Source organism: Sphingomonas sp. SP4 (genome assembly GCF_058313375.1).
Genome location: NZ_JBZFLE010000002.1, coordinates 441,357 through 496,618, shown reverse-complemented (window position 1 = coordinate 496,618; position 55,262 = coordinate 441,357). Strand labels below are relative to the sequence as shown.

Sequence of the window (55,262 nt, the reverse complement as noted above, 5' to 3'; positions counted from 1 at the left end):
TAACGCGCGCCATCAGTCGCTCCGCAAAGCCATTCCAAATGCCATTCTGGCAAAAGGAATATGGGATGTAAGGAAGGCGGCGCCAATAGCTTGCGGGCTTCCGAAAAGTCAAGGAAAGCTGCAGGCATGCCTGCCAAACCTGCTCCACGCCCAAATAGTCAGCCGATATCGGCCGAAATCGCGGGCAACCGGCTCGAACTGATCGAGTCCGGCGAGGAGCGCTTCAAGATGCTCCTGGAGCTGATTGCGGGGGCGCAGGTCAGCGTCAAAATGCTGATGTACATGTTCAATCCCGACCGCGACGGTGATGCCGTGCGGAACGCGCTGACGGAAGCGGCGCGGCGCGGTGTCGACGTCAAGCTGCTCATCGACGGCTTCGGATCGGCGGCAACGCCGGATTTCTTCACTGATCTTGCGCGCGCCGGCGGAAGCCACTGCGTTTTCAACCCGAGCTGGGGACGGCGCTACCTCTTGCGCAACCACCAGAAGCTGATCGTGATCGACGGCCAGACGGTGCTGATCGGCGGCGCCAATATCGATGCCGAATATCTCGAGGACGACAGTCCCAGCCGGTGGCGCGATTTATGGCTGCGGTTGGATGGACCTGAAGCGGCGCTTCCGAACCGCTATTTCGACCGTCTTTTCCGCTGGTCGAAGCGGCCCAAGTCGAAGCTCCGTTCGCTGAAGCGAATGGTCGCTGAGGAAAATGAGTGGCGCGGTCCCTTGCAGTGGAAGTTCAGCGGCCCCCTAAGCATGCGCAACAGCTGGTGGCGGAGCATCGGCCGAGACATGAAGCGCGCAACCCGGCTCGACATGGTCTTCGCTTACTTCGCGCCGCCAGGCGCGATGATTCGGCGCATTGGTCGGGTCGGCCGGCGTGGTCAGGCGCGGATCATCAATGCGGCCAAGTCCGACAATAGCGCAACCGTCGCGGCCGCGCGGCACAGCTATAGCCGGCTCATTCGCCGCCACGTCGACATTTACGAATACGAGCGGGCGAAGCTGCACACCAAGCTCGCGATCGTGGATGACATCGTCCACATCGGGTCGTCGAACTTCGACTACCGCAGCTTCTACATCAACCTTGAGATCATGCTCCGCATCAAGGATGCGACGTTCGCCGACGCGATGCGCGGCTATTTCGAGCGCGAACTGGCCGACTGCAAGTGGATTACGGCCGAGGTGCATCGGCGCCGCGCGACGCTCTTGCAGCGGGTGAAGTGGGCGATCTCCCACTTCCTCGTGAACGTGATGGATTATGGCGTGACCCGGCGGCTGAACTTCCGCCTATAGGGTTACTTCTTGGGCTCGCCCTTATACGCCCAAAACAGTGTCGCGGGCGGCACGTTAATCCATTCGAACCCGCGCTTGATCGGTTCAAAATGCGGCGCGATGAAGTCGCGCACCTTCGGACTGAACTGGTAGACGAGGAATGCGCCGCCCGGTCGGATCACCTTTGACGTCGCATGCGCAATGGCGTCGCCAACACCCGGCGGAAGGGTCGAGAACGGCAGGCCGGAAAGCACATAGTCCGCGGAGCCAAGTCCGCGCTCGGCGAGGATCTTCTCGACGTCTGCCGCGGAGCCGGTCACCGGCACGAACCGCGGATCGTCGATCGATTCCTTGAGATAGCGCGTGAAATCGGGGTTGGTGTCGATGGTGACCAACTTCGCGTCTGGCGGGAGCAGGTCCAGCACAGGCCGCGTGAAGGTGCCGACGCCCGGCCCATATTCGACGAACAGCTTGGTGTTTTTCCAATCGACCGGGCCAAGCATCTTTTCGATCAGCACCCGGCTCGACGGAATGATCGAGCCGACCATCACCGGATTCTTGAGGAAACCGCGCAGGAACTGCCAGCGCGGGCTCGGCGAGCGGCGGTCACGACGGCGGGCGAGCCGCTTCGGTCCCTTCATCGTTCGCGCGGTGGAAGTTGGCATCGGTGCTCCGTCGGTCGGTGCTTGGGTAAGCGAAGGTCGCGAGCGTTGGCAAAAGCGCCGCCGCTTGGCAAGTTGCGGATCGTTTGTAGTTCTCCCTCGGTTCCACCCCATCTGCAAACTGCGCCATTCGTGCGACGAAGAGGTTTCGCTCGGGTGACGGGCCGCTTAAGCCTTGGCCCGTGGCATCCATCGCCAAGAAACGCAGCGTCGGCGCCACCGCGCTGACGAACACGCATTTTCTGCTGCTGTATGCGGCAATGCTCGTCGCGTCGTCCGGGAATACGGCACTGCAGTCGGTGATGCCGGCAATCGGCCGCGAGATCGGGATCGCCGATTTCTGGGTCGCGGTAGCTTACACCTGGTCGGCGGTGTTGTGGGTCGCCCTCGCGCCTTATTGGGCCGAGAAGAGCGACCGCCACGGCCGCAAGGCGCTGACAGAGATGGGCGTCAGCGGGTTCATCATCTCGATGCTGCTGTGCGGAATGGTGCTCTACGCGGGGCTCGAACGCTGGATCAGCGGCGCGCTGACGTTCGGGCTCTTCGCGATCTTCCGCTCGATTTACGGCGGGTTCGGCTGCGCTACTCCCTCGGCGACGCAGGCGTATCTCGCTTCGAAGACGCGGCGGAGCGGCAGGGTCGCCGCACTCTCCGCCCTGTCGTCATCGTTCGCGCTTGGGACGATCATCGGACCCGCGGTCGCGCCGCTGTTCGTACTCCCGGTCGTAGGCCTCGCTGGGCCGCTGTTCGCTTTTGCGGCGATCGCATTCGTGGTGGTCCTCGCGATCTTGCGTTGGCTTCCGGATGACAAGACCGGGCGCAAAGTCGGGCGAGGCGCGGCGATGAGCTACCCATCCCTCGCGACGCCGCCCACCGGTGCAAGCATTGTTGCGGCTACGTCTCCGCATCGCCGTTCCCGCCTCAAATGGAACGATGAGCGTATCCGCCCGTGGATCATAGCGGGGGTCGCGGCGGGTCACGCCCAGGCGGCAACCCTGACCTGTCTCGGCTTCTTCGTGATCGATCGCCTGAACCTGCAGCCGTGGGGCTCGGAGGGGCCGATCTCGATCGTGATGATGGCGGGCGCGGTCGCGACGCTCGGCGCGCAGTGGGGTATCATTCCGCGGCTTGGGTTGGCGCCTCGCGCGCTGATCTTGTGGGGCGCGCTGATCGCTGCTGCTGGCCTCGTGTGGACCATGGGATCGCGTGATCTCTACGGCATCACCATCGGCTTCGCGCTGACGTCGCTGGGCTTCGGGTTCACGAGGCCGGGCTTCACGGCTGGTGCGTCGTTAGCGGTGCCGCTCGCGGAGCAGGGCGCCGTCGCGGGCGTGATCACGTCAGCCAATGGCATCAGCTACGTGCTCGCGCCGACGATCGGCATCAGCCTCTATGGCCTCAACCACAATCTGCCGTTCGGCGCATTCGCACTGCTGCTCGTTGGCCTAGCCGCCGTTGGCTACCGGAGGCTGAACGCCTAGGCTTCCTTGCCCCCCGCTTTCGGCCGAAGCATGCCCGGAAGCACGAATCCGATGCCGCCAAGCGGCCGCGTGGCCTCGCTCTTCAGCGTCTCCTGAATGCGCTCATATTCTTCGAGCATCTCCGGCGTGACGGAGGCACGGGTTTCGCCCAAAGCGACCTCGAAGTCCGCTTTAGAGACCTTGCCGGTATCGAGGCCGCGTCGCAGGGCCGTGAGGCCCGCCCGGCGGACAAGATCTTCGAGGTCGGCACCGGTGAATCGGTCCGTGCGCTGCGCGAGCGATTCCAGGTCAACGTCGTCGGCCAGTGGCATGCGGCGAGTGTGGATTGCGAGGATGCGCCGACGTCCGGCCGTGTCCGGCGTGCCGACGTATATCAGCTCGTCGAACCGCCCGGGACGAAGCAGCGCAGGGTCAATTAGGGTCGGCCGGTTGGTCGCGCCAATCACGACGACATTCTGCAATTCTTCAAGCCCGTCCATCTCCGACAGGATCGTGTTCACGACCCGCTCGGTGACCTGCGGCTCGCCGAGGCCGCCACCACGCGCGGGCACCAGGCTGTCGAGCTCGTCGATGAAGATGATCGTCGGCGCGACCTGCCGGGCGCGATTGAACAGGCGCGCGATCTGCTGCTCGCTCTCGCCGTACCATTTGCTGAGCAGGTCGGACGATTTGGTCGCGATGAAATTGGCCTGGCTTTCGCGAGCGGCCGCCTTGGCGAGCAAGGTCTTGCCGGTGCCCGGAGGACCATAGAGCAGAAAGCCCTTGGCAGGGCGAATGCCAAGACGACGGAAGGCTTCGGGATGCTTCAGCGGAAGCTCCACGCCCTCGCGGAGGCGGCCGCTGGCTTCGTCGAGCCCGCCGATATCGTCCCAACGGATGGTCGGCGCTTCGACCATGACTTCGCGCATTGCCGACGGCTGGACGCGCTTCAGGGCATTGTCGAAGTCGTTGAGCTCGACCGACAGAGTATCCAATACCTCCGTCGGGATCGTGTCCTCGGCGAGGTTCAATTTCGGCATGATCCGCCGAACCGCCTCGAGCGCGGCCTCACGGGTGAGTGCACCAAGGTCTGCGCCAACGAAGCCGTACGTGCGGCGCGACAGCTCGTCGAGATTGACGTCCGGCGCCAGTGGCATGCCGCGGGTGTGAATGCCGAGGATTTCGCGGCGGCCGGGTTCGTCGGGTACGCCGACGATAATCTCGCGATCGAAGCGGCCGGGACGCCGAAGCGCCTCGTCGATGGCCTCGGGGCGGTTGGTTGCGGCGATCACGACCGTGTTCTGCCGCGGCTCCATGCCGTCGAGCAGCGTCAGCAGCTGCGCGACCAGACGCTTTTCCGCTTCACCAGTTACCTGGCTGCGCTTGGGCGCGATCGAGTCGATCTCGTCGATGAAGATGATCGACGGCGCCGATTGTGCGGCCTGCTCGAAAATCTCTCGCAGGCGCCGCTCGCTCTCGCCATAGGCCGAACCCATGATCTCCGGCCCGGCGATATGGAAGAATTTCGCATCGCTCTCGTTGGCCACTGCGCGGGCAAGCAGGGTCTTGCCGGTGCCTGGCGGGCCGTGGAGCAGGACGCCCTTCGGCGGATCGACACCGAGGCGGCGGAACAGCTCGGGATGGCGCAGCGGAAGCTCGACCATCTCGCGCAATGCGTCGATGGTGTCCTTCATGCCGCCAAGGTCGTCGTAGGTTACGTCCGCGCGACGCTCGCCGTCCCCGGCAATATATTCCGGCAGCAGCTCGACCGTGGTCGTGCTGTCAATGTGGACGATGCCCTTGGGGCTCGTCGACGCGACGACCAGCTTCAACTCCTGAAGCGCGAACGCAGGTGCGTTGAGCATTTGCCGAATGTTGTCCGGCATGTCCGCGTTGATGCGCTGATGACCGGTGGTCGCGACCGTGTCGCCTTCGACCAGCGGACGGCCCGAGAATGTGCGCTTCAACGCGTCCGACGAGCCTTGAAGCCGGACGTTAGGCTGTGCAGGAGCGAATACGACCCGAGTGGCAGGCTTGGATTCGGCCTTGCGAACCTCGACGAAATCGCCCGAGCCGACTCCCGCGTTCGCGCGCTGAAGGCCGTCCAGGCGAATGATGTCGATGCCTTCATCCTCGCCATAGGGGCGAATGGCGCGAGCTGCCGTGGAGCGCTTGCCCACGATCTCGATCACATCGCCTTCGCTGAGACCGAGGTCGTCCATCAGGCGGTCTGGGAGACGGGCGAACCCGCGTCCGCTGTCGGCCGGGGGCAGGCTCGCGACCTGAACCTTGCGCGACTTCACTCGGTCAATCGTATCGGTATCAGGCATTCTTGCTCCTAACCCCGCTTAAGTACCCGGCCTAACGGCGCTCGGCGCGGCCGGGTTCAATTTACTGATCAATATTTGATTGCACCGGCAATCCTGCGAACTACGGAGCGCGGAGCGAAACGCGTGCTCGTCGCGCCGATCTTGTTGACCAGTCCGGACACGACGACCGCGCGATTGCGGTCGAGGGCGTCGAGCCCGGCCTTCACCACCTGTGGCGATTCCATCGCGACGCGGTCGAACAGCCCGTTGCCGCCGAAACCCGCAACGTCGCCGAACTCGGTGCGCGTGGGACCGGGACAAAGGCAGGTCACGTGCACGCCGTGGGGCTTAAGCTCCTCGTGGAGCGCCTCGGTCAAGGACAGAACGAAGGCCTTGGTGGCGAAATAAACCGCCATCTTCGGTCCGGGCTGAAAGGCCGCAGTCGAGGCGACGTTGAGGATCGCACCCGATTTGCGCTTGATCATATGCGGCGCGACTGCCCGGCAGAGATCGGTCAGCGTGCCGACGTTGAGGTCGATCATCTGCCGCTCCCGCTTGGCGTCGAGCTCGGCAAAACGGCCGATCAGCCCAAAGCCCGCATTGTTGACGAGGATCTCGACCTCTTCGCCGGCGGCTTCGAGGTCCGCCATCAGCTTCCCCGCGGCGTTCGCCTTCGAGAGATCGATGGCAACCGCGCGAGCATTGCCGATCTCCTTCGCAAGATCCTCCAGCCGGTCCTTGCGGCGGGCGACCAGCACCAGCCGGTGCCCCCGCTTGGCAAGCTGTCGAGCGAAGTCGACGCCCAGACCAGCGGAGGCGCCGGTGATCAGCGCAACCTTCTTCATTCGGCCTTCGAGATGGTGGCCTTGACGATCTTGCCGGGCTCGCGCGGCGGCTCTCCGACGGGGAGTGCATCGACATATTCCATGCCGCTCTCGACCTCACCCCAGACAGTATACTGGCCGTCGAGGAAGCGCGCGTCGTCGAAGCAGATGAAGAACTGGCTGTTGGCGCTGTCCGGATCGGGCGTGCGCGCCATCGAGGCCGTGCCGCGAACGTGCGGAGCGTTCGAGAATTCTGCCTTGAGGTTCGGCAGGTCGGAGCCGCTACGGCCCGTGCCCGTCGGGTCGCCGCCCTGCGCCATGAAACCCGGGATCACTCGGTGGAACACGACATTGTCGTAGAAGCCGCTGTTGGTGAGGTCGGTGATCCGCTGCACGTGACCGGGGGCCAGATCTGCGCGGAGCTTGATGACGACGTCGCCGCCGCTGGAGAGGGAAAGGGTCAGGCGGTCGGCGTCGGCCATAAGAGAAACTCCGGAAGAAAGGTTCGAAAGAAGCGCGATTTAGGAGCGCTAGGGTGGTTGCGCCAGAGCAAGTGCCACCATAGGAGTGCCGCACCGGGTCCAATTCGAGGGAGTAAGTCGTGAGCGAGAGCGAGCACATCGCCGCCGCGCCCCCTCAGGATTCCACGCCCAATGCGGTGATGGACGAAGAGACCCGGCTGCGTCCCGAATTCGTCAACAGGGTTCTCGACGCCGTCGAGGCCGGCGACGACGAGACTGCGCGCCAGCTGGTTCAGCCGCTTCACCCAGCCGACGTCGCCGACCTGATCGAGCTGGCGCGAGCCGATGAGCGCGAAGGACTGGTGAAGGCGCTGGCGGGAATCGTCAGCCCGGACGTGCTCGCGGAAATGAACGATTACGTTCGTGAGGACCTGCTCGACGAGCTGGAGCCGCAGCAGGTCGCGGACATCGCCGGGCAGCTGGAGACCGACGACGCGGTCGCGCTCATCGAGGACCTGGATCACGAGGAACAGCAGGCCGTCCTCGAGCGGATGGAGCCCGATGACCGCGCCGCGGTCGAGGAGGCGCTCAGCTATCCGGAGGAATCCGCCGGCCGTCTCATGCAGCGCGACCTGTGCGCGGTGCCGGAGCATTGGAACGTCGGACAGGTGATCGATTACCTGCGCTCGACCAAGGACCTGCCCGACGATTTCTGGGAAGTGTTCGTCGTCACTCCGAACCACCACCCGGTCGGCACCTGCAAGCTGTCGCTGATCCTGCGCACGCCGCGCAAGACGCTGGTGAGCGACATCATGCAGCGCGAGCAGACGCTCATCCCGGTCGACATGGACCAGGAAGATGTCGCGCTTCGCTTTCAGAAATACGCGCTCGTGTCCGCAGCGGTCACCGACGATTCCGGCCGTCTGGTCGGCATGATCACCGTCGACGACATCGTCCACATCATCCAGCAGGAAGCGGGCGAGGACATCACCTTGCTGTCCGGCGCGGGTGAGGGCGACATCAACGAGCCGATCCGGATGACCGTGCGCACGCGTGTCGTATGGCTGATCATCAATCTTGGCGCGACGATCTGCTCGGCGTCGGTGGTCGGACTGTTCCAGGGCGAGATCCGCAAATATGCCATCCTCGCGGCGCTGATGCCGATGGTCTCGGCCCTCGGCGGCAATGCGGGGACCCAGACGCTGGCCGTGGTGGTCCGAGCCCTGGCGACGAATCAGCTGACCAGCTCCAACACTGCCTGGATGCTGTTCCGCGAATTTCGAATCGCAATCGCCAATGGATTGGCGCTGGGCATAGTCGGCGCGATTGGGACGTTCATTGTCCTGCACGATCCAATGTTGTCGGTCGTGTTCGCCGTTGCGCTGGTTATCAACAGCCTCGTAGCGGGGCTCGTGGGCGTGCTCGTACCGGTCACGCTCGATAAGCTCAGGATCGATCCCGCAGTGTCCTCAGCAGTGTTCGTTACGACCATTACCGACGTGATGGGCTTCTTCAGCTTCCTCGGCTTGGCGGCTTTGATCCTGACGCGCTAAGCGCTTGAATGTATGGCGGTTCGCCGCCAGATCCCCATTGTGCCGAAGCTCCACATGACCAAGGTGGCGTTCGCCTGTCGCGACCTCGAAATGTTGCAGCGGCGGATCGCCGGCCGTGCTCTCGGCGGCGAGGTCCGCGTGGTCACGCGCATGCGGCCCAAGCGCATGGCGGAGCTGGTTGGCGGCTCGCTGTATTGGATCGTGAAGCATCGCCTGATCGCTTGTCAGGAGATTCTGCGCTTCGAGGATCGTGAGGACGGTCGCATCGACATCGTCTGCTCTGCAGATTTGGTGACAGTCTCGCCAAGGCCGCGTCGAGCCCACCAGGGCTGGCGCTATCTGGAGGAAGGCGACGCGCCTTCGGAGGACGACGACGGCAGCGGCCTCGGCGCCCTTCCGCCGCGGCTTTATGGGCAACTCGCCGCGCTTGCTCTTTTATAGTCGGCTGCCCGACGCTAATCCGTCTCCTGCAACTTTCAGGGAGACGCTCATGACCACGCTGACCACATCCTCGATCATCGATTCGAAGGTCGCCGAGCGCGCCATGCTAAAGCATCCCTTCTATCAGGCGTGGACCGAAGGCCGCCTGCCGCTCGACACCCTACGCGACTATGCGCGGCAATATTTTCACCATGTCGAAGCCTTCCCGCGCGCGGTGAGCGCTGTGCACAGCGCCTGCCCCGACCGCGACGGCCGCCGCATGCTCGCCGAGAACCTCGCCGAGGAAGAGGGCATCGAAGCCGGCAAGCAGGATCACGCTAGCCTGTGGATGATGTTCGCCACAGGCCTTGGTGAAAGCGATGACGCGGTCCGTGCGCAGGAGCTCAATCCGGAGACCCAGGGCCTGATCGAAACCTTCCGCAGGCTGTCGAAGAAGTCCTACGCTTCGGGCCTCGGCGCGCTCTACGCTTACGAGAGCCAGTTCCCGGGCGTCGCCAGCGCCAAGATCGAAGGCCTGATCGACCGTTACGGGATCAAGGACGAGGAGACGCTTCGCTTCTTCCGCGTTCATGAAACCGCCGACGTCGAGCACAGCTCGGTTTGCCGCGCGCTGCTCGATCGGCTGCCGGAAAACGAGAAAGCGGAAGCCATCGCGGCCGGCGAAGAGCTCGCCGGTGCGCTTTGGAACTTCCTGTCAGGCGTCGAGGCTCGCGCCCCAATTCACTGAGACGTCGACTTGCAGCCGGTGACGCTCGCCGAGCCGCTCGTCCGGAGCGTGCAGGCGGGCCCACCGGTGAATCGCACGGTTGCGGGTCCGTTGGTGTCGACCTTGGCTGAGTTGGACACATTGGCCGCGATCGTCGCCGCACCTTCGGCACCGATCGTGGCATCCTTCGTCGTGAGATTGGTTGCGTCGAGATTCGAAACGCCGCGGATGACTGCCGTCAGCATGCCCGCGCGCCCGGACAGCTTTGCATTGCCCGTGCCGACCACGTTTAGGCTGAGCTGATCGACATCGGCCTGCCCGATGGTCGCCGTCGCGGATCCCTGAACCGAGAGATCGAACTTCAGGCCACGGACCCTGTCGATGGTCAGTGAGCCGGAGCCGCTCGTCCACGCCGAGCTGAGGTCGTGCGTCCCGAGCGTGATTTCGACCGGACCGGACTGCTGGCCCGGATAACCGCCCCAGGACGACAGGTTGGAATGAACGACAAGCGTATTTCCGCGCACGTCGATCGCGACCTTGTCGATCGCCGCTGAGGAGCCGCTCGCGCTGGCGAACGGCGCAACGCCCGTCTTCAGCGTGACGGTGAATGGTCCTTCGATCCGGACCTTTTCGAAGCCGGTGATCCCGAAGTTTCGCGTCGCCGCATTAGCGGGCGCGGCGAAAGCGGTCAGAGCGGCGGTGGTAAGAAGGAAGGTGCGCATTGGCCCACCTTCCATCGTCATGGTTAAGGGCGCTTTAAGAGCAGCGAACGTCGCCGGAGCCCATCTTGTTGACGTGGCATTTCGCGCCACCGCCAATCTCCACGTCGCCCGATCCCATCAGGCTGACCTCGGCGGCTCCGTTGGACTGGGCTCGGACGTTTCCAGAGCCGGCACTGGAGACCTTCAGGTCCTGCGCCGCGACCGCGCCGGCATCGACGTTTCCGGATCCTGCGATCGAATATTCGGCTGACCGCGCCTTGCCTGCGCCGGCCTTGGCGCTGCCCGAACCGGCGATGTTGAGCTTCAGCGATTGAACGTCGAGCGCGGCAACGCTGAGGTTGCCGGATCCAGCGATACTGCCTTCGAAATCGCCGCCTTGGACGCGGTCGATTTGCATGTCACCCGAGCCCGCGAGGGTGGCTCCGCTAAGCTGCGGCACTGTCACGATGAACTTGGCGTCGCCGCCACCCGACCAGCCGCCGCCGAACCAACCGCCGCTCTTCTTGGAGTGGATGACGAGTTTGTCGCCCTTCACTTCGACAGTCGTGTGGTCGAGCAGCTTCTCGGAGCCTTGCGCGGATACGCTAGCCTTGGATCCCGTGCGGACCTCGACATTGTACGAGCCCGCGACTTCGATCTGCTTGAAACCGCCAACCGGATAATTGCGGGAGGTAGTAGGCCCGCCGTCCTCGGCATGGCTCGAACCGCAGGCCGAAGCGGAAAGGGCGACGGCCGCCGCGGCGATCAACTTGCGCATGACACCTCCTGCTATGCTGTGTTATCTCGGCAATACACCAGCAGGATAGCAACCGCAAGGCGCAAAAAGAAAGGGCGCCCGGTGAGGGGCGCCCTTGTTTGTGAGCCGGTCGATCCGGAAGCGCTTACGCGACTTCCTTCGCCTTGTTGTGGATCGGCCAGGCCTTGTTGAGAATGTCGAGGATCTTCGCCAGAGCCGCCTTCTCGTCGGTCTGCTCCATGGCGCCGAGCTCGCGCGCCAGGCGCGACGAAGCGGCTTCGAAGATCTGACGCTCGGAATAGCTCTGCTCCGGGGCATCGTCCGGGCGGAACAGGTCGCGGGTCACCTCGGCGATCGACGTAAGGTCGCCCGAGTTGATCTTCGCTTCATATTCCTGGGCGCGGCGCGACCACATGGTGCGCTTCACCTTCGGCTTGCCCTTCAGCGTCTCGAGAGCGTCCTTCATGGTCTTGTCGGACGACAGCTTGCGCATGCCCACCGAGTCGGCCTTCAGGACCGGAACGCGGAGGGTCATCTTTTCCTTTTCGAAACGCAGAACATAGAGCTCAAGACTTGCTCCGGCGATTTCGGTGCTCTGCAGCTCAACGACGCGGCCTACGCCATGCTTGGGGTAAACAACATAATCACCGACGTCGAAGCTAAGCGCCTTCGTAGCCATTCGCGACACCTTTCCAATTTGCGGCAGAAGAGCCAGCACCGAAGTGCCGCCCCCCAAAGCGACCGTTGGTCGTGGCTCCCCAGCCAGTTTCCTGTGGCTTCCCTTAAAGTATAAGGCCGCGGCTGAATCGCAGCGGCCCCTATGTGACAATTTTATATCACAACGGGTCTCAGATTGCGAGTCCGAGTTGCACGGGTTCCTCTGCGCCGCATTCACTCAGGTTATGCAGGCCCAGGCCGAGTAGACGAATGCCCTTGGGCAAGGGGTGAAGCGTTGAGAGGAGCGATTGACCTGCGTTTGCAAAGGCCGTCAAGTTTGGCACCGGCGCGGCGAAACTCTTCGATCGAGTGATGATCGTGAAGTCGCCGAATTTTACTTTTAGCGTCACCGTCTTCCCGGCGACCTCAGCACGCTCGACGCGGACCCAGGCATAGCCGGCGATTCGCTCTAGTTCTTCCGAGAGTCGCTCGGGATCGATCAGGTCCTGGTCGAAGGTTCGCTCCGCGCTGACCGATTTGTATGGCCGGTCGGGCTTCACTTCTCGCTCGTCGATCCCGCGGCAGATACGCCAGTACCAGTTGCCTGAGCTTCCGAATTGCGCCTCCAGTGCGGGCAAGCTCCATTCGCGCAAATCGGCGCCAGTCAGGATACCCAAGCGCTCCATCTTCTTCGCGGTAACCGGTCCGACTCCGTGGAAGCGAGACACCGGCAGCGAGGCCACGAACTCCGGCCCTCTTTCCGGCGTGATCACGCATAGCCCATCGGGCTTGCGATGGTCGGAAGCGAGCTTGGCGATGAACTTGCAGTAGGAGACGCCGGCAGAAGCAGTGAGCCCTGTCTCCTCGCGAATGCGGCGGCGAATGTCCTCGGCGATGGCGCGGGCGCTGCCCAGGCCGTGTCGGTCCTCCGTCACGTCGAGATAGGCTTCGTCGAGACTCAGCGGTTCGACGAGGTCGGTATAGTCAAGGAAGATTGCCCGGATCTGCTGCGACACCGCGCGATAAACATCGAACCGCGACTTCACGAAGATGATCTCGGGACAGCGCCGCTTGGCGGTGACCGACGGCATGGCAGACCGAACGCCGAACTTCCGCGCCTCGTAGCTCGCGGCCATCACGACTCCGCGATGCTGGCCACCGACCGCTACCGGCTTGCCGCGCAGTTCCGGGTCATCTCGCTGCTCCACGGACGCGTAAAATGCGTCCATGTCGACATGGATGATCTTCCTTGGCGGGCGCTCGTCACTTTGCATCGCGGCGAGGTTCTGATTAAGGGCGCGGGCCATGAACATCCACGAATATCAAGCCAAAGAGCTGCTTGCGAAATATGGCGTGCCGGTGCCCGCCGGCTATCCGGCAATGAGCGTCGAGGAAGCGGTCGAAGCCGCCGAGCGACTCCCCGGACCTCTGTGGGTCGTAAAGGCGCAGATCCACGCCGGCGGCCGCGGCAAGGGCAAGTTCAAGGAACTCGGCCCCGACGCCAAGGGCGGCGTTCGCCTCGCACGTTCGATCGATGAGGTTCGGGAGCACGCTGCCGCGATGCTCGGCAAAACCTTGGTCACGGTTCAGACGGGTGCCGCGGGCAAGCAGGTGCAGCGCCTCTACATCACGGACGGCGTGGACATCGAAAAGGAATATTATCTCGCGATCCTCGTCGACCGGGAGACCGGCCGTCCGGCCATCGTTGCCTCCACCGAAGGCGGCATGAACATCGAGGACGTCGCCCACGAGACGCCGGAGAAGATCCGCACGATCACCGTTGATCCGGCTACCGGCCTCATGCCCCACCACGGCCGCGAAGTGTCGGCTTCGCTCGGGCTGTCGGGCGATCTCGCCAAGCAGGCAGGCAAGGTGCTCGCTAGCCTCTACAAGGCTTTCATCGGCACGGATGCTTCGCAAATCGAGATCAACCCGCTGGCAGTCACCGACAAGGGTCAGCTGATGGTGCTCGATGCCAAGGTCGGCTTCGACAACAATGCCGAGTTCCGGCACCCGGACCTGGAAGAGTTGCGCGACCTCACCGAGGAAGATCCGATGGAGATCGAGGCGTCGAAGTTCGACCTCGCCTACATCAAGCTCGACGGCAACATCGGCTGCATGGTCAACGGCGCCGGTCTCGCCATGGCGACGATGGACATCATTAAGCTCGAAGGCGGCGAGCCCGCCAACTTCCTGGACGTCGGCGGCGGTGCTTCGAAGGAGAAGGTCACGGCGGCGTTCAAGATCATCCTTAGTGATCCCGCGGTGCAGGGCATCCTCGTCAACATCTTCGGCGGGATCATGCGCTGCGACATCATCGCCGAGGGCGTGGTTGCCGCCGCGCGCGAAGTGAACCTTCACGTCCCGCTGGTTGTCCGCCTCGAGGGCACGAACGTGCAGCAGGGCAAGGACATCCTCGCGTCGAGCGGGCTGCCGATCATCCCGGCCAACGACCTCGGCGACGCAGCACGGAAGATCGTTGCTGAAGTGAAGGCGCCGGTTGCGGCATGATATTCCGTCATCCCGGCCTTGAGCCGGGATCCGCCTTTTCTTCGGCACTTGAGGAAAAGGCAGGCGGGTGCCGGATCAAGTCCGGCATGACGAAGAAGGGGTAATAGAATGAAGGTCCTGGTCGCGGTAAAGCGCGTCATCGATTACAACGTGAAGCCGCGCGTGAAGATGGACGGCTCCGGCGTCGATCTCGCCAACGTGAAAATGAGCATGAACCCCTTCGACGAGATTGCCGTCGAGGAAGCGATCCGGCTCAAGGAGAAGGGCGCGGCTACCGAGATCGTTGCAGTCTCGATCGGACCGGCCAAGGCGCAGGAGACGCTACGCACGGCGCTCGCTATGGGTGCGGATCGCGCGATCCTCGTCCAAACCGACGAAGAGGTCGAACCGCTCGCCGTCGCGAAGATCATCGCGAAGATCGCTGAAGAAGAGCAGCCGCAGCTGATCATTCTCGGCAAGCAGGCGATCGACGACGACAACAACGCGACGGGTCAAATGCTCGGCGCTCTGCTCGGCTGGCCGCAGGGCACGTTCGCGTCGAAGGTCGAGGTTGCGGGCGACAGCACCAACGTAACGCGGGAAGTCGACGGCGGTCTCGAGACGGTCAAGCTCAGCCTTCCGGCGGTGGTCACCACCGACCTTCGCCTGAACGAGCCGCGCTATGCGTCGTTGCCGAACATCATGAAGGCCAAGTCGAAGCCGCTCGCGACCAAGGCGCCGGCCGATTACGGCGTGGATGTCGCCCGCCGGCTTGAGACGTTGAAGGTGGTTGAGCCGGCCAAGCGCCAGGCGGGAATAAAGGTCGGGTCGGTCGACGAACTGGTCGAACGCCTCAAGGGTTTGGGGATTGCGAAATGAGCGTTCTGGTCCTGGTCGAACATGACGGCAAAGCCATCAAGGACGCGACGCTTGCGACCGTCACCGCAGCGTCCAAGCTCGGCGAAGTGAACGCGCTCGTCGTCGGCAACGATGTCGATGCGGTTGCGCAGGGGGCCGCGAAGATCGCCGGCGTGGGCAAGGTCTACACGGCAAGTTCGGCAGCGCTTGAGCATCAGCTAGCCGAGGCGGTTGCGCCGGTCGCCGCCAAGCTGATGGAGAGCCACGAAGCGTTCGTCGCTCCGGCTACGACCACCGGCAAGAACATCGCTCCGCGCGTCGCAGCCTTGCTCGACGTCATGCAGATCAGCGACGTTCTGTCGATCGAAGATGCGGACACGTTCACGCGCCCGATCTACGCCGGAAACGCAATCGCGACCGTGAAGTCGAAGGACGCGAAGAAGGTGCTGACCGTTCGCACGACGGCGTTCGAGAAGGCCGCCGCTGAAGGCGGCTCAGGCTCGGTCGAGCAGGCCGATGCATCGGGCGATCTCGGCAAGAGCAGCTTCGTTTCGGCCGAGGCATCAGAGAGCGAGCGTCCGGAGCTGACGAGCGCGAAGGTCATCGTCTCAGGCGGCCGCGCATTTGGTTCGTCGGAGCAGTTCCACTCGCTCCTCGATCCGCTGGCCGACAAGCTCGGCGCTGCGGTCGGCGCGAGCCGTGCGGCAGTCGATGCGGGCTATGCTCCCAACGACTATCAGGTTGGCCAGACCGGCAAGATCGTCGCTCCGGAAGTCTATGTCGCGATCGGCATTTCCGGCGCGATCCAGCACCTCGCCGGAATGAAGGATTCGAAAACGATCGTCGCGATCAACAAGGACGAGGAAGCGCCGATCTTCCAGGTCGCGGACATCGGCCTGGTCGGCGACCTCTTCAAAATCGTGCCCGAGCTGACCGAAAAGCTCTAAAAGCCGCTCAGGAACTCCGCGACGTTCGCGCCCAGCGCGTCGACGGCATAACCGCCCTCCATCACGATCAGGGTGGGTAGGCCGAGCGACGCGATGCGGCGCGCCATCGGCGCGTAGTCGGTCGTCTTGAGCTTGAAGTAGCTGATTGGGTCGGCCTCATGCGTGTCGGCGCCATAGCTGACGATCAGCAGCTCGGGCTCCCTTTTCTCGATCCAGTCGAGGGCTTGCGTAAGTGCCGGAGCGTAACCGCTCCAGTCGGTGCCTCGGGGCAGCGGCAAGTTCAGAATGTTCTCGCCGCTCTCTTCGGCATGCCCCCAAAAAAAGGGATAGTCGGTCGAAGGATCGGCATGGATCGACGCGAACGATAGGTCTTCGCGGCCGAGGAAAATATCCTGCGTTCCGTTGCCGTGGTGATAGTCCACGTCGAGGACCGCGACGCGCTTCTTCGCCGCGACAGCGCAGATCGCCGCGCTGTTCAGATATGAATATCCCCCGAAATAATCGGCTCCGGCATGGTGCCCCGGCGGGCGGCAGAATGCGAACGCGCTGCGTTCGCCATGGAGGATGGCCTGGAGCGCACTCAGCGCCGTCTGGACGCTCCAATAGGCCGCTTTCCAAGTGCCGGGCCCGATCGGTGTCGACGTGTCGAACCCATATTGGCCAAGGAGCGCATCCACGCGCTGAAGATTTGCACTGCGCCGATGGACGATTGGAAAAGTATAGGGAAACGCATCTCCCGAGCGGCCTGCATCGAGCCACCGTTGATGGGCGCTTTGCAGGAACTGAAGATATTCCGCGGAGTGGACCTCGAGGAGCGGTGCATCGCCAAAGTCGGTTGCGTCGTCGGTCTCGCCGATTGCGTTCAATATGGCGTCTATGCGTCCCGAATGTTCCGCTGCAGGGTGCATCGCACCGTTGAAGAACTCGCCGGAGGGCATGTGTGCCCGTTGCCGATCGTCCCAAAAACAGCGCACCCGTTTTCTTCCCGCTCAGCCTACCAGCCGTTGACGCGGTCCCAGGTCGCAACGACCTGCTCGCCGCCGTCAGTGACGAAATAGCGCTCGTAAGCGGCCGCGGTAGCGCAGGCGTGATTGGGCAGGATCTTCAAGCGCTTGCCGACCGGGAAGCGATCGAAGTCGATCTCGCCCGATCGGCTGGTGATGATCCCATGCTCCTGGTTGGTCGATGAGACGGTGACGTCTTCCATCACCTCGCCGGTCGCAGCGTCGCTAACGGCGCCATAGCCCCAATCGAGCGGCATGTCAGACGTCCCACGGTCGCGGCTAAGGGCCAGGAAGCCTGCGTCGATCAGCACCCGCCCATGGTGCCGATTGTGACCGATCACGCTGGCAAGCACGCCGATGGCAATGTCGTCCATGCCGCAGGTGCCAAGCTCAGTCTGGACCAGATCACCGAACGCATAGACGCCCGCTCGCGCCTCCGTCACACCGTCGAGATCGCGGCCGTAATGGATAGTCGGCGTCGACCCCACGCTGACGATGTCGCAGCGAAGCCCGACGGACCGCAGCCGCTCGGCGGCGCCGACCGTCATCGAGCGTTCCTGTTCGGCCATGTCCTCGAATTCGTCGAGGGAGCGGCAGCCGTAAGATGCGCCCGCATGAGTCATGACGCCCGCCAGGCTCGGCCCCAGCGCTCGGCCAATTTCGATCAGCAATGGATCGCCGGGATTCACGCCCGCGCGGTGTCCATCGCTATCGATCTCGATGAGCGCTTCGATCGGGACGTCCTCAGCCTCGGCGAACTGGCGGATCGCGTTCGCCGCTTCGAGCGTGTCGAGGATCAGGCGCAGCTTGCACCCGGCCCGGATCAACTCTGCGACCTCGGGCAGCTTCACGGGGGCGATCCCGACTGCGTAGAGAATGTCCTTCACGCCGCGCTCGAAGAAGTATCGCGCCTCCGCGAGCGTGGAGACAGTGATCGAAACGTCTTCGCCACCCGAGAGCACGTCCAACACGTCGATCGACTTCGACGTCTTCACGTGAGGGCGCAATGTCACGCCGAGCTGCTGAACCTTCTCCCGCATGCGCACAGCATTCCGCTCGAGCCGCGAGCGGTCGAGAAGCAGGGCAGGGGTTGGGATGTCGAAAATGGTGCCCAGGGGCGGGATCGAACCACCGACACCGTGATTTTCAGTCACGTGCTCTACCAACTGAGCTACCTGGGCTTTCGTGACGGGCGGGGCGCCCGTTCAAGCGAGCGCGCTCACTAACCGTCACTCCCGTCGCTGTCCACCCTTTCGGGATCGGCAGGTGGGCCGGGGATACGATAGCCCTCACCGAGCCACTTCAGGAGGTCGCGATCCTTGCATCCGCGGCTGCAAAAAGGGGCGTGCTCGGGCGACCCAGGCTTCCCGCACAAGGGGCACACTTTCGACTTGTCAGACTGCTTCGGCATATCCGGCATAGATGGCGATCGAAGGGTCTGCTCGCAACTCGATCGCTCCGCCGACCTGGCCCGCCAAGAGGTCGAGCCATTGTGGCTTGCGTCCAAGAAACTCGGCAACGGACGGGTGAACGACAAGACGTTTCGGTCCGGGTTCTTCTAAAGCAGCTAGCCGAAGCAAAGCGCGGGCTTCGAAACCGGCGCGATCCTGCGCCAGTTCCAGTAGCGATGCCCTTCGGCGAGGCCGAACGATCTGAATGAATCCAAAGCCGTTGACCGCGGTCCGTTCGAACGGCTGGGGCACCAGATGATCGATCGCCGCCGCTGCAGTCTGGCGGGCTGACTTTCCGGCCACGGTGGGTAAATCGATGCCGATCGACCCGCCGATGTCGAGGCGGCGAATCGCCCGTGCGGCTTCCGTGGCCCCGAGGACGCTGAGTTCTTCGGGCGCGAGATAGCCGTCTACGTCGATCAGCGTCATCGCGGGGGTCGCGGCTATTCTCAATTCGCCGCCGGCAAAAGCGACGATCCCGCTGCGCGCTTGAGCGATGAGGTCGTCCCAGCCCGCTCGCTCAAGTTCGTCATCCGGCGCGGGGAAGGTCAGCTCACGCGCCTGCCCATCCAAACCCATCCGCGGAAGGATCTGAGGCTGCTTGTCGGTGATCCGGGCGAGGGGATGCTTCCACGGCTCCCGGCCGGGGATCGTCTCGCGCGTCACTTCGACGATCAGTGTCGCGCCTTGCGTGAGCTTTGGAGCACCCTTGGGCAGCAGAAACTCCACGCCGCCTTCACCGATCGCGATAGCATTGCGGCCATTGGTGCCGATATTTGCCAGCCGCGCCGCGAGGATGCTCCCAGCTGGGACGACGCCGTCCAGCCCGATCCGCGCCTCGATGATCTCGCCATCCCGGACGAGCGCTGCGCGGGTCTCGCCGATCCCGCGCTCGATCAGCCACTCAGGCGATGTCATATCCTGCCGACTTCAGCAGCACGCGCGTTTCGGCGAGCGGGAGGCCGACGACGTTGGAATAGCTGCCGGCGATCTGGCGAACATAGACCTCGCCATACCCCTGCAATGCATAGCCACCCGCCTTGCCGCGCCACTCGCCATGGCCGGCATAATAGTCGATTTCTTCCTCGCTGAGGCGCTTCATCGCGATCATCGTCTCGACCAGCCGCTCGCGGATGCCGACGCCGGGAATGGCAAGCGCAACGCCAGTGAGCACGCGGTGACGGCGTCCGGAGAGCAGGTGCATGCAAGCTCTCAAGGTGCCTTCGTCTTCCACCTTCGGAAGGATCCGCCGTCCTACTGCGACGACCGTGTCGGCTGCGAGCACGAGCGCGCCCGTTTCCTTCGTCGCCACCGCTTGCGCCTTCTCGCGTGCAAGCCTCAGCGCATGCTGCCGCGGCAACTCGCCCTTCGGAACGCTTTCGTCGATGTCGGCAGGAACGACCGCGTCGGGTGTGACGCCGATCCGCTCAAGAAGGTCGATGCGGCGTGGGCTCGCCGAAGCGAGAACCAGGCGCATCAGGGATAACCGGGCGGGCCTCCGCGGCCGGGCATGAAGCGATAAGTGATGCGGCCCTTGGTCAAGTCGTAGGGCGTCAGCTCGACGAGCACTTCGTCACCGGTGAGCACGCGGATACGGTTCTTGCGCATCTTGCCGGCCGTGTGGCCGAGAATCTCATGGCCGTTCTCGAGTTCGACGCGGAACATCGCATTGGGCAGCAGCTCCACAACCCGTCCGCGCATCTCGAGTAGTTCTTCCTTGGCCAAGCGATTCCTCTCCGTTCAAGTGCAAAAAGTCGCGGAGCCTTAGCGGTGCGGCCCCAAAAAGGGAAGGTGGCGCCGCTTAGATCGTCAGGACAGTCGATCCGCTGGTCTTCCGCGCTTCCAAAGCGCGGTGGGCCTCGGCAGCGTCTTTCAAGGCAAACCGCTGCTTCACCTCGATTTTCACCTCGCCGCTGGCGACGACATCGAACAGGTCCTTCCCCGCCTGCTCGAGTTCCTCACGCGTGGCCACATAGTCGTTCATCGTCGGTCGTGTCAGGAACAGCGAGCCCTTCTGCGCGAGTAGCGCTGGCGGGAAGGGGTCGACGGGTCCGGATGCGTTGCCGAAGCTCGCCATCATCCCCCGCCGATGCAGGCAGTCCAGCGACTTCATGAAGGTGTCGCGGCCTACACCGTCGTAGACGACGGGTAGCTTCTCGCCGTCGGTGATGCGGTCGACCCTGGCAACGAAGTCCTCCCGCGTGTAGACGATCGGATGATCGCAGCCGTGGGCGCGGGCGATCGCCGCTTTCTCGTCGCTGCCGACCGTCCCGATGACGGTAGCGCCCAGCGCCTTCGCCCATTGGCACATGATCAGGCCGACGCCGCCTGCAGCGGCATGGACGAGAATAGTTTCGCCCGCCTGCACGCGGTGCACGCCGCGCAGAAGCATGTGCGCCGTCAGGCCGCGCAGCATCATGCCGGCCGCCTGTTCTGACGAGATGGCGTCCGGGAGCTTCACCACGCGAGACGCGTCGATCAGCCGTTCTTCAGCATAGCCGCCAATGGATCCGGCATAAGCGACCCGATCGCCGACCTTAAGATCGGTGACATCAGAGCTTACCGCATGGACAATACCTGCGCCTTCGACGCCTGGCGTGAACGGCAAGTCCTGCTTGTAGAGGCCGGTGCGATGATAGACGTCGATGAAATTGACGCCCGCCGCTTCCTGCCGGAGCCGAACTTGCCCGGGGCCGGGTTCGCCGACCTGAACTTCTTCCCACTGAAGGACTTCCGGCCCTCCGACTTCATGGATGCGGATCGCGTAAGGCATGGCGCGCAGATGGGCGCGAAGGGGGACAAAGAAAAGCCCCGCCGCGGCGGACCGCGGCGGGGCTGAAGTTCAGTAGTTGAGTGGCTCAGACGGCGGCGTGCGCAGCCAGTGCTGCAAGCAGCAGCAGAGCGACGATATTTGTGATCTTGATCATCGGATTGACGGCGGGACCGGCGGTATCCTTGTAGGGATCGCCGACGGTGTCGCCAGTCACGGCAGCCTTGTGAGCTTCCGAGCCTTTGCCGCCGTAATTGCCGTCTTCGATATACTTCTTGGCATTGTCCCAAGCGCCGCCGCCCGAAGTCATCGAGATGGCGACGAACAGGCCGGAGACGATGACGCCGAGGAGCAAGGCACCCACAGCAGCGAGGCCGTTCTCCTTGCCTGCCACTGCACCGATCGCGAAGTAAACGACGATCGGGGCAAGCACCGGAAGCAACGACGGCAGGATCATCTCGCGGATCGCGGCGCGGGTGACGAGGTCGACCGTGCGCGCGTAGTTCGGGCGGACCGAACCATCCATGATCCCCGGGTTATCGCGGAATTGGCCGCGGACTTCCTCTACCACCGCACCGCCAGCGCGGCCGACGGCCGTCATGCCCATTGCTCCGAAGAGGTAGGGCAGGAGCGCGCCGAGCAGCAGGCCGACAATGACGTACGGGTTCGACAGGCTGAACAGCTTGTCGAGATCGGTGGTAATGCCGATCGAGCTGCCGAACTCGTGGAGGTCGGCCGTGTAAGCGCCGAACAGAACGAGCGCGGCAAGGCCGGCCGAACCGATGGCGTAGCCCTTGGTGACCGCCTTCGTGGTGTTGCCGACTGCATCGAGGGCGTCGGTGCGGGTGCGCACGTCCTCCTCGAGGCCCGACATTTCGGCGATGCCGCCGGCGTTGTCGGTGACCGGGCCGTAAGCGTCGAGTGCGACGACCATGCCCGCAAGCGCAAGCATCGCCGATGCCGCGAATGCTACACCGAGGAAGCCCGCGAGCTGGTAGCTGGCGATAAGGCCGACGATGATCACAATGGTCGGAAGGGCGGTGGATTCGAGACTGATCGCTAGGCCCTGGATGATGTTGGTGCCGTGGCCGGTCTGGCTCGAGCGAGCGATCGACTGGACCGGGCGATAGTTGGTGCCGGTGTAGTACTCGGTGATCCAGACGATGAGCGCCGTGACGGCGAGGCCGATCAGGCTCGCCCAGAACAGGTTCATTGCCGGGAAGCTGGCACCAGACGTCGTGGTGATGGTCTGGTTGAGGTCTCCCAATGAGACTTTGGCCGCCAGATAGATGGCCGGAATGGCCAACAGCGTCGCAGTCCAAAAGCCCTTGTACAGCGCGCCCATGATCGAACCCTTGGCGCCGAGGCGGACCATGTAGGTGCCGATGATGGAAGTGATGATGCAGACGCCGCCGATCAGCAGCGGAAGGATCATCAGCGGCAGAAGCAGCGGTGAGTTACCGAGGGCCAGTGCGATGGACACCATGGTGATGCCGACGGTGACGACATAGGTCTCGAACAAATCGGCAGCCATGCCGGCGCAGTCGCCGACATTGTCGCCGACGTTGTCGGCGATGACGGCCGGATTGCGTGGATCGTCTTCCGGGATTCCGGCCTCGACCTTGCCGACCAGGTCAGCGCCGACGTCGGCGGCCTTAGTGAAAATGCCGCCACCGAGACGCGCGAAGATCGAAACGAGCGAAGCGCCGAGTGCGAGGGCGGTGAGCGCGGTTACGACCGGACGGTCGTTGGGCGCGTATCCACCGGGACCCGTGAGGTACCAAAACAGCCCCGAGATCGCGAGCAGCGCCAGGCCGGCGACAAGCAGGCCCGTCACCGCGCCGGCGCGGAACGCCGTGGTAAGGCCGCTCTGGAGGCTACTGCGAGCAGCTTCGGCTGTGCGGACGTTGGCGCGCACCGAGATGTTCATGCCGATGAAACCGGCAGCGCCCGAAAGCACTGCGCCGATCACGAATGCGATCGCCGAAAGTGCGCCCAGGAACACGCCGATGATGATGGCAACGACGACACCGACGATGGCGATCGTCGTATACTGGCGCCGGAGGTAGGCGGCTGCCCCCTCCTGGATCGCGGCACTGACTTCGATCATCCGCTGGTTGCCGGCCGAGAGGCTGAGCACCTGGCGGCTGGTGATAATACCGTAGAGCACGGCCAAGAGGCCGCAGACGATTGCTACGTATAGTAGATTGATGCCGGAATTCATGCGTTCACGCTTCCCCGTTGTTTTTAGGCAAGCCGGCCTGGCCGGAGGAACTGGTTGGCCACCCGGAAGTGCGGAGGTTGTAGGAAGCGTTTTCGCGGCTGGCAACCGCGCTGGGTTAATGCCTCAGTGAAGCAAAAGCGCGACCATCACGCCTGACAAGAGGCCGCTAATGCCGATCGCCCATTGGCGGTACGGAAAGCCCCCGGCGGTGATCGAACGAATGCTCAAAACCCAATCTCTCCGGCAACGGAACGGGGTGGCCTTCATTCAGCAGACGGACCGATGGCGCGCCGGCCTCAAGGCTCCCGATGCGCTCAATCGTCGTCCCTTCTGGTAAAGAAAGTGTTGACGGGTCGACCTTCGGAGAGAGCGCGGCGAGGAGCGCATAGTCATCGCCGCCGGTGGCAGCGAATAGCCGGGCGTTCAGGTCCTGACCGCGATCCTCTATGAATGCGGCGGAAAGCGGAAGCGTGTCGAGGTGGATCCGCACGCGGCAGCCACTGGCCTGCGCCATCCGCTCCGCATCAAGGAGCAGGCCGTCTGACACGTCCATCATCGCGTTGGCGCGGGGGGCCAGTACTTGGCCCGCGCTGAGTAGCGGAACCGGGCGGCGATAGACTTCGACCAGCGGCCCGGTCGCATGGCGATCCGCCTGCAGCTGCGCCAACCCGGCGGCGGCATCGCCGACGGTTCCGATGAGCCACAGGGAATCTCCTGGCTTGGCACCGGCGCGGTCGGGTACTCTTTTGCCGGCGTGACCGATGGCGGTGAGGCCCAGCACGCGCGGCGCTCCGTCCGGCAGCGAAATCGTGTCGCCGCCAAGCAGTGGCAAGCCGTAGCTTTCGCAAGCGGCTTCGATGCCGCTCAGGAAGTCGAGCTCCCATTTGCCGGAGCTTGTGATTGTCAGGGAAAGAAGAGCCCCAGCCGGGCTCGCGCCTTTGGCGGCGAGGTCGGACAGATTCACTGCCACAAGCTTCCAGCCCACGCTGCCAGCGGGGTCGGAGCTCAGGAAATGGACGTGCTCGGCAATCGTGTCGTGGGTGATGACCAGGCGGCCCATCACCGCTACGTCGTCGAGCAGGCCACGCGCCTCGGGGGACGTGGCGATCCGACGAAGCCGCGCGATGACCTCCCGCTCACGCATCACTCAGCCCGCGCCGGCCTCGCCTCCTTCGCGATCGCGTCGAGGAGGCCGTTCACAAATCCGCTTTCGCGCTTGTCGTAGAAGGCGTGCGCGACATCGACATATTCGGAGATGACGGAGCCGACCGGAACGTCGGGCCGGGCGATCAGCTCATATGCGCCTGCGCGGAGGAGAGCACGCATGGGCCGGTCGAGCCGTTCGAGGCTCCAGCCCTCCGCCAGCCGTCCGCTGATCAGAATATCGATTTCCTCGCGCCGAGCATCCGCGCCGGTCACGATATCGTCGAAGAAGTCGCGCTCGGCATCGTGATAACGCTCATCCTCGATCGTCGCGCCGAGGCGATGGTCGTGGAATTCCTTGAGCAGGCGCGGCAGCGGCGTGCTCTCCATCTCATGCTGGTAGAGCGCCTGGACTGCCGCAAGCCGTGCGGCAGAACGGGAACGTGAACGGGCCTGGGTCATGTTCAGTTGGCCCTAGCGTCCGCAGGTGCCGCAAGGAAGGGCTCCAGCGTCTTCGCGACTTCCTCTCCCGCTTCCCAAGGTGCGAAGTGACCGGCCTCCGGAAGCTCCACCACAGTCAGGTCGTCGACCAGCTCATCCAGTCCATCCAGCTGCAGGGGAAGAAGCGCGCTGTCCTTCATGCCCCAGATCACCAGCGTCGGGATTGTCACCTTCGGGAAAGCGCGCAGCAACCAATCGGGCAATGGCACCGTGATACCCGGAGGCGGGACGATCATCTTTCCGGCGCGATACCAGTTGAGCATCGCATTGAAGCCGCCGGGCTGCGACCATTCAGCGATAAATTGCTTCCTTTCCGCCTCAGGAATCTTGGTCACGTCAACGTGACCAGCAAAAGTCTTGTCGAAGAACCAGTCGTACCCCTGCTTCTCGACGACCTTATCGAAGTTGGGTGTTCGGAACGCCGTGATATATTGGGAGGCGGCGCGCTGATCGCTGCTCTCGATCAGACTCTTCTGAAAGATGACCGGGTGAGGCGCATTGATGATGGCGAGCCGCTTGAGCCGTGGGTCGTTGCGTAGCGCCGAAGGCCAGGCAATCGCGCCGCCCCAGTCGTGGCCGACAAGAGCGAATTCCTGAAGGCCTAGGGCGTCGGCAAGGGCGAACATGTCATCTATCAAGGTGTCGGTCTTGTACGCGTCCACGTCCTGCGGCCGGTCGGAACCGGCGAACCCGCGCTGGTCGGGCATGATGAGATAGAATCGCTCAGCCAGCCGCGGCGCGACTTCACGCCAGGTGCGATGCGACTCCGGGAAACCGTGCAGCAGGATTACTGCAGGACTGGCGGGATCCCCTGCAAGTGCGACGTTGAGCGTCACTCCTGTACGAAGCGGGATCCGCCTGAACTGGGTCACGGATAGCTGACCGTTTTCGGCACCTCTGGAATGGGAATGAACTCCTGCTCATCGCCAGGGACGAGCGGGAAACGAAGCGCCTTCCAGTCGTCTTTCGCCTGGTTGATGCGGTCGCGTGAAGAGGAAACGAAGTTCCAGAAGACGTGGCGCGGCGTCTTCAAGGCCTCGCCGCCCAGCAGCATCGCGCGTCCCCCGCCGATGCTCGAAAGACGCGGCTCGTGTCCTGGCTTCAGAACGTAGAGCGTGAAGGGGTCGAGCCGCTCGCCATCGAGCTCGGCCGTGCCGCCGACCAGCATGATGGCGCGCTCGTCGGCGTTCGCTTCCACAGGAATCGATCCACCCGAGCCGAGCTCGATGTCGGCATAGATCGTCGAACTATGCTGCGGGGTCGCGGCGGTGGAGCCCCACAAGGTGCCCATCAGCACGCGCGCGCTGGTTGCACCGTCCTCGATCAACGGTAGGCCGTCCTCCGGCACATGGTCGAAAGCCGGGTCGATCTCCTCGCGCCCGTCGGGAAGAGCGAGCCACGTCTGCATCCCGTAAAGGCTTGGTCCGCCGGGCCGCAGCGCCTGCGGCGAGCGTTCGGAATGAACGATGCCGCGGCCTGCTGTCATTAGATTGATTGCGCCCGGCTCGATCACCTGGTGGGACCCGATGCTGTCGCGATGTTCGATGGCGCCTTCGAACAAATAAGTGACCGTCGCGAGGTTGATGTGCGGGTGAGGGCGTACGTCCATGCCTTGGCCAGCCGGGAGCCGCGCCGGGCCGAACTCGTCGACGAAGATGAAGGGGCCGACCATGGTTCGCTGCCGCGAGGGGAGGGTGCGATTGACCTTGAAAGCCCCGAGGTCATGCGTGACCGGGGAAATCGTCATTTCGAATGCTTCGTCCATGGTTCCGCCTTAACCTTCCCGAGCGTTGCGAGGAAGCGCGATACCGGTTCCAATGCCCTTTCAACGGCTTAACAGCTGTTCATCTTGGCTTCAGCTGTAAAAGCGCCTACGGGGCCTCGTTCCGGGGGTTCAACGGCCGTGGCGTTCGCCGCGTCCGGCTCCTCAATAACATAAGCATCCCTCTGCGCTGGCGTGCGGCGCGGATCGAGGATGCGCATGACAACCACCGGTAGCCGGGGGCTGCCGGACAAAAAGGGATCTACTCGATGCGCTTTCTCCTCGCGTCCACCGGGCTTGGCGCCCTGGCGGCAGTTCTCGCCATGCCTGCCAACGCCGAAACCGTCATCAGCACTGCTGTCACCACGCCTCAGCTGACCAGCACGACAGGCGACCTCCGGATCAGCTCGACAGGCTCAGTGAAGCCGACGACCGGCGTCGCCGTGACCATAAACAGCAACAATAATGTGAAGAACGAAGGCGTGATCCAGATCACCGGCGCGAACAACTCGGCCGGCATCGTCGCCAACCCGGGGTTCACCGGCAACATCACCAACAGCGGCTCGATCACGATCGACGAGAATTACACCGCCACGGATACCGATAAGGACGGCGACCTCGACGGACCGTTCGCGCAGGGAACCGACCGTTTCGGCATCCACGTGCTATCAGGCGGCACTTTCACCGGCGCACTCGTGAACACGGGTTCGATCACGATCGAGGGTAATCAGTCGGCGGGTATCGCGCTCGACAGCACGCTCAACGGTTCGCTCAGCAGCACCGGTGCGATCAACGTGCTCGGCGACAACAGTGTCGGCGTCCGGACGGGGAATGTCACCGGCAACGTAAGCATCGGCAGTGGCGGCAGCATCAAGGTGCAGGGTGCCAACGCAATCGGCGTCCAGATCGGCGGCGACATCGGTGGCGGCCTTATCCTTCAGGGCGTAGTCAATACGACCGGATACCGGTCCCTTACCGTTCCGGCGGATCCGTCCAAGCTCGACGCTGACGATTTGCTCCAAGGCGGCCCAGCGGTAGTCGTGGCCGGCAATGTCGCAGGCGGCATTCTGCTCGACGCTCCGCCGCCCGACCTCGATCCCAACAAGACCGACGAGGACAATGACGGGATCGCTGACGCAGCTGAAACCCGTGCGGATATCGCCAGTTATGGTTCGGCTCCGGCGATGGTCGTCGGCTCTACGACACAGGACATCAACGTCGGCACTGTCGCCGGGACGACGGCTGGCCTCGTCGTCCGTGGCAACATCACCGGCAACGGTATCTACAGCGGGATCAACTCGACCGGCCTGCAGATCGGTGGAACCGGCCATGCCGTGAACATCGCTGGCGGCATGACGATCAGCGGCAACATTCGCGCCACCGGCAACACCGCCAGCGCCACGGCGATCCACATCGGTGCTGGCGCCAACGTGCCGCAGATCACGAACACGGGCGCAATCAATGCGCAAGGTGGCGGAGCGGCTACGGCGGTTTCGCAGGGCATCCTGATCGATGCCGGTGCCACGGTGAACTCGCTGACCAACAGCGGCACGATCAACGTCATCCGCTCCGGCACCGCCGGTTCGGCGACGGCCATCGTCGATAATTCCGGAACGCTGAAGCTGATCCAGAACAGTGGCGTGATCGGAGTTAGCGATGCGGCGACGCTCGGCGACGTTGCGACGGCGATTGACGTGCGTTCGGTTTCGGGCGCCACGATCCGTCAGGTCGCTCCAGTTGCTACCGGCGCCACAGCTCCGGCGATCTCCGGAAACATCCTCTTCGGCGCCGGTGCGGACACGCTCGACGTTCAGGCAGGCACCGTCCTGGGCAAGATCGACTTCGGCGGCGGTGCGGACACGCTCAGCCTTTCGGGGACCGGCCTATTCCGCGGCACGCTTGCGAACAGCGGCAACCTTGCAGTGAATATCGGCAACGGCGGAACGCTCGACGTGAAGACGCTCGGCACCGTGAACCTCGGTTCCCTGAATGCAGGTACCGGATCGAACCTTGGCGTAACCATCGGTGACACCGGACACACGCTTTACAACGTCGCGGGCGCCGCGACGTTCGCAGCTGGTTCGAACATCGTCGTGACGCTCGACCGCGTTGGCACGCAGGAAGGCAGCTATACGATCATCGATGCGGGTACGCTTACCGGCGCCGGCAACCTTTCCGCTGTAAACCTGCCCTTCCTCTTCGACGGGACGCTGTCCTCGGACGCGACGTTGGGGACCGTGACGCTCGATCTTCAGCGCAAGAGCGCAAGTGAGCTCGATCTCAACAGCTCGGAAAGCGCGATCTTCGATGCGGCACTCGACGCTGCGGATTCGGACTCGATCGTTGCTGCGACGTTCCTCGCAGCGCAGAACGACAAGGATGTGAAGAACACGCTGCAGCAGCTGATGCCCGACCACGCTGGCGGTACGTTCGAAACGGCGACGAAGGGGTCAAGGCTCGCAGCTGAAATCCTCGCCGACCCGCGCCCGATGTCCGGTCTCTGGATCCAGCAAGTCGCGTGGGGATCGACCAAGTCGATCGGCGACACGTCCGGCTACAACCTCAAGGGCTGGGGAGCGACGGCAGGCTACGACATCGACGTGGGCGACTTGGGCAGTGTCGGCCTGACTGCAGCCTATCTCTGGGGCAAGGACGGCCACGACAATAACGAGCTGACCAGCAACCATTATGAAGGCGGCGTCTATTGGCGCGGCACGTTCGGGCAGCTTCACGCCTGGGCGCGCGCGACGGTCGGCTTCATCAAGTTCGAGAACAAGCGCTTCTTCAGCACGACGGTCGACGAGGCAGACCTGATCACTCGGACTGCCAAGGGCTCGTGGAACGGCACGCTCTACTCGGGCACCGCGGGTGTCTCGTACGACGTTCGTTCTGGACGCTTCACCTTCCGCCCAAACGGCTGGCTCGAATATTATAAGCTCAACGAGAAGGGCTACACCGAGACCGGTGAGAGCGATGCCTTCAACCTCACCGTCCAGAGCCGGAACAGCAACGAAGCCGCTGCGACGGGCATGCTCACCGTCGGATACGACTTCCTCAGCATGAACCCCGACGACGGCTGGGCGCGTGTGGAGCTGGAAGGCGGCCGCCGTCAGATTATCGGCGGAAGCCTCGGCAACACCACGGCCAACTTCAAGGACGGCGAGCAGTTCACGCTCGTGCCGGAAGACCGCACCAGCGGCTGGCGTGGCGGACTGCGCGTCGTTGGCGGTGGTTCTTCGATGAACTTCGTCGCGGAGGTCAACGCTGAACAGCAGCAGGGCGACGTCTCTGTGGGCGGCCGGATCGGCGTCTCGCTCGCGTTCTAACCTCTGAAGGGGCGGCCCTAAGGGTCGCCCCACTTCATTCGTTTGGAGCCGTCGCGCGGATCGACAATGCGTGGACGCGTTCGCGCATGAGGTCGCCGAGCGCGGTGTAGATCATGCGCTGCCGCTCGACACGCGACTTGCCCGCGAACGCGGCGCTTTCGATGCGCAGGCTGAAGTGGCTCTCGCCCGCCGGATTGTAGCCGCCATGGCCGCGATGCTGCTCGCTATCGTCGACCAGCTCGATGCTGCTGGGCGAAAGCGCCGAATTGAGCCGCGCGAGCATTTCAGTCGCCACCGGACCGGTTTTTTGAGCGTTCATTGGACCTATATAGAAAGGTTCTATGGCTTCGAAACACGCGAGGATGCACGGACGGGTCGAGGGGGCGAGGGCGAAGTGCGCCGTCCCAGGCTGCGATGCGCCCGGCGAGTTCAAGGCGCCGCTTCAGCCCGCCAACTTCGATGGTCCGGGAGCCTGGCGCTTCCTGTGCCTGGACCATGTCCGGGAACACAATTCCAAATATAACTTCTTCGAGGGCATGAGCCCGGACGAGATCCACCACGCCCAGTCCCCACTGGCCGGATGGGAGCGTCCGAGCCGGCGCTTCGCTTCCAACGGCGCCGACCCGCCGCCCAAATGGAGCGACTTCTCCGACCCCCTCGAAGCAATCTCCGGGCGCTTCGGACATATCCGAAAGTCCGAGAGGCCGTCGCGCTTCAGTCGGGATGAGCAGCGTGCGCTGTCGGTGCTCGGCCTCGGCGAGGACGCCGACCGTCACTCGATCCGCCAGCGCTACTCGGGCCTCGTGCGGCGATACCACCCCGACAAGAACGGCGGCGACCGGTCGTACGAAGGCCGCCTCACCGAAGTGATCGAAGCCTACCAGCTGCTGAAGAAGGCGCCGGCTTTCGCTTAATCCCGGTCTGGCGCGCCAAGCGGGAAGTAATGCCGGTAAGGCCGTCCCTCATCGACCGCGCGGGCGACGGCGGGATGTGCCAATAGCCGCTGCCGATAGGCTTTCAGCTTCGGCCTGCTGTCGCCCATCTCCTCGACCCAGTCCGCATAGAAGAGCGACGGCGCCGCCGCGCAGTCGGCCATCGTGAACTGCTCGCCGACGGCATAAGGCTCGCCGACCTGACCCTCGAGCCAGTCGTACGCGATGTGCAGCTTCTGCCGCGCCCGCTCGACACCGAATGCATCCTGGGTGCCATCGGGTCTAAGCTTGTCGGCGACCGGGACCTGCATGTTGCCCATGACGTAAAGGTCGAGGAAGCGGTCCAATAGGCGAACGCGCCGGCCGAGCTCGCCATCAGGGATCCACACGTTCTTGCCCGGATAGTAGGCCTGCAGATGCTCGATGATCGGCGTGCTTTCGATCACCGGCTGTCCGTCATCCAGCAGAAGCGGAAACAATCCGAACGGCGAATGCCGTTTCAGGATCTCCGCGTTTTCCGGATACTCCCGCTCCAGCAAGCGGTACTCGAAGGGCGTCTCGTTCGCCCAAAGAGCGATCAGGACTTTTTGCGTGTAGCTGCTGAACGGGTGACCGAAGAGTTCCAGGCTCACGCATTATACTCCAGCTTCGGATACCAATCCGTCCCACGCCCGCCGGGCGTCCAGTCGAGGATGTTCCAGAGCGGCGTCGGATCGGGCGCAAGGTGCGGATCGAAGCCGGGGTCGGCGGTCTCGGGGCCACCCTCGGCGGCCCAGAACAGCCTCACTTTGTCGCCCTCGCGCTTCCACACCTGAACCATCGCCCACTCGCTTCCGTCGTCTTGGAGGCCGCGATAATCGCGAGCGAAGTCGTCGCCGACCGTCTGGTAGAACTTGAGGTTGTTCCAACCGCGTTCGCGAGCGAAGTCGAGCTGACGTGCGACGGGCGAACGCCCGATGATCGCCATCGAAATCCGCTGTTCGATGTCCACCGCCGGAATGTCGAGCGAACCGACGAATGACGTGCACATCGGGCAGGGGCGCTCACGCTCGGGACCGTACATCCAGAAGTAGGTAAAGAGCGTGTCGTGCCGGCCGAACAGGTCGGCGAGACGATGCTCCTTTCCGTCCGCGTCCAGGAACCTGTAGCGGTCACTGGCTTCGCCTCCGTCCGGCAAAGCGCGGCGCATCTCCGCCACGCGCTGAATGTGGCGCCGAAGTTCGATTTCCTCCGCCAACAATTCCGTGCGCGCCTCGCGATACTCCGGACTTTCGTTCGGGAATGGTTGGCTGCCGCGCCGGGCCATGTCCATCGCGGGCCTAAGCCCACTCGTGCCGGCCCGGTCGAGCAGGGCGTCCGATACGTCAGGCATCGACGCTCTCCCCGCGCAGCGCGGCCTGGATCCTGGCGATGTCGATCTTGCGCATCGTCATCATGGCTTCGAACGCGCGCTTGGCTGCCGCCGCGTCTGAACTCGTAGTGGCATCCAACAGCACGCGCGGCGTGATCTGCCAGGAGAAGCCCCACTTGTCCTTGCACCAGCCGCAGGCGCTTTCCTCGCCTCCGTTGCCGACAATGGCGTTCCAGTAGCGGTCCGTCTCGTCCTGGTCCTCCGTCACGACCATGAAGCTGACCGCCTCGTTGGGCTTGAAGTTCGGCCCCCCGTTCAGCCCGACAAATGAGTTGCCGAGCACGGTGAACTCAACCGTGAGTTCGACGCCTTCATTGCCGCCCGGGAAGTCCCCGGGCGCCTTGTTGACCTTGCCGACGTGGCTGTCGGGAAAAACCGAGGCATAGAATTCCGCCGCCTTGCGCGCCTCGCCGTGGTCGAACCAAAGGCAGGTCGTCATCTTATTGGTCATTTCGCCACTCCCCTCTCACTCGCCGCCCACGAGCGCGAACTCCGCGCCCTGTGGATCGCTGCCGATAATGATCCAGTCGCCGGTCGGAACCTGATGCGGACCCATGCCGACAGTTCCACCTTTCTGCTCGACGATTTCCTTGGCCTTTGAGATCGACGGCACACGGAAATAATAGCGCCACCTGGTCGAGTGCCCGGGCATGGTGCCGCAGAAGGCGCCGATGCGCTGACCTTGATGGTCCCAGAAGCGATAGTCGCCGAGTTCGCCCATCGGCATGAAATCGTCGCTGCTCCAGCCGAACTGACCGTCATAGAATTTGCGAGCTCCCGCGGGGTCCGAGGTCGACAGCTCGTTCCAGCTGACGCGCTGCTCTGCCGTCGGCGAGAAGACGTCGCTCTGGGCGTTCGGATCGCCCTGCGGCGGTTGTGGCTTCATGATGTAGAAGGGCGCTCCCTGCGGGTCGGTCACCATCGCGATCCGCCCGACGCTGGGGATGTCCATCGCGGGCATCATGGCCTTGCCGCCGGCCGCCTGGATCTTGCTGATCGCCTGGTCGACGTCGGGCACGTAGATGTAGCCGAGCCAGGTCGGACGGGCGCCGCCCTGCTTCATGTCTTCGGTTAGCTCGAGCACGCCGCCGGCGAAGCCGCCATCGCTGCGGTTGATCATCCGATAGCCCTGATATTCGGGGGCACCTTCGCCGATGTTCCAGCCAATGACGGCGTCATAGAAGGCCTTCGCGCCTTCGGCGTCCGGGGTCATCAGCTCGTACCAGATATACGCTCCGGTCTGATCGGAACCGGTGGTTTGCGTGGGCGCAGTGGTGTCACGAACGTCGGTCATGGTCCGACCTCCTCGTTGCAGATTGGAATAGTGGCCGCGTCAGGCTGAGACGGGCGTGCCGGATTGCTGAGCGGTCTGCTGCCCGGCCGAATCGACGATCTTGTCGAAGCCGCCCCAGAACATGCGCTTGCCGTCGAACGGCATGTCGCCTTCGGGCTTCAGACTCTCGTCCGACATGATCTTGGCCCACCCTTCGTCGCGGGTCTGCTTGTCGGGCCATTCGATAAACGAGAAGACGACTTGCTCACCATCTTCGGCTTTGACCGCGCGGTAGAAGTCGGTGACCTGGCCGTGCTTCACGTCGTCGCCGAACGCTTCCACGACCCGGCTGGCGCCGTGCTGGCGGAAGACCTTGGCCATTTTTGACGCCAGCTCGCGATAAGCCTCGCGCTTGCCCTCGGGCACCGGAACGACGAAGCCGTCCGCGTAGCTGCCGCCGGGAGCGCCTTCTTCGACGATCGCGTCAAAACCAGCGTAGATCATGCGCTTGGCGTCGAACGGCATGTCCTTGCTCATTTCCTGCATGCGCGGATCGTTCGTCATGGCGTCGGTGGCGGAAACGCGCGCTTCCTTGCCGGGATATTCGAACCAGGAGAAGACGACCTTCTCATTCGGTTGCGCGTCGACCGCCTTGCGGAAGTCGGTGACCTTCCCTTCGGGCACGTCGCTGTCCCAAGCCTCGACGACGCGCCTCACGCCGAACTGACGGAACAGGGGCTCTGCCTCCACGGCGTGCTTGCGATAGGCCTCCCGGTTCTCTTCCGGAACCGGGACGATAAAGCCTTCGAAATAGGTCATGCTGCCTCTCCCTGGGGTTGATGCTCGCCGAACACCGCAAGCTGATCGGACAAGGCCCTTTGGAACGCGGGCCGTGCTTCCCCGCGCTTCACCAGCGCGGCAAGGTTGGGATAGCCATCGAGGATGCCGGTGCCCCTGAGCTGGCGGAGCACGGCAACGAACATCAAGTCGCCGATCGTGAAGCGGTCCTCGAGCCACTCCTTGTCGCCGAGCGCATCGGACATGCACTTCAGGCGATAGTTGAGCCGCTCGACGAATTTGGGCCGCGCTCCCTCGGTCCAGGCTTCGCCTTTGTTGAAGATGTTGATCATCGACAGCGGGAGGATCGCGGGCTCGACGCTGTTGAGCGCAGCGATGAGCCAGGCGATTCCCCGCATGCGGGCCGCATGGTCCGACGGAAGCAGGCGCTCATCCTGCATTCCGAGGTGGATCAGGATTGCGCCGCTTTCGAATAGCTCGACCTGATTGTCCTTGTAGATCGGCACCTGGCCGAACGGCTGTTCGCAGAAATATTCCTCGGGGCGCGGCTTGGTCGCGTCGAGAAGACGGACGCGATAGGGGCGTCCGATCTCTTCCAGCGCCCAGCGGATGCGCAGGTCTCGAACGAGGCCCTGCGCAAACTCTGGGACCCAGCGGAACGCCGTAATCTCGATCTCGGCATTGGGATCGACTGGCATCTCACCCTCCTAATCTCGCATTGTTACGCGGCGGTGGCCTCATCGACGGGATGCGCGCCTTTTTCGGCGAAGCTCGGGTCCATCCACATCGGCTCCCAATGGTGACCGTCGGGATCCTCGAAACTGCGCCCGTACATCGCGTCGCCCATCTCCTGCTTGGGTGCGATGTCTGCCTTTCCGCCTGCAGCGGCCGCGGCGTCGGTAATGCGATCTACCTCAGCCGGGCTGTCGCAGGAAATGCACAGGAGCACCTGACTGCTGCTGTGCGCATCCGCAATCGGCTTGCGGGTGAACGTGCCATAGAAGGGATGAGTGAGCAGCATGACGGAGATGGTGTCGGACAGGACCATCATCGCCGCTGCGTCATTGCTGAACTTGGGTTCGTTGCGGAAGCCAATGGCTTCGTAGAACGCCTTGGATCGCTGCAGATCCTCCACCGGCAGGTTCACGAAAATCATGCGCGACATTCTCATTCTCCCTTTTGAACGCGACTCGATTCGCTTGCTTTTTGCCGTCCTGAGTCATAAATTGCAACTATGCAGTTAGAAAAACTAACTAGACAGGAAAAGCGGCGCTACGAGGACGCTTGCGGCCTGGCGCATGCGCTCGACCTGCTCGGGGAACGTTGGGCGATGCTCGTCCTGCGTGAGCTGGCCTACGGACCCCGGCGCTTTTCGGACCTGAAGAGTGACCTTCCCGGGATCAGCGCCAACGTGCTGACCCAGCGGCTTACGGAGCTGGAGTCGCGCGGCCTCGTGAGGAAAGCGAAGCTTCCCCCGCCAGCGTCGATCCAGGTCTATGAGGCGACCCCGTGGGGTCTGGAGGCCGTGCCTGTCATTGCCTCGCTCGGCCGCTGGGCTGCCCGGAGCCCGTTGCACGACCCGGCGCTGCCGATGAGCCACGTCTCGATCGTCATGTCGCTGCAGACGCTGATCTCGGCAGAGCGTGCCGCTGGCCTCGATGCACGTATTGGTTTTCGCTTTGGCGATACCTCGTACGTCACGACCGTCGCTGACGGTAAACTCGAGGTGCAGCGCGGCGAGGCGAAGGATTGCGACGTGACTTTCGTCGGAACGCCGACCGAAATTGCTGCCGTAATCCATGGCGGCGCGCCGCTTGAAATGATCGGGATCGAGGGGGACCAGGCGTTGGCGAGGCGCTTCCGAACGCTCTTTCCGTTGCCCGAAAAGGTCGGATGAACGTTGAGACCGGCGGTCCCATCCCGTAAGGCGCCCTCATGACCGATCTATCCAACGTCCAGCCAGAGAGCCGCGCCGAAACCTTGCTCGCCGCACCCGACAAGGTCGTGAAGGTGCGCGAATTGTTCGGCGTCGACTCCGACATGGAGGTGCCGGCGTTTAGCGAGGCGGACGAGCGAGTTCCCGATCTCGATCCGACTTACGTATTCGACGCAAACACCACGCTCGCGATCTGCGCGGGCTTTTCGAAGAACCGGCGCGTGATGGTCCAGGGCTATCACGGCACGGGCAAGTCGACCCACATCGAACAGGTCGCCGCACGGCTGAACTGGCCGCTCATCCGCATCAATCTCGACGCGCATATCAGCCGCATCGATCTGGTGGGCCGTGACGCGATCGTGCTTCGCGAAGGCCAGCAGGTCACGGAGTTCCGCGAGGGCCTTCTGCCGTGGGCGCTTCAGCATCCGGTCGCCCTGGTATTCGACGAATATGACGCGGGTCGCCCGGACGTCATGTTCGTGATCCAGCGCGTGCTTGAGGCTGAGGGCAAGCTGACCTTGCTCGATCAGAACCGCGTGATCCGGCCGAACCCCTGGTTCCGCTTGTTCGCAACCACCAACACGGTTGGCCTCGGCGACACCACCGGTCTCTATCATGGCACGCAGGCGATCAATCAGGGCCAGATGGACCGCTGGAACATCGTCACCACGCTCAACTACCTGCCCGCCGCGGTCGAAGCGCAGATCGTGCTCGCCAAGTCCGGCGAATATGACGAGCCGGGTGGCAAGGAGATCGTGGACAAAATGATCAAGGTTGCCGAACTTTCCCGCCAAGGCTTCATCAACGGCGACATTTCGACGGTGATGAGCCCGCGTACCGTGATCAGCTGGGCGCAGAACGCACACATCTTCGGCGACGTCGGCTATGCTTTCCGCGTCTCGTTCCTCAACAAGTGCGACGAGGCGGAGCGGCCGCTGATTGCCGAATATTACCAGCGCGTCTTCGGCAATGATCTGCCGGAGAGCGTCGTCTCCAAGGCTTAAGCCCCCAAAAGAAAAGGCGCCCCGGTTTCCCGAGGCGCCTTCCTTTTCACGTCTGACTTCGATCAGGCGAACAGGAAGTCGTTCGCCGTCACTCCGTTGGTGTTCAGCAGGATCATGCCGATGTCGGCGCTGGTGCTAGTGTCGGTGTTCGCGAAGACCACCGTCACCGGGCCGCTGACACCGCCGGCACCATAGTGGCCGTCGATATCGATGCCCAACGCGTTCTCGGCACCATTGATGCTGTCGTAGACCTTGAACGTCAGGTCGCCGGCCGACCTGCCGGAACCACCAAAGTGCATGACATGGTCCAGATCGCTTACGTCGATCTTGTCTAGGCCCTTGGTGAAGTCGGTGATCACATCCCAAGAAAGGCTGCCGGCCTTGGATGCGCTCTTCGTGCCTTGCTCGGCGATGAAGATGTCGTTGCCTGCACCCATCTTGACCACGTCGAAGCCGTCGCCCGTGATGAAGGTGTCGTTACCGGCATTGCCGACGAGCAGGTTGCCGAGGGCGTTGCCCTTCAGCGTGTCATTGCCGACGCCGCCGATCGCATTCTCGATCTTTGCACCATAAGCGATGGCGATGTTGTCGTGCAGCGAACCGTCTGGATTGAGCGCATACTTGGCCAGGAAGTTCTGCCATTGCGTTTCGGTCGTGATGCCCAGTGCGGCCATGTCCCGCGCCTTCACCGCATCGGTCACCTTATTGCCAGCGCTGCTGAAGGCGCCTTCGTTGAGGTCAATGACCGAATTCGAGTTGAAGCCGGACAGGTCGAGCGTGTCGTTTCCGCCCGCATCCCAGATCGTCAGCACCGGGTGGTCATTCTTGGTGAAGTCGAAAACGTCCTTACCTGCAGTGCTGTTGAACCCGTACACCGTGTCTCCGGTACGCGTGGTCATATCGGCGCCGTACATCCGCTGAACGGTGTAGACGTCATGGACCGCCGGGGTCTGCGCGTAGAGGATCGTCAGGTTGTCGAGATTAGCAGCGCTCTGGCCGGTCACGTTGCCCAGGAAGTAGCTCATGATCGTGTATTGATTTGAGTCCTGGTAGAAGTAGGCATCCTTCGCGTACGTGATCGGGCTGCCGTTGCTGGCGTTGTAATCGCCGCCGTGCGACAGGCCGAGACTGTGACCCAGCTCGTGCGTGATCGCGAAGTTGCCGTACGAGCCGTACGAGAAATTGGAGAAGGAATTGTCCGCCGGACGGTTCAGGATGGTGCCGCCATTGCCGCCATTCGGGGCATTGTAGTACCAGTTGATCATCACGTCGCCGCTGATCTTCCCGTACTCTTCGGTGCCGTAATATTGGTCGATCGCTTCCGCCTGCGGATAGTAGGCATGAGCGCCGGCAGCGGTGCTCATGTAGACGGCGCCGAACATGATGTCGGCTTCAGTTCCCGGGGCGGCCTGCTCAAACTTCACGTTGATCAGATCGTCCCACGAGCTGATCGCATTTGCCGCGGCGACCTGCTGGTCGGCGCGGAACGCTTCGAACATCTTGTATGTCTCGGCGTAGTATGCATCCGCGTTATAGGCTGTCCCGTCAGTGTCGCGCAGTTCATGGAAATAGCTCTCCATGAACTGATCGTAGGTCCAGAAGCCGTAGGTCAGTACGCCGTCATTCAGGGCGCCATAGTTGCCCTCGGTCCAAGTCGTGCCGGTACGATTCAGGTTGTCGGCAGCGTGCTCAACGTCCCAGATTTCCTTACCGTTTGGCGCCGTGGTCCCTGCATATGGATCCGCAGACACGTCCAAGGTCGGAGCAAAGGACACCGGGCCGTCGGCTGACAAGCTGTTCGTGTGAATTTCGAGAACGTCCGGCGCAAAGTTCTCCGGAGCGTCGCCGGCAGCAAGCGTAGTACTGGTTTTCATTACACATACCCCTGTTACAAAATTGTTTGGGACCCAGTTAGAGATCTGATCTGATCGGTCGTTGCAGCTTGGGTGGAGCTGATCCGAGAATGGCTGCAAACGCATCGACGGGCCCCTGAACAACCAACTTGTTCTGAAGCCGCGCGAGTTGCGCTTCGGACTTGATCGGATTGCCTTTCTCGAAATTCGGATAGTTGCGCGATGGCGTGACGGTCAGCGTCAGGGCGCCGCGATCGGACTTCGCTATAGCGGCCGAAAGCGAGACGCGCAGCAGAAGTTGGTCGCTTTGACGAGGCTCTGAAGGATCGAGGTCCGTCGCGGTTGCGGCGGCGACTGGAAGACGGGTAGCGGACTGCGCCTTCTTGACGAGCTGACCGCAGATTTCGCGCACTTCCACGCTGGTCAGGGTTGAATCGGCATCGCAGGTGATGACTACACGTTCGACGCCCATCAGAGCTCGCGCGGGGACCTCCGCCTTGGCCATGCTTCCCCCCGCTACAAACACGAACAAAGTGAACGCCTTACGATACACCACGTTGCCCCCGAATCATGGTTAGCGAACGTTAATGTCTTCATTTCTCAAGCATTTTTCATGCGTGTCAATGGCCGTTTACGTTTCGGGTGAGTCCCGATCTGGGGCGCACGATGCTTGCCTGCGCTGTCTCATAAAAGGATTTCTTGGCTCATCGGCAGGCGCTTATAGGCTCGATCATGAGCCTTACTCTGGCAGTGAAAACTTCGCGACACGGAGGCGGTAAGTTTGACTGAACGCATCGATGTCTTCCGCCGCGCCCTCGCCAGCGCGTCGCGGGCGATCGCGAAGGATGCGGAGCTGGATGTCGCATTCGCTTCGGAGCCGGCGACGTCGCCAGGCAAGATCGCTCGCGTGCCATCACCCGGCGCGGGGCTCGAACCCAAGCTGGTCGCGGAAGCTCGGGGAGCGGCCGACGCCGCAGCGCTGAGGCTTCGGCACCATGACGCGCGGCTGCACTCACGGATCGCGCCACTCGATGCCGATGCTCGGGCCGTGTTCGATGCGCTTGAAACCGCCCGCGTCGAGGCGCTCGGGGCGCGCTCGATGGGCGGCGTTCGCGAAAATCTCGCACATCTGACCGACGCGCGTGTCCGCGGCGACGCGATCGTTCGGGCACGGAATGCCGAGGAGGTTCCGCTAGCGACAGCTGTAAGCTTGATCGCTCGCGAGCGACTGACGGGTGACGCTCCGCCGCCATCGGCCCTTCAGGGACTGAGGCTCGTTTCGTCCTGGATCGAAGAGAAAGCGGGCGCCGAGCTCGATTTGCTTGCACTGACGCTCGACGACCAGGCTGCCTTCGCGAAGCTCTCGAGGCAGTTGCTCGAGGACCTCGAGCTCGCGTCGGCAGAAGATCCGCTCGAAGAAGAGCCGGACGAAGGCGGCGATGACGAAGAGGGCGACGAGGGGGGCAGCGAGGATGCCGCCGAAGAGGGCGACGAAGGGACGCCGGGCGGCGGCGATGTCGAAATGCGCGGTGAGGAGACGGAGGACTCCTCAGGCGAATCCGACAGTAGGCAGGAAATGGAGGCCGGGGAGGAAGAAGCGGCTCCCGGCGACGATCTGGCGGAGAGCGTGTTTGCGTCGCCTTCACGGCGCAATTGGGAGCTCTCACCCGAGACCGATTACAAGGCCTTCACCACGCGGTTCGACGAGATCGTGGAGGCGGCGGAACTTTGCGACGAGGAGGAGCTCGGGCGCCTGCGCGCCTACCTCGACCAGCAGATGGGTGGCCTGCAAAATGTCGTCACAAGGTTGGCCAACCGCCTGCAGCGGCGGCTCATGGCCCAGCAGGCGCGAAGCTGGGACTTCGATCAGGAAGAAGGCTTGCTCGACTCCGGGCGGCTTGCTCGCGTGGTCATCAGCCCAGGTCATTCGCTCAGCTACAAGGTCGAGCGCGACACCGAATTTCGCGACACCGTCGTGTCGCTGCTGATCGACAATTCAGGATCCATGCGCGGACGCCCGATCGCCATCGCCGCAATCTGTGCCGACATCCTGGCCCGCACGCTAGAGCGGTGCGGGGTTGCGACCGAAGTTCTGGGATTCACGACCCGGGGCTGGAAGGGCGGCCAGAGCCGCGAGGCGTGGCTCGCCGCGGGACGACCACCGAGCCCGGGCCGTCTGAACGACCTTCGGCATATCATCTACAAGCGCGCGGACGAGCCTTACCGCCACTCACGCCGGCATCTCGGCCTGATGATGCGGGAAGGGCTTCTCAAGGAGAATATTGACGGCGAGGCGCTGCTCTGGGCGCACAATCGCCTGATCGCTCGGCCGGAAGAACGGCGAATCCTGATGGTGATCTCCGACGGCGCGCCGGTCGACGATTCGACCGCGAGCGCAAACGGCGGAAGTTATCTGGAGCGCCACCTACGACAGGTGATCGAGTGGGTCGAGCGGAAGTCGCCGGTGGAGCTGATCGCGATTGGCATCGGCCATGACGTGACGCGCTACTACAGCCGTGCGGTGACCATCATGGATGCGGACCAGCTCGCTGGTGCAATGGTCGACCAGTTGGCGCAGCTGTTCGAGACCCCATAAAAAATCGGGCCCGATGCACACACGCGCATCGGGCCCCCCTCGTTACGCGACGCGAGGGAAAACGTCTGTTTCCAGACATGACGGGGAAAAGGGGAAAACCCCGTCGATAGCAGGGCTTATGACCGATTCGGGGCCAATGGATGCTGAACGCAGGTTACAGCCTACGTTCAGGAAAATCCGTTGATCTTCAGAAGCTTAGGACAGGCTTAGGCAGCCTGGGCAGAAGCCTTCTTGACGATCTCGCGCTTGATCTTGCGAGCCTTCGTGCTGAGCTTCTCGTCGCTCGTCTTCAGCAGCCAGTTGTCGAGGCCGCCGACATGCTCGACCGAACGCAGGCCGTGCGTCGAAACGCGCAGCTTCACGCTCTGTCCGAGGGCGTCGGAAATCAGCGTTACGTTCTGCAGATTCGGCAGGAACGTACGCTTGGTCTTGTTGTTGGCGTGGGAAACGTTGTTACCCACCTGCCGGCCCTTGCCGGTCAGCTCGCAAACGCGCGACATGATCTAATCCTGATTTCTTGGACGAGCCAAAGGCCCGAAGAGCGCCGCCCGTTAGCGGGTCCAAGCTTTCGCGTCAACGTTTCAGCCGGGGAACGCGGCAACTCAACAACCATATCTGCGTTAGGGGCGTATGCGCGCTTTAATCCTCGTCTTGATCGTCGCCGTCGTCGCGATCCTCGCAGCGGTCGGTACCGGCTTCGTCAATATCAACCAGGTCCGCCCTGCACAGGCGCCTGAAGTGGCGGCGACGCACAACGGCATCACTGCAAAGGGCGGCCAGGCGCCCGCGTTCGACGTGGAGACAGGCTCGGTCAAGGTCGGGACCAGGGACGCGAATGTGAAGGTGCCTTCGCTCGAGGTCGTGCCTCCGCAGAATCAGACGGCAGCGACAACCAACAACGCGATGTGACTTGAAGCCTCGGCTCCGCTAGCCGGAGCGCGTGAGCTTTCCCCTTCCTCCTCCGATGCGGCGCGCACTGGAGCTTGCAGCCGAGGCTGCGGCTGACGGCGAAGTGCCTGTGGGCGCGGTGGTGACGAGGGGTGAGCGAATTGTCGCCGAGACGCGCAATGCTATGCGGGGTTCGCTCGATCCTACCGCGCATGCGGAGATGGAGGCGATCCGCGCCGCGGGAGTTACGCTGGGAACCTCACGCCTGGACGAGTGCACGCTTTGGGTAACGCTGGAGCCTTGCCCGATGTGCGCCGCAGCCGTCTCGATAGCGCGCCTGAAAGAGCTGAGGTTCGGGGCGGAGGATCCGAAGGGCGGGGGCGTGGTGCACGGCCCGCGAATCTTCGCGCAGCCGACCTGCCACCACCGACCGGACGTGCTTGGAGGTATCGGAGAGGCCGAGGCCGCCGAGCAGCTCAAGCGGTTCTTCGCCGAACGACGCTAGCCGACGTAGGGAATCAGTCGGATTTCAATCCGCCGATTGCCCGCCTTTTCGATCTCGGTCTCGTCCGGATTGTAGAGCGGGGCCGATTCGCCGAATCCATGCGAGCCGATCCGGGCCTTCGAAACACCATGGTTGGCGAGATAGGTTGCAACGGCAGCCGCACGTTTCCCCGAAAGCGCGAGATTGCCTTGCGGCGTACCCGTCGTGTCGGTGTGAGCGAGGACGTCCACATAGGTCTGGTTCTTGGTCTTCACGGTCCGCGCGATTTCCAGAAGCGTCGCGTCCGTCGACGGCTTCACGGCCGAGCTTCCCGCGTCGAACGTGAAAGTCGCGGGAATACGAATCACAATGCTATTGCCGACGGTGAGGACGTCCAGCCCGATGCCGGCAGTTTGTTGGCGGAGTTCTTGGGCCAAGGTCATCATATAATAGTTTGCGGCGGCGGGATTGAGCGGCTTGATCTTCGCGGCGCGCATCTTTGCCGAACGCGCCTTGTAGCCGCCCGTCGGAGCTCCTGAGAGATAAGGCGCACTGACACCCAGTGGCGTGAACGCTGCGGGCCGAACCATCGGCGGCGGAGCCGTCTCGCAGCCCGCGATCGCGAGCATGGAACAACCCAGAATGGCCGCTGCAAGCGGACGGCGAATGTGCATAATGTCGTTGCTCCCAAGCCCAGCAGACAAGTCGATGAAACCGGATCTAGTCGGGATGGTTCCGCCTGTGAACTGAGCCCGTGCTTATGCCGGCGCTTGTGATTGAGCATCAGCCAAGGTTACAACACGTTCACAACGCCCATGAGCGATCATTTATCTCCCATTCCCTGGATCGACGTCCTCATCATCTTCGCCCTGATCTGCCTTAACGGCGTTCTGGCGATGAGCGAGCTGGCGATCGTGTCCTCCCGAGACGCGCGTCTCAAAGCCCTGGCCAAGAGTGGCAGCCGCGGCGCGCAGTCCGCCCTGGATCTCGCCGCCGACCCAGGTCGCTTTCTGTCCACGGTTCAGACGGGGATCACTCTCATCGCCATTTTTGCCGGAGCCTTCTCCGGGGCCAGCCTTGGCGAGCCAACGGCGCAGCGTGTGGAAGCGCTCGGGCTCGATCCGAAAACGGCGCACACCGTAGGCTTTGGACTGGTGATCGTTCTCACGACTTATTTCTCGCTCGTGATTGGTGAGATAGTCCCGAAGACCATCGCGCTCCGCTCGCCCGAGCCGATCGCTGCAGTGATGGCCCGACCGATGCTTTGGCTATCGAAGATTACCGCTCCATTCGTGTGGCTCCTCGATAAGTCGAGCTCTCTGATCTTCCGCTTGATCGGCCTCGATAAGGAATCGAAGAATCAGGTGACGGCCGAGGAACTGCACTTGGTGGTCGCAGAAGCGCAGACCGCTGGCGTCCTCGAAGAAGACGAACGGGCGATGATTTCCGGCATCGTCCGCTTGGCCGACCGGCCGGTTCGAGAGGTAATGACTCCTCGGACGGAGATCGATTGGATCGACATCCATTCGACGCCTGAAGAAGTTCGTTCTTCACTGCTCGAGACGGCCCACAATCGCATCCCGGTGGCGGATGGTTCCGTCGAGAATATCGTCGGCGTGATTCAGACGCGCGACGTGCTAGCGGAAGTGCTGCTAGGCCGGCCGATCGACCTGCAGAAGGTCTGCCGCAAGGCACCTGTCATCCCGGACCTCATGGACGCGATGGACGCGCTTGCGGTCCTCAGGAACTCCGATGTGCCGCTCGCGCTCGTTCACGACGAATATGGACATCTCGACGGCATCGTGACGCCCGGAAGCATCCTCGCGGCCCTGGCCGGCACGTTCGCCAGCGATCTGGATAGGAGCGAGGAGCCCGCGCTCGTCGAGCGCGAGGACGGGAGTTGGCTGGTTTCGGGCGCGGCAAGCGCCGATCTGCTCGGCGACCGCTTAGGAGTGAACCTCCCCGCCGATCGCGACTATTCGACCATCGCGGGCTTTGCGCTCTCGGTTCTGAAGCACCTTCCCGAGACTGGGGAGACCTTCAAATATGACGGTTGGAGCTTCGAGGTCGTCGACATGGACGGCCGCAAGATCGACAAGTTGATCGCCTCCCGCCCGCGCAAGCGGCCCGCCGAAGCGCAGGCTGAAGCAGTCGGCTAGAGCTTTCCGAACTTTTGTTCGAACCCGTCGGTGTCTCCGCGCGAGAGATAGTCGGCCTGCTCGACGACGCGATCGCGGGTCAGGCGGCCGCTGAAGGGCCCGAGCTGGCCATCGAGACGCTCGATCTCGTTCGGTGTCAGGGCAGCGAGCTGATCAAACCGGCTGAAGCCAAGACTCTGCAGCCGGTCCCTAAACTTCGGGCCTACCCCTTTGAGCCTGGAGAGGTCGTCGCCTTCGGCCTTCGTCCCGTCGAGCTTTTCGTGGACCGGAGCGCCGATCAATTCGCCCGTGACGTCGCTTGTCGCAGCTGCGACTTCGCCCGGAAGGCCGCGCCCTTCAGGCGGCGCGGCGTTCGTCATATGAGGGCGGATGGGAGCGCTGTCCGTCAGCTGCACCCGCTGACGCGGACGCAGCAAGATGAACGCCAAGACCAGCGCGACGACAATGACAATGACCCACCAATATTCGCGGATAAGATCCATTACTGATCACCAATTCCATTGAGCGTTGTAACGACGGTGAAGCTCGATGAGATAGGCGAGCCCCAAACCGAAAAGAAAGCCAAGCACGGCGGCGAACAGCGCTTCGATGATCAGCGGAATCCCGCCTCTGTCCGACCAGGTCGCACTGCTGACACCCGGGACGGTCTTCATGATCCGCACCAGATAGTCGCGCTGGAAATCGTCGCCCGGCCCCGAAAGCATCACGCGCCTCGTAAGCGGACCGTGGTGGAGATGGCCGCTTACATTCTGCATCTCCCATGAATCGAGCGACAGGCGAACATCGCTTTCGACTTTGGCCGAGAAGCGATCGGCAGCACCGAATGGGCCATGCCACAGCGCGGTTGCGGCCAGCGCGATGACCAACGCTCCTGCCAAGAAGGTCCGCCGCTTGGCTGGCTTGCGATAGCCAATCGTCGAACCCAACAAGCCAGCGATGAGGCCGGCAACGAAGATCGGCCAGAAATAAGCCCAGAAGGTGCTCATGCGTGGCCCCGTTCCAGCTCTCGCCAGCCAATGTCGCGGCGATGGAAGCCGTCTGCGAAATCGATCTGGTCGACCGCCCGGTAGGCACCGGCCCGCGCGTTGGCGAATGTGTCTGCGACGGCGGTTACGGCAAGGACACGGCCGCCCTTCGCAACTAGCCCTTCATCCGCTTGGGCCGTCCCGGCATGAAAGACGGTAACCCCTTCGACCTGCTCAGCTGCCTCGATCTCCCGAATCAGGCCACCGGTGGCTGGCGTTCCGGGATAGCCGCACGCAGCCACGATCACGGTCATCGAATGTTTCGGCGCAAGCTTTGGCGGTTGGATCTTGGCGAGGCGGCCCGTGGCCACAGCCGCGAGCAGCTCGGCGAAGTCGCCCTCGATGAGCGGCATGATGGCTTCGCATTCGGGGTCGCCGAAGCGCACATTATATTCGATCAGCTTGGGGCCATCGGTAGTCAACATCAGGCCTGCGTAAAGAACACCGCTGAACGGAGTTCCCACATCCGCCAGAGCCTTGGCTGTCGGAAGAACGATTTCATCCATCGCGCGTCGCTGGAGCTCGGGCGTGAGGATTGGCGCTGGAGCATAAGCTCCCATGCCGCCCGTGTTTGGCCCCGTGTCGCCTTCTCCGACACGTTTGTGGTCTTGGGCTGAAGCGAGGGACACGGCGGTCTCGCCATCGACCAGCGCGAACAGGCTCGCCTCTTCGCCCTCCAGGAACTCCTCGATGACCATAGGTCCGTCGCCTGCCGCGTCGATCGCGGCTTCCGCTTCCGCGCGGGTCATGGCCACGGTGACACCCTTGCCGGCCGCGAGACCGTCGGCCTTTATGACGACCGGTATGCTGAAGCGGTCGAGGGCCGCTCGCGCATCGGCGGCGAGATTGACCCGAACATAATCAGCGGTCGGAATCCCGTTGGCCTGGCACAGGTCCTTGGTGAATCCCTTCGACCCCTCGAGCTGAGCAGCGGCGGCATTCGGCCCGAATACCGCGATGCCATTGTCGCGCAATACATCGGCGACGCCCGCGACCAAGGGAGCTTCGGGACCTACGACGACCAGGTCGATTGAATTCTCGCGCGCTGCATCGAGGACCGCCTGCGGATCGCATGGGTCCAACCTGATGCAATCGGCCCAACGAGCGATGCCCGGATTTCCGGGTGCGGCGATCAGCCGATCGCAGCTCGGTGATTGCCTAAGCCGCCATGCGAGCGCATCTTCACGTCCGCCCGACCCCAACAGTAGAATGTTCATGGATCTCCCTGACGACACGCGTGCCGGCCTGTTAGCGAACGTCGCTCCCGGCGACAATTCGCCCGCGCTCAGCGTCAGCGAGCTGTCGGGAGCGCTGAAGCGGACGATCGAGAACGCCTTTGGCCAAGTTCGGGTGCGCGGCGAAATTTCCGGCTTCAAGCGCCACGCTTCCGGTCACTGCTATTTCACGCTCAAGGATGAGACGGCCTGCATCGATGCAGTCATCTGGCGTAGCGGGGCAGGGGCACTCGCTTTCCGGCCGGAAGACGGCGCCGAGGTCATCGCGACCGGCAAGCTCACGACCTATCCAGGGCGGTCCAAGTACCAGATCGTAATCGACCGGATGGAACTGGCGGGTGAAGGCGCGTTGCTGGCCTTGCTCGAACGGCGTCGCAAGGCTCTTGCGGCCGAGGGGCTGTTCGACGCGACCCGCAAGCGCAAGCTTCCGTTCCTGCCCCGCGTGATCGGCGTAGTCACCTCGCCGACTGGCGCAGTCATTCGCGATATCCTTCACCGGCTCGAGGATCGCTGTCCGACGCGCGTGATTGTCTGGCCCGTCGCAGTGCAGGGAGAGGGGGCAGCGGCCCGCATCGCGGCCGCGATCCGTGGTTTCCCTGAAGTCGAGCCGAAACCCGACCTTCTCATTGTTGCGCGAGGCGGTGGCTCCATCGAAGACCTGTGGCCCTTCAACGAGGAGGAGGTCGTCCGAGCGGCAGCCGATTCGCCGATCCCGCTGATCTCCGCGGTCGGCCATGAAACCGACACGACCCTCATCGATCACGCCGCCGACTTGCGCGCGCCGACGCCGACGGCCGCGGCGGAAATTGCCGTCCCGGTCCGCTCGGAATTGTTCGCGCAGCTGGGCGAATTCGCACACCGGGCGCAGCAATGCCTTTCACGGCGAGTGGAGCGGAGCCGGGAGCGCTTCGACTTGGCTGCTTGCCGCTGGCCGGAGCCGCAGTCGATCCTCGCTCCTGTAACCCAGCGCCTCGATGAGCTGGGCGAACGACTGCCACGATCGCTTTCTGCGCGCGCTGGGAACGCGCGCGCCGACCTCAACCTGGTCTCCGGACGACTTCGGCGAGAGCTGATGGATGCAAAGATCATTCGCTTGTCAGAGCGCTTGTCCGCGGCTTGGAAGATGGCCGAGCTTGTACATCCGGACTGGCCGCTGAGCCGGGGATTCGTGCGGGTGACCGATCGCGCCGGCAAGACTTTGACGCATGTAGCGGACGCGCGCGCCGCGCGCGAACTGCGGCTGCGCTTCGGCGACGGCGAAGTGGACGCGACCGTCGGAAGCACCGCCGCACCGCCCCGGGTTGAGCGGACGCCGCGTCGATCCTACATCGCACCTCAACCCGGCCTCTTCGACGAGGCGGAGGAGTAGACGCATGTTGATGAGCGGCGGCGGCAAGACCGCGCGGGTCCATTATCTGGCTGGCACATTCCGGCTGCTGTCGGATGGTGACCATGTCGTCTGCGCCGTGACCGGCACGCCGATCCCTCTGCATGAATTGCGTTACTGGAGCGTCGCCCGGCAGGAGCCGTACGTCGACGCTGAAGCCAGCCTCAAGGCCGAGCAGGCTGCGATTCTTTAGCTCTAGGTCGTCACGCTCGGCCAGTTCGACTGTGGCGCCAACTGCGAAAAATCTGTCGTTTGCCGACACACGCCTGGCTTGATTCTCATTAAGCGAGTGCAGTCACCGTCTAGACTTGACGCAACGAATGACAGGCGCTGTGCCGAATCGGTAAGCTGAAGGTCGGATGAACAGCCTTAGGTCGACGTCGGTACTAATCCTGACCCGACGCCGTCGTGTGTCGCAAACTTAACGCCGTTTATCGAATCTGCCCGAGGCGTGACATTAAAGCCACGCCTTCTCACCAAAATGAACCTTTTGTGAACGGTTCGTTGCAGTTCCGTTATCGTGACGGCAACGTCGTCGTGCCGACACAGCATGAACGGCTGTGGGGCTTCTTATTTGCGCTTGGGGAAGCGCCTTACTGAGAGGGGATTGAATGCCAAAGTTTGCCTACCGGGCGTCGCTGCTTGCGACGACCATCATCGCTGGCGTCGCGATTGCTGCGCCTGCTTACGCGCAAGACGCAACCAATCAGCCCGGCACGCAGACGTCGCCGCCCACGGAAGTCTCGACGGCTCCGAATCCGGGAACGCAGACGGCGCAGGCCCCCACGACAAACGTGAATCAGCCGCAGGGCAGGCCGGAAATCATCGTTACCGGTTCACTGCTGCCCAGGACGACCACCGAGACGCCGTCGCCGGTCACGGTTCTTACGGCTCAGACCCTAGCTCAACGCGGTATCAACACCGTTGCGGAAGCAACGCAGCGCCTTCCCTCCAATAACGCTGGTACGATCACAGGCGGCTGGAACACGGGCTTCAATTTCGCCACGGGTGCCACGGCCCCTTCGCTGCGCGGCCTGACGGTGCAGGACACGGTTGTTCTGTTCGACGGCCTTCGCATGGCCGTTTATCCGCTCGCCGACGACGGCCAGCGCAACTTCGTCGATATGAACACCATTCCGAATGCGATCACCGATCGCATCGAAGTTCTGCGCGACGGTGCTTCGTCCACTTATGGCGCGGACGCGATCGCGGGCGTGGTCAACGTGATTACCAAGCGGGAAATCCGCGGCTTGCACGCGAACTTGTCGTACGGCATTTCGCAGCAGGGTGACGCTCCCGAGACTCACGCAGACGTCGCCTATGGCTACGGAGACCTCGCTAACCGTGGCTTCAACGTTTACGTGGCCGCTGAGTATCAGCGGAACGATTCGCTCTGGGCCCGGGATAGGGGCTTCCCGTTCAATACCCAGGATCTGAGCAGCATCTGCAATAGCTCCGGCTCGTGCATGTCGAATCTGAACTGGAACGGCATTAGCGAAAGCGGCGCTTACAACGGCCTAATCAGCATCCCCGGAGTAACGCTGGTCCGTCCCGCGACACCGGGAGCCAATGGAGGCTCAGGACACTACCAATTCCTCAATCAAGCCGCTCTCTGCCGCGGTTATGACGTGGTTCATCCGACTGATGCGCCAGCGTCCTCAACGGCCAGCACCCCAATCGTCAACGGCGAGCTGACGTCCTGCGAAGTCAACTTCCAACGCGACTATATCATGCTCCAGCCGAAGATCGTTCGCAGGGGTGTGACTACACGCACGACCTTCCACCCTGCGGAGGGTCATGAAGTCTACATTCAGGGCAATGCTTATTGGACCAGCACCTGGGCGGCATTCACGCCGATCGGATTCAACGGCAGGCCGACACCCCCCTACCCAGTGTCGCTAGCCAACTACAACGTCATGCAGCCGATCTATGTCTGTCCGACGGGCGCCGGCACTCCGACCGGCACGAACACTGGATGTACGGCAGGTACGCCGGACGCGATACTGAACCCGTACAACCCGTTCGCTGATCCGAACGGCGACGGCGACGGCGCTGACGGCTTGACCGCCCAGACGCTCCTGCGTTCGACGCGTCCGCGTGACGTGAAGACCGACGTGCGTGCGCTTCGTGGCGTAATCGGTGCCAACGGTACGTTCCTCGATGACTGGAATTACACCGCCGCATTGGCTGCTTCTGAGGTTCGGCTGAAGAGGGTGCAGAACGGCTATCTGATTCCGCAGCGCATCATGGACGTCGTCGCGCGCGGCGAGTTCAACTTCAACGATCCCGAAGCTACTCCAGAAAATATCTGGGACTACATCGCGCCGACTCAATCCGTGGTATCGCGGTCGAATCTTTGGCAGGCGAACGCCACCGTATCGAAGGACGTGGCTAAGCTTCCGGGTGGTGACCTCGGAATTGCGGTAGGGCTCTCTTACCGCCATGAAAGCGTCAACAATCCGAGCGCCAATGCGCCGCTGAACGACGCGTTCGGCAACCCCGATCCGACACAGAACCAGTATCTGCGTTACTACTCGATCAACGCCGTTTCGACCACGGGCAGCCGTAATGTGAAGTCGGCCTATTTCGAAATCGACGCGCCGTTCTGGACGCTTTCGACGAACGGCTTCGGCGCCGAAGCCAACATTTCCGGTCGTTACGACAAGTACAGCACGGGCCCGAGCAACTTTTCGCCGAAGGTCGGCGCAAAGATCACTCCGATCCGCGAACTCGCGCTGCGCGGCACCTGGTCGAAGGGCTTCCGCATCCCGAGCTTTAACGAAGGATTCGCGAACGGAACGCCGACCACGGGTTACGTCACCCGCTCGGTCGACTGCAGCAATGCGACCTACGCCGCGTTCTGCGCAGCGCACGGTGGCAACTCGTATGCGACCAATCCCTTCCCGCTCGGCTTGACGCAGGTGGGGAATCCCAATCTTGAACCAGAGAAGTCAACGAACCTGACAGCGGGATTGGTATTCCAGCCCATCCGTCAGCTCAGCTTCACGGTCGATCTGTTCAAGATCAAGATCAAGAACCTGATCCTTGGATCGTCGCCGACGCAGCAGCAGGCCGCGTTCGAACAATACTATGCGAACAATGGCGTCGTGAACATTCCGGGCATCACCGTACTTCCGGGTGTTCAGGATCCTTCGGCACCGCTTGCGCTGCCTCAGATCGGGTTCATCCAGTCGCTGTTCCAGAACCTGAACAGCCAGACCGTCAGCGGCGTCGACCTTGGTGTTAACGGACGCTTCAACTTCGGTGCGGTCCGGTGGACCACCAACGTCGAAGCATCCTACCTCCATCGGTACGTGCTTGATGATGCCGGAACGAAGATCCACTACGAAGGATCGCTCAGCCCCTGCAACATCACGTCCTGCTCTGGCTCGCCAAAGTGGCGCGCCACTTGGCAGAACACTGCCGAGTTCGGCAAGGCGTCCATCACCGCGACCGTTTACTACACGAGCGGCTACGGCAACGAGTCGACTGACTACGGCGCTACCAAGGGCGATTGCGCGAGCGGCCAGGAGTTCGGCTCAGTCATCAGCTACGAGGATGGTACCCCGGTCCGTTGTAAGGCGAAGCCTGTATGGGACGTCGACCTGACGGGTTCGTACAGGATCAACGACAGCATCACGGTCTATGCGAACGTCCTGAACGTGTTCAACATCGACGCTCCGTTCGATCCGAGCGCTGCGTACTCGCTGTTCAACTACAACCCGGCGTGGGCCGGCCCGAACATCATGGGCCGTTACTTCCGCATCGGCGCGAAGTTCGACATCAACCCGCGGCCTGTGGCTGCTCCGGTGATCGAGACTGCGCCGCCGCCCCCGCCACCGCCGGCAACGCAGACCTGCCCGGACGGCACGGTGATCGAAGCGACGGCAACCTGCCCGCCGCCGCCTCCGCCGCCGCCGCCGGCTGCCCCGGAGCGCGGTCTCTAAGGCCTGCTTAAAGATGAGGGCGGCCCTCGTGCCGCCCTCATTTCATCCGGGCTAATCGAGGGAGCTTTTGGCACCTCGCTGCATGAAACGACGGTTAATTCATGCCGGGATCGGTTCTGTGTTCGAATTGTCACAGGTGCGTGACGATTTGATTCGATCTCCCTGACTTCCGTTGCACGGCAATCTGCTTTCGGCATACGTCACCCCACTGCCGAGCCCGCTGGGGGGCTAGGCGTTCCTGTTTTGGCGCTCTGGGGAGCGCCCGCATGAGGGGAATGAAATGTCGAAATTTAATTTGAAGGGCTCGCTGCTCGCCACGACGGTTATTGCCGGCATGGCGGTCGCTGCTCCGGCGTATGCGCAAGATGCGCAGACCCCGCCGCCAGCGACTCCGGGCCCGGGCTCGACTCCGGCCGTTCGTGCCGACCAGTCGACCAACCCTGCGGTTGCTCCGACGACGAACTCGACCGCTGATCAGCAGACCACTGGCGCTGGCAGCAACGAGACTCCGGGCGGCGAAATCGTCGTTACCGGCTCGATCCTTCGTCGTACCACGACCGAGACCCCTTCTCCGGTCACCGTCGTCACCGCCGAATCGCTTGATCAGCGCGGCATTCTGACGACGCAGAACGCGATCCAGTCGCTTGCTTCGAACAACGGTCCTGCGCTGACCAACAGCTTCACCGCCAACGGCGCGTTCGCCGGCGGTGCATCGGCCGTCTCGCTGCGCGGTCTGACCACCAACTCGACGCTGGTCCTGTTCGACGGTCAGCGTTCGGCTTACTATCCGCTCGCCGACGACGGCGCGCGTAACTTCGTCGACCTCAACACCATCCCCGACGATATTGTAGAGCGTGTCGAAGTCCTTCGTGACGGCGCTTCGTCGTCCTACGGCGCCGACGCCATCGCGGGCGTGGTCAACATCATCACCCGCCGCGAGTTCAAGGGCGTCCGCGCTCGCGCCGACTATGGCGTTTCGCAGCACGGCAAGGGTCCTGAGTATCGCCTCTCGCTGACCGCCGGTCAGGGCGACCTCGGCACCAACGGCTACAACGCCTACATCAGCGGCTTCCTCTATCACTCGAAGATGGTCACCGCTGACGAGATTGGCGGAAAGTACGCGACCTCCGATAACCAGGGCATCTGCTACCAGGGCACCTGCGGTTCGCAGAACATCTTCAATGGCTTGAACGGCGCGGGCGTTGTGGACTTCTACACCCCGAATGGCCTCGGATTCACGTTCCGCCGCCGCAACCTGGCAAGCCCGACCAGTGCTGGCATCGGCCAGTACACGAACGCATCGTGCGGCAACCTGCCGACGCACGTCATCACGCAAGCCGATATCGATAACATCCAGGCCAACCAGGGCATCGGAAGCCGCTTCTTTGTCGGCCAGACCGTTTGCCAGACCGACTTCCAGAATCTTTTCGGCGTCATCAGCCCGAAGATCAATCGCTGGGGCGTCTCGGGTCGCGTGACGGCTGACCTTGGCGGCGGCAACGAAGCCTATGCCGAGGTGAACTTCCTCAGCAGCAAGACCTTCTACACCGGCTTCGGCTACCGCCTGAACCGCAACCTGCCCGCGCCGATCGACTTCCCGCTGGGAACGCTGTCGTCGAACGCGGCCGGTTTCGCTCCGGGTTCGTCGCCGCTGGCTCTCCCTGTCTATGTCTGCCCGACCGGCGTGGGTGATCCGAGCGGCCTGAACACGGGTTGTAACGCGTCGAACGGTGTTCTGAACCCCGACAACCCATTCTCGGGTGACGCAGTGCCGGTTCCTGCCCTGGTTTCGGGTGGTTTCCCGCAGCTGACCCCGTCGAACTCAACGAAGGAGCGTTCGTACCGCGGCGCCGCCGGCGTCAAGGGAACCGTCTTCGGCGACTGGGACTATAATGTCGAAGGCGTGCTGAGCCACGTTGACCTCGACATTCACAGCCACGGTTATGTCTTCGTCAGCAACCTGCTCGAAGCGATTGCTCGTGGTGAGATCAGCCTCCGCGATCCGCTGTCCAACACCACGGCTCAGCTGAACCGTATCGCTCCGGATCAGGACAT

Annotated in this window: 56 protein-coding genes and 1 tRNA gene (2 of these 57 cut by a window edge); 20 read left to right on the top strand and 37 right to left on the bottom strand. The window is 63.1% G+C overall.

Features of this window, described 5'->3' with window-relative positions:
• Positions 1-13: the start of a DNA-directed RNA polymerase subunit omega gene (rpoZ, locus tag AC4GYV_RS11770; protein WP_491100894.1), read on the bottom strand. It extends 329 nt beyond the left edge of the window; the window shows 13 of its 342 coding nt (coding positions 1-13); it begins with the start codon at positions 11-13; its stop codon lies off the left edge, out of view.
• Between the two features lie 113 nt (positions 14-126).
• Here rpoZ and AC4GYV_RS11765 point away from each other — a divergent pair, with 113 nt between their 5' ends.
• Positions 127-1,293, top strand: a complete 1,167-nt coding sequence (locus tag AC4GYV_RS11765) for a phospholipase D-like domain-containing protein (protein WP_491100893.1) — start codon at positions 127-129, stop codon at positions 1,291-1,293.
• Positions 1,294-1,295: 2 nt separating this feature from the next.
• On the opposite strand, the gene AC4GYV_RS11760 is transcribed toward AC4GYV_RS11765, so the two are convergent.
• On the bottom strand, positions 1,296-1,937 hold the full coding sequence (locus tag AC4GYV_RS11760) for a class I SAM-dependent methyltransferase (protein WP_491100892.1): 642 nt from the start codon (positions 1,935-1,937) through the stop codon (positions 1,296-1,298).
• A 179-nt stretch (positions 1,938-2,116) separates the two neighbouring features.
• On the opposite strand from AC4GYV_RS11760, the gene AC4GYV_RS11755 reads away from it, so the two are divergent.
• Positions 2,117-3,415 carry an MFS transporter gene (locus tag AC4GYV_RS11755; RefSeq protein ID WP_491100891.1) on the top strand — a complete coding sequence of 433 codons (1,299 nt, stop codon included), beginning with the start codon at positions 2,117-2,119 and terminating at the stop codon, positions 3,413-3,415.
• On the opposite strand, the gene AC4GYV_RS11750 is transcribed toward AC4GYV_RS11755, so the two are convergent.
• From AC4GYV_RS11750 to AC4GYV_RS11740, 3 genes are all read right to left on the bottom strand, one after another.
• Positions 3,412-5,724, bottom strand: a complete 2,313-nt coding sequence (locus AC4GYV_RS11750) for a CDC48 family AAA ATPase (RefSeq protein ID WP_491100890.1) — start codon at positions 5,722-5,724, stop codon at positions 3,412-3,414. The genes AC4GYV_RS11755 and AC4GYV_RS11750 overlap by 4 nt on opposite strands.
• A gap of 68 nt (positions 5,725-5,792) precedes the next feature.
• On the bottom strand, positions 5,793-6,548 hold the full coding sequence (locus tag AC4GYV_RS11745; protein ID WP_491100889.1) for an SDR family NAD(P)-dependent oxidoreductase: 756 nt from the start codon (positions 6,546-6,548) through the stop codon (positions 5,793-5,795).
• Positions 6,545-7,009 carry a peptidylprolyl isomerase gene (locus AC4GYV_RS11740; RefSeq protein WP_491100888.1) on the bottom strand — a complete coding sequence of 155 codons (465 nt, stop codon included), beginning with the start codon at positions 7,007-7,009 and terminating at the stop codon, positions 6,545-6,547. The genes AC4GYV_RS11745 and AC4GYV_RS11740 overlap by 4 nt, the downstream gene beginning before the upstream one ends.
• A gap of 119 nt (positions 7,010-7,128) precedes the next feature.
• Between AC4GYV_RS11740 and mgtE the strand changes: the two genes are divergently transcribed.
• Genes mgtE through AC4GYV_RS11725 form a run of 3 tightly spaced genes read left to right on the top strand, consistent with a single transcriptional unit; the run spans position 7,129 to position 9,709 of the window.
• The gene (gene mgtE / locus AC4GYV_RS11735; protein WP_491100886.1) at positions 7,129-8,541 is read left to right on the top strand and encodes a magnesium transporter; all 1,413 of its coding nucleotides are present in this window, start codon (positions 7,129-7,131) and stop codon (positions 8,539-8,541) included.
• Positions 8,542-8,553: 12 nt separating this feature from the next.
• Positions 8,554-8,982 (top strand): DUF1489 family protein, encoded by a 429-nt coding sequence (locus tag AC4GYV_RS11730; protein ID WP_491100885.1) that lies wholly within the window; start codon positions 8,554-8,556, stop codon positions 8,980-8,982.
• Between the two features lie 49 nt (positions 8,983-9,031).
• The gene (locus AC4GYV_RS11725) at positions 9,032-9,709 is read left to right on the top strand and encodes a CADD family putative folate metabolism protein (protein WP_491100884.1); all 678 of its coding nucleotides are present in this window, start codon (positions 9,032-9,034) and stop codon (positions 9,707-9,709) included.
• Here the strand turns inward: AC4GYV_RS11725 and AC4GYV_RS11720 are convergent.
• The 4 genes from AC4GYV_RS11720 to dinB all read right to left on the bottom strand — a co-directional run bounded on the left by AC4GYV_RS11720 (position 9,703) and on the right by dinB (position 13,110).
• A complete protein-coding gene (locus AC4GYV_RS11720; protein WP_491100883.1) occupies positions 9,703-10,410 on the bottom strand; it encodes a GIN domain-containing protein in 708 nt (235 codons plus the stop codon). The two genes, AC4GYV_RS11725 and AC4GYV_RS11720, sit on opposite strands and share 7 nt — an antisense overlap.
• A gap of 34 nt (positions 10,411-10,444) precedes the next feature.
• Positions 10,445-11,167 carry a head GIN domain-containing protein gene (locus AC4GYV_RS11715; protein ID WP_491100882.1) on the bottom strand — a complete coding sequence of 241 codons (723 nt, stop codon included), beginning with the start codon at positions 11,165-11,167 and terminating at the stop codon, positions 10,445-10,447.
• Positions 11,168-11,291: 124 nt separating this feature from the next.
• Entirely contained in the window at positions 11,292-11,825 is a 534-nt protein-coding gene (locus AC4GYV_RS11710; protein WP_491100881.1) for a CarD family transcriptional regulator, read from the bottom strand.
• Between the two features lie 169 nt (positions 11,826-11,994).
• The gene (gene dinB / locus AC4GYV_RS11705; protein WP_491100880.1) at positions 11,995-13,110 is read right to left on the bottom strand and encodes a DNA polymerase IV; all 1,116 of its coding nucleotides are present in this window, start codon (positions 13,108-13,110) and stop codon (positions 11,995-11,997) included.
• On the opposite strand from dinB, the gene sucC reads away from it, so the two are divergent.
• From sucC to AC4GYV_RS11690, 3 genes are all read left to right on the top strand, one after another.
• On the top strand, positions 13,109-14,314 hold the full coding sequence (gene sucC, locus AC4GYV_RS11700) for an ADP-forming succinate--CoA ligase subunit beta (protein WP_491100879.1): 1,206 nt from the start codon (positions 13,109-13,111) through the stop codon (positions 14,312-14,314). The genes dinB and sucC overlap by 2 nt on opposite strands.
• 108 nt (positions 14,315-14,422) lie before the next feature.
• Complete coding sequence (locus tag AC4GYV_RS11695; RefSeq protein ID WP_491100878.1) at positions 14,423-15,172, top strand: electron transfer flavoprotein subunit beta/FixA family protein; 750 nt, start codon at positions 14,423-14,425, stop codon at positions 15,170-15,172.
• Positions 15,169-16,098 carry an electron transfer flavoprotein subunit alpha/FixB family protein gene (locus AC4GYV_RS11690; protein WP_491100877.1) on the top strand — a complete coding sequence of 310 codons (930 nt, stop codon included), beginning with the start codon at positions 15,169-15,171 and terminating at the stop codon, positions 16,096-16,098. Before AC4GYV_RS11695 ends, AC4GYV_RS11690 begins: the two co-directional genes overlap by 4 nt.
• On the opposite strand, the gene AC4GYV_RS11685 is transcribed toward AC4GYV_RS11690, so the two are convergent.
• From AC4GYV_RS11685 to AC4GYV_RS11625, 13 genes are all read right to left on the bottom strand, one after another.
• Positions 16,095-17,036: a histone deacetylase family protein gene (locus tag AC4GYV_RS11685; RefSeq protein WP_491100876.1), complete on the bottom strand. Its 942-nt coding sequence runs from the start codon at positions 17,034-17,036 to the stop codon at positions 16,095-16,097. The two genes, AC4GYV_RS11690 and AC4GYV_RS11685, sit on opposite strands and share 4 nt — an antisense overlap.
• Before the next feature lie 56 nt (positions 17,037-17,092).
• A complete protein-coding gene (locus tag AC4GYV_RS11680) occupies positions 17,093-18,256 on the bottom strand; it encodes an alanine racemase (RefSeq protein WP_491101597.1) in 1,164 nt (387 codons plus the stop codon).
• Positions 18,208-18,283 (bottom strand) — tRNA-Phe (locus tag AC4GYV_RS11675). Before AC4GYV_RS11675 ends, AC4GYV_RS11680 begins: the two co-directional genes overlap by 49 nt.
• A 41-nt stretch (positions 18,284-18,324) precedes the next feature.
• Entirely contained in the window at positions 18,325-18,513 is a 189-nt protein-coding gene (locus AC4GYV_RS11670; RefSeq protein WP_491100875.1) for a DNA gyrase inhibitor YacG, read from the bottom strand.
• A complete protein-coding gene (locus tag AC4GYV_RS11665) occupies positions 18,497-19,471 on the bottom strand; it encodes a ribonuclease (protein WP_491100874.1) in 975 nt (324 codons plus the stop codon). Before AC4GYV_RS11665 ends, AC4GYV_RS11670 begins: the two co-directional genes overlap by 17 nt.
• Positions 19,458-20,030 carry a Maf family protein gene (locus AC4GYV_RS11660; RefSeq protein WP_491100873.1) on the bottom strand — a complete coding sequence of 191 codons (573 nt, stop codon included), beginning with the start codon at positions 20,028-20,030 and terminating at the stop codon, positions 19,458-19,460. The genes AC4GYV_RS11665 and AC4GYV_RS11660 overlap by 14 nt, the downstream gene beginning before the upstream one ends.
• Positions 20,030-20,278, bottom strand: coding sequence for a translation initiation factor IF-1 (gene infA / locus AC4GYV_RS11655; RefSeq protein WP_491100872.1), 249 nt, complete (start codon positions 20,276-20,278; stop codon positions 20,030-20,032). Before infA ends, AC4GYV_RS11660 begins: the two co-directional genes overlap by 1 nt.
• Before the next feature lie 76 nt (positions 20,279-20,354).
• A complete protein-coding gene (locus AC4GYV_RS11650; protein WP_491100871.1) occupies positions 20,355-21,326 on the bottom strand; it encodes a quinone oxidoreductase family protein in 972 nt (323 codons plus the stop codon).
• 85 nt (positions 21,327-21,411) lie between these two features.
• On the bottom strand, positions 21,412-23,547 hold the full coding sequence (locus AC4GYV_RS11645) for a sodium-translocating pyrophosphatase (protein WP_491100870.1): 2,136 nt from the start codon (positions 23,545-23,547) through the stop codon (positions 21,412-21,414).
• A gap of 166 nt (positions 23,548-23,713) precedes the next feature.
• Positions 23,714-24,694 (bottom strand): thiamine-phosphate kinase, encoded by a 981-nt coding sequence (thiL, locus tag AC4GYV_RS11640; RefSeq protein ID WP_491100869.1) that lies wholly within the window; start codon positions 24,692-24,694, stop codon positions 23,714-23,716.
• On the bottom strand, positions 24,691-25,152 hold the full coding sequence (gene nusB, locus AC4GYV_RS11635) for a transcription antitermination factor NusB (protein ID WP_491100868.1): 462 nt from the start codon (positions 25,150-25,152) through the stop codon (positions 24,691-24,693). Before nusB ends, thiL begins: the two co-directional genes overlap by 4 nt.
• 2 nt (positions 25,153-25,154) lie before the next feature.
• Complete coding sequence (locus AC4GYV_RS11630; RefSeq protein ID WP_491100867.1) at positions 25,155-26,063, bottom strand: alpha/beta fold hydrolase; 909 nt, start codon at positions 26,061-26,063, stop codon at positions 25,155-25,157.
• The gene (locus tag AC4GYV_RS11625; RefSeq protein WP_491100866.1) at positions 26,060-26,956 is read right to left on the bottom strand and encodes a pirin family protein; all 897 of its coding nucleotides are present in this window, start codon (positions 26,954-26,956) and stop codon (positions 26,060-26,062) included. Before AC4GYV_RS11625 ends, AC4GYV_RS11630 begins: the two co-directional genes overlap by 4 nt.
• A 266-nt stretch (positions 26,957-27,222) precedes the next feature.
• Between AC4GYV_RS11625 and AC4GYV_RS11620 the strand changes: the two genes are divergently transcribed.
• Positions 27,223-30,279 (top strand): autotransporter outer membrane beta-barrel domain-containing protein, encoded by a 3,057-nt coding sequence (locus AC4GYV_RS11620; RefSeq protein WP_491100865.1) that lies wholly within the window; start codon positions 27,223-27,225, stop codon positions 30,277-30,279.
• Between the two features lie 34 nt (positions 30,280-30,313).
• Here AC4GYV_RS11620 and AC4GYV_RS11615 read toward each other — a convergent pair whose 3' ends face one another.
• Entirely contained in the window at positions 30,314-30,598 is a 285-nt protein-coding gene (locus tag AC4GYV_RS11615; RefSeq protein ID WP_491100864.1) for a BolA family protein, read from the bottom strand.
• 22 nt (positions 30,599-30,620) lie between these two features.
• On the opposite strand from AC4GYV_RS11615, the gene AC4GYV_RS11610 reads away from it, so the two are divergent.
• Positions 30,621-31,193, top strand: a complete 573-nt coding sequence (locus AC4GYV_RS11610) for a J domain-containing protein (protein WP_491100863.1) — start codon at positions 30,621-30,623, stop codon at positions 31,191-31,193.
• Here AC4GYV_RS11610 and AC4GYV_RS11605 read toward each other — a convergent pair.
• From AC4GYV_RS11605 to AC4GYV_RS11575, 7 genes are read right to left on the bottom strand one after another with little or no spacing between them, the layout of a single operon-like run.
• Positions 31,190-31,843: a glutathione S-transferase family protein gene (locus AC4GYV_RS11605; RefSeq protein ID WP_491100862.1), complete on the bottom strand. Its 654-nt coding sequence runs from the start codon at positions 31,841-31,843 to the stop codon at positions 31,190-31,192. The two genes, AC4GYV_RS11610 and AC4GYV_RS11605, sit on opposite strands and share 4 nt — an antisense overlap.
• Positions 31,840-32,583 (bottom strand): DUF899 family protein, encoded by a 744-nt coding sequence (locus AC4GYV_RS11600; protein ID WP_491100861.1) that lies wholly within the window; start codon positions 32,581-32,583, stop codon positions 31,840-31,842. Before AC4GYV_RS11600 ends, AC4GYV_RS11605 begins: the two co-directional genes overlap by 4 nt.
• Positions 32,576-33,073, bottom strand: a complete 498-nt coding sequence (locus AC4GYV_RS11595) for a VOC family protein (RefSeq protein ID WP_491100860.1) — start codon at positions 33,071-33,073, stop codon at positions 32,576-32,578. The genes AC4GYV_RS11600 and AC4GYV_RS11595 overlap by 8 nt, the downstream gene beginning before the upstream one ends.
• 15 nt (positions 33,074-33,088) lie before the next feature.
• Positions 33,089-33,916, bottom strand: a complete 828-nt coding sequence (locus AC4GYV_RS11590; protein ID WP_491100859.1) for a VOC family protein — start codon at positions 33,914-33,916, stop codon at positions 33,089-33,091.
• A 39-nt stretch (positions 33,917-33,955) separates the two neighbouring features.
• Entirely contained in the window at positions 33,956-34,714 is a 759-nt protein-coding gene (locus tag AC4GYV_RS11585; RefSeq protein WP_491100858.1) for a DUF1428 domain-containing protein, read from the bottom strand.
• A complete protein-coding gene (locus AC4GYV_RS11580; protein WP_491100857.1) occupies positions 34,711-35,391 on the bottom strand; it encodes a glutathione S-transferase family protein in 681 nt (226 codons plus the stop codon). The genes AC4GYV_RS11585 and AC4GYV_RS11580 overlap by 4 nt, the downstream gene beginning before the upstream one ends.
• Before the next feature lie 23 nt (positions 35,392-35,414).
• On the bottom strand, positions 35,415-35,858 hold the full coding sequence (locus AC4GYV_RS11575; RefSeq protein ID WP_491100856.1) for a VOC family protein: 444 nt from the start codon (positions 35,856-35,858) through the stop codon (positions 35,415-35,417).
• Positions 35,859-35,927: 69 nt separating this feature from the next.
• Between AC4GYV_RS11575 and AC4GYV_RS11570 the strand changes: the two genes are divergently transcribed.
• On the top strand, positions 35,928-36,590 hold the full coding sequence (locus tag AC4GYV_RS11570; protein ID WP_491100855.1) for a winged helix-turn-helix transcriptional regulator: 663 nt from the start codon (positions 35,928-35,930) through the stop codon (positions 36,588-36,590).
• A 38-nt stretch (positions 36,591-36,628) separates the two neighbouring features.
• The gene (cobS, locus tag AC4GYV_RS11565; RefSeq protein ID WP_491100854.1) at positions 36,629-37,633 is read left to right on the top strand and encodes a cobaltochelatase subunit CobS; all 1,005 of its coding nucleotides are present in this window, start codon (positions 36,629-36,631) and stop codon (positions 37,631-37,633) included.
• Positions 37,634-37,695: 62 nt separating this feature from the next.
• Here the strand turns inward: cobS and AC4GYV_RS11560 are convergent, their stop codons facing one another.
• The gene (locus AC4GYV_RS11560; protein ID WP_491100853.1) at positions 37,696-39,507 is read right to left on the bottom strand and encodes a M10 family metallopeptidase C-terminal domain-containing protein; all 1,812 of its coding nucleotides are present in this window, start codon (positions 39,505-39,507) and stop codon (positions 37,696-37,698) included.
• Positions 39,508-39,544: 37 nt separating this feature from the next.
• Complete coding sequence (locus tag AC4GYV_RS11555) at positions 39,545-39,991, bottom strand: hypothetical protein (protein WP_491100852.1); 447 nt, start codon at positions 39,989-39,991, stop codon at positions 39,545-39,547.
• Between the two features lie 276 nt (positions 39,992-40,267).
• On the opposite strand from AC4GYV_RS11555, the gene cobT reads away from it, so the two are divergent.
• Positions 40,268-42,082 (top strand): cobaltochelatase subunit CobT, encoded by a 1,815-nt coding sequence (gene cobT / locus AC4GYV_RS11550; protein WP_491100851.1) that lies wholly within the window; start codon positions 40,268-40,270, stop codon positions 42,080-42,082.
• A gap of 206 nt (positions 42,083-42,288) precedes the next feature.
• Here cobT and rpmB read toward each other — a convergent pair whose 3' ends face one another.
• Complete coding sequence (gene rpmB, locus AC4GYV_RS11545) at positions 42,289-42,582, bottom strand: 50S ribosomal protein L28 (RefSeq protein WP_491100850.1); 294 nt, start codon at positions 42,580-42,582, stop codon at positions 42,289-42,291.
• Positions 42,583-42,712: 130 nt separating this feature from the next.
• On the opposite strand from rpmB, the gene AC4GYV_RS11540 reads away from it, so the two are divergent.
• Together AC4GYV_RS11540 and AC4GYV_RS11535 are read left to right on the top strand one after the other, a co-directional pair.
• The gene (locus AC4GYV_RS11540; protein WP_491100849.1) at positions 42,713-42,991 is read left to right on the top strand and encodes a hypothetical protein; all 279 of its coding nucleotides are present in this window, start codon (positions 42,713-42,715) and stop codon (positions 42,989-42,991) included.
• Between the two features lie 55 nt (positions 42,992-43,046).
• Positions 43,047-43,475 (top strand): nucleoside deaminase, encoded by a 429-nt coding sequence (locus AC4GYV_RS11535; RefSeq protein ID WP_491100848.1) that lies wholly within the window; start codon positions 43,047-43,049, stop codon positions 43,473-43,475.
• On the opposite strand, the gene AC4GYV_RS11530 is transcribed toward AC4GYV_RS11535, so the two are convergent.
• Positions 43,472-44,083: an OmpA family protein gene (locus AC4GYV_RS11530; protein WP_491100847.1), complete on the bottom strand. Its 612-nt coding sequence runs from the start codon at positions 44,081-44,083 to the stop codon at positions 43,472-43,474. The two genes, AC4GYV_RS11535 and AC4GYV_RS11530, sit on opposite strands and share 4 nt — an antisense overlap.
• Positions 44,084-44,269: 186 nt before the next feature.
• Here AC4GYV_RS11530 and AC4GYV_RS11525 point away from each other — a divergent pair, with 186 nt between their 5' ends.
• On the top strand, positions 44,270-45,613 hold the full coding sequence (locus AC4GYV_RS11525) for a hemolysin family protein (RefSeq protein ID WP_491100846.1): 1,344 nt from the start codon (positions 44,270-44,272) through the stop codon (positions 45,611-45,613).
• Here AC4GYV_RS11525 and AC4GYV_RS11520 read toward each other — a convergent pair.
• Genes AC4GYV_RS11520 through purD form a run of 3 tightly spaced genes read right to left on the bottom strand, consistent with a single transcriptional unit; the run spans position 45,610 to position 47,855 of the window.
• Positions 45,610-46,095 (bottom strand): helix-hairpin-helix domain-containing protein, encoded by a 486-nt coding sequence (locus tag AC4GYV_RS11520; protein WP_491100845.1) that lies wholly within the window; start codon positions 46,093-46,095, stop codon positions 45,610-45,612. The two genes, AC4GYV_RS11525 and AC4GYV_RS11520, sit on opposite strands and share 4 nt — an antisense overlap.
• A 6-nt stretch (positions 46,096-46,101) precedes the next feature.
• Positions 46,102-46,599: a hypothetical protein gene (locus tag AC4GYV_RS11515; protein ID WP_491100844.1), complete on the bottom strand. Its 498-nt coding sequence runs from the start codon at positions 46,597-46,599 to the stop codon at positions 46,102-46,104.
• A complete protein-coding gene (purD, locus tag AC4GYV_RS11510; protein ID WP_491100843.1) occupies positions 46,596-47,855 on the bottom strand; it encodes a phosphoribosylamine--glycine ligase in 1,260 nt (419 codons plus the stop codon). The genes AC4GYV_RS11515 and purD overlap by 4 nt, the downstream gene beginning before the upstream one ends.
• On the opposite strand from purD, the gene xseA reads away from it, so the two are divergent.
• From xseA to AC4GYV_RS11490, 4 genes are all read left to right on the top strand, one after another.
• On the top strand, positions 47,848-49,242 hold the full coding sequence (xseA, locus tag AC4GYV_RS11505) for an exodeoxyribonuclease VII large subunit (RefSeq protein WP_491100842.1): 1,395 nt from the start codon (positions 47,848-47,850) through the stop codon (positions 49,240-49,242). The genes purD and xseA overlap by 8 nt on opposite strands.
• A 4-nt stretch (positions 49,243-49,246) precedes the next feature.
• A complete protein-coding gene (locus tag AC4GYV_RS11500) occupies positions 49,247-49,453 on the top strand; it encodes a DUF2093 domain-containing protein (RefSeq protein ID WP_491100841.1) in 207 nt (68 codons plus the stop codon).
• Positions 49,454-49,871: 418 nt separating this feature from the next.
• Positions 49,872-53,207 (top strand): TonB-dependent receptor domain-containing protein, encoded by a 3,336-nt coding sequence (locus AC4GYV_RS11495; RefSeq protein WP_491100840.1) that lies wholly within the window; start codon positions 49,872-49,874, stop codon positions 53,205-53,207.
• A 280-nt stretch (positions 53,208-53,487) separates the two neighbouring features.
• On the top strand, positions 53,488-55,262 hold the 5' portion of the coding sequence (locus AC4GYV_RS11490; protein ID WP_491100839.1) for a TonB-dependent receptor domain-containing protein. The gene runs 1,555 nt beyond the window's last position; only the first 1,775 of its 3,330 coding nucleotides appear in the window; it begins with the start codon at positions 53,488-53,490; its stop codon lies beyond the right edge, outside the window.

Excerpts from the sequence above, each read along its gene's own strand:
- AC4GYV_RS11765 (WP_491100893.1), top strand. The coding sequence starts at position 127 with ATGCCTGCCAAACCTGCTCCACGCCCAAATAGTCAGCCGATATCGGCC.
- AC4GYV_RS11760 (WP_491100892.1), bottom strand. The coding sequence starts at position 1,937 with ATGCCAACTTCCACCGCGCGAACGATGAAGGGACCGAAGCGGCTCGCC.
- AC4GYV_RS11750 (WP_491100890.1), bottom strand. The coding sequence starts at position 5,724 with ATGCCTGATACCGATACGATTGACCGAGTGAAGTCGCGCAAGGTTCAG.
- AC4GYV_RS11745 (WP_491100889.1), bottom strand. The coding sequence starts at position 6,548 with ATGAAGAAGGTTGCGCTGATCACCGGCGCCTCCGCTGGTCTGGGCGTC.
- AC4GYV_RS11740 (WP_491100888.1), bottom strand. The coding sequence starts at position 7,009 with ATGGCCGACGCCGACCGCCTGACCCTTTCCCTCTCCAGCGGCGGCGAC.
- AC4GYV_RS11730 (WP_491100885.1), top strand. The coding sequence starts at position 8,554 with ATGGCGGTTCGCCGCCAGATCCCCATTGTGCCGAAGCTCCACATGACC.
- AC4GYV_RS11725 (WP_491100884.1), top strand. The coding sequence starts at position 9,032 with ATGACCACGCTGACCACATCCTCGATCATCGATTCGAAGGTCGCCGAG.
- AC4GYV_RS11720 (WP_491100883.1), bottom strand. The coding sequence starts at position 10,410 with ATGCGCACCTTCCTTCTTACCACCGCCGCTCTGACCGCTTTCGCCGCG.
- AC4GYV_RS11715 (WP_491100882.1), bottom strand. The coding sequence starts at position 11,167 with ATGCGCAAGTTGATCGCCGCGGCGGCCGTCGCCCTTTCCGCTTCGGCC.
- AC4GYV_RS11710 (WP_491100881.1), bottom strand. The coding sequence starts at position 11,825 with ATGGCTACGAAGGCGCTTAGCTTCGACGTCGGTGATTATGTTGTTTAC.
- sucC (WP_491100879.1), top strand. The coding sequence starts at position 13,109 with ATGAACATCCACGAATATCAAGCCAAAGAGCTGCTTGCGAAATATGGC.
- dinB (WP_491100880.1), bottom strand. The coding sequence starts at position 13,110 with ATGGCCCGCGCCCTTAATCAGAACCTCGCCGCGATGCAAAGTGACGAG.
- AC4GYV_RS11695 (WP_491100878.1), top strand. The coding sequence starts at position 14,423 with ATGAAGGTCCTGGTCGCGGTAAAGCGCGTCATCGATTACAACGTGAAG.
- AC4GYV_RS11690 (WP_491100877.1), top strand. The coding sequence starts at position 15,169 with ATGAGCGTTCTGGTCCTGGTCGAACATGACGGCAAAGCCATCAAGGAC.
- AC4GYV_RS11685 (WP_491100876.1), bottom strand. The coding sequence starts at position 17,036 with ATGCCCTCCGGCGAGTTCTTCAACGGTGCGATGCACCCTGCAGCGGAA.
- AC4GYV_RS11670 (WP_491100875.1), bottom strand. The coding sequence starts at position 18,513 with ATGCCGAAGCAGTCTGACAAGTCGAAAGTGTGCCCCTTGTGCGGGAAG.
- AC4GYV_RS11665 (WP_491100874.1), bottom strand. The coding sequence starts at position 19,471 with ATGACATCGCCTGAGTGGCTGATCGAGCGCGGGATCGGCGAGACCCGC.
- AC4GYV_RS11660 (WP_491100873.1), bottom strand. The coding sequence starts at position 20,030 with ATGCGCCTGGTTCTCGCTTCGGCGAGCCCACGCCGCATCGACCTTCTT.
- AC4GYV_RS11650 (WP_491100871.1), bottom strand. The coding sequence starts at position 21,326 with ATGCCTTACGCGATCCGCATCCATGAAGTCGGAGGGCCGGAAGTCCTT.
- AC4GYV_RS11645 (WP_491100870.1), bottom strand. The coding sequence starts at position 23,547 with ATGAATTCCGGCATCAATCTACTATACGTAGCAATCGTCTGCGGCCTC.
- nusB (WP_491100868.1), bottom strand. The coding sequence starts at position 25,152 with ATGACCCAGGCCCGTTCACGTTCCCGTTCTGCCGCACGGCTTGCGGCA.
- AC4GYV_RS11625 (WP_491100866.1), bottom strand. The coding sequence starts at position 26,956 with ATGGACGAAGCATTCGAAATGACGATTTCCCCGGTCACGCATGACCTC.
- AC4GYV_RS11620 (WP_491100865.1), top strand. The coding sequence starts at position 27,223 with ATGCGCTTTCTCCTCGCGTCCACCGGGCTTGGCGCCCTGGCGGCAGTT.
- AC4GYV_RS11615 (WP_491100864.1), bottom strand. The coding sequence starts at position 30,598 with ATGAACGCTCAAAAAACCGGTCCGGTGGCGACTGAAATGCTCGCGCGG.
- AC4GYV_RS11610 (WP_491100863.1), top strand. The coding sequence starts at position 30,621 with ATGGCTTCGAAACACGCGAGGATGCACGGACGGGTCGAGGGGGCGAGG.
- AC4GYV_RS11600 (WP_491100861.1), bottom strand. The coding sequence starts at position 32,583 with ATGCCTGACGTATCGGACGCCCTGCTCGACCGGGCCGGCACGAGTGGG.
- AC4GYV_RS11595 (WP_491100860.1), bottom strand. The coding sequence starts at position 33,073 with ATGACCAATAAGATGACGACCTGCCTTTGGTTCGACCACGGCGAGGCG.
- AC4GYV_RS11590 (WP_491100859.1), bottom strand. The coding sequence starts at position 33,916 with ATGACCGACGTTCGTGACACCACTGCGCCCACGCAAACCACCGGTTCC.
- AC4GYV_RS11585 (WP_491100858.1), bottom strand. The coding sequence starts at position 34,714 with ATGACCTATTTCGAAGGCTTTATCGTCCCGGTTCCGGAAGAGAACCGG.
- AC4GYV_RS11580 (WP_491100857.1), bottom strand. The coding sequence starts at position 35,391 with ATGCCAGTCGATCCCAATGCCGAGATCGAGATTACGGCGTTCCGCTGG.
- AC4GYV_RS11575 (WP_491100856.1), bottom strand. The coding sequence starts at position 35,858 with ATGTCGCGCATGATTTTCGTGAACCTGCCGGTGGAGGATCTGCAGCGA.
- AC4GYV_RS11570 (WP_491100855.1), top strand. The coding sequence starts at position 35,928 with ATGCAGTTAGAAAAACTAACTAGACAGGAAAAGCGGCGCTACGAGGAC.
- cobS (WP_491100854.1), top strand. The coding sequence starts at position 36,629 with ATGACCGATCTATCCAACGTCCAGCCAGAGAGCCGCGCCGAAACCTTG.
- AC4GYV_RS11560 (WP_491100853.1), bottom strand. The coding sequence starts at position 39,507 with ATGAAAACCAGTACTACGCTTGCTGCCGGCGACGCTCCGGAGAACTTT.
- AC4GYV_RS11555 (WP_491100852.1), bottom strand. The coding sequence starts at position 39,991 with ATGGCCAAGGCGGAGGTCCCCGCGCGAGCTCTGATGGGCGTCGAACGT.
- rpmB (WP_491100850.1), bottom strand. The coding sequence starts at position 42,582 with ATGTCGCGCGTTTGCGAGCTGACCGGCAAGGGCCGGCAGGTGGGTAAC.
- AC4GYV_RS11540 (WP_491100849.1), top strand. The coding sequence starts at position 42,713 with ATGCGCGCTTTAATCCTCGTCTTGATCGTCGCCGTCGTCGCGATCCTC.
- AC4GYV_RS11535 (WP_491100848.1), top strand. The coding sequence starts at position 43,047 with ATGCGGCGCGCACTGGAGCTTGCAGCCGAGGCTGCGGCTGACGGCGAA.
- AC4GYV_RS11530 (WP_491100847.1), bottom strand. The coding sequence starts at position 44,083 with ATGCTCGCGATCGCGGGCTGCGAGACGGCTCCGCCGCCGATGGTTCGG.
- AC4GYV_RS11525 (WP_491100846.1), top strand. The coding sequence starts at position 44,270 with ATGAGCGATCATTTATCTCCCATTCCCTGGATCGACGTCCTCATCATC.
- AC4GYV_RS11520 (WP_491100845.1), bottom strand. The coding sequence starts at position 46,095 with ATGGATCTTATCCGCGAATATTGGTGGGTCATTGTCATTGTCGTCGCG.
- AC4GYV_RS11515 (WP_491100844.1), bottom strand. The coding sequence starts at position 46,599 with ATGAGCACCTTCTGGGCTTATTTCTGGCCGATCTTCGTTGCCGGCCTC.
- xseA (WP_491100842.1), top strand. The coding sequence starts at position 47,848 with ATGTTCATGGATCTCCCTGACGACACGCGTGCCGGCCTGTTAGCGAAC.
- purD (WP_491100843.1), bottom strand. The coding sequence starts at position 47,855 with ATGAACATTCTACTGTTGGGGTCGGGCGGACGTGAAGATGCGCTCGCA.
- AC4GYV_RS11500 (WP_491100841.1), top strand. The coding sequence starts at position 49,247 with ATGTTGATGAGCGGCGGCGGCAAGACCGCGCGGGTCCATTATCTGGCT.
- AC4GYV_RS11495 (WP_491100840.1), top strand. The coding sequence starts at position 49,872 with ATGCCAAAGTTTGCCTACCGGGCGTCGCTGCTTGCGACGACCATCATC.